This window comes from Advenella sp. (genome assembly GCF_052108595.1).
GTDB lineage: Bacteria > Pseudomonadota > Gammaproteobacteria > Burkholderiales > Burkholderiaceae_B > Advenella.
The window spans coordinates 1-43,276 of sequence record NZ_JBQEAU010000018.1; the positions used below are offsets into that span (position 1 = coordinate 1).

A 43,276-nucleotide genomic window follows, 5' to 3' on the forward strand; every position below is an offset into this window, starting at 1 on the left:
CATGCGGTTTATAGTAGCAACGAAAGGGAGCGGATGTCCAATTTTTGTTGTTTCCCCATACCGCGGGAAAGCCTGGCTGGGAGGGTGACGTTGCAATGAGGGCGTAGCGCAGGGAGCTTGGCGTTATGCAAGTGGCTCTCGAAGCACAATGGAGCGATATCGACAATTAATAACGAGGTAGTCAATTCTGACGTCACGATTGATGGTTGCAGTGATCTCCCATGAGTGCCATCTTGATCATGAAAGCATAATCGCTGTATGTCGGGCATTCATATTCCGGCATACATTGATTTGACGATCAGCCAAGTCCTGTCCTGATAATCCTGATTCGACATTGTCCCCTGAGGTTACATTACATGTAGACGATGATAAGTTTGACAATCGATGAACAGAGCCGTGCTGCGGTAACTGCGGTGTATGATAAATACAAGCCCCGTTTTTCGAGTCGATCAGCAGAACCAAGCTGATAAAATTGCAAGTGTGTTACGAGGATGTTCAGCTGCTCCATGGTTTTGACAACTACGACACTGCGAGCGCTTATCTGTAGAGCACATTGTTCAGGAACGATGTCGTCGGTCAACTCGAACCATTGCCCGATGCCCAGCCGGTTGTCAGGATCTACGGCGTCGCTTGGCTTTTCCCATGAATATTTTTCGCCCTTGAGCTATGTTGATACATTCTAATTTTTTACAGCGTGCTGTCGTGTTGCCGCAGCACTATCAGTGGGTCGCCTCGCCGCAGCCCGGTGTGGAGCGTGTGATGCTGGATCGGGTCGGTCAAGAGAAAGCCCGGGCGACCAGCATCGTACGCTATGCGCCAGCGTCCCGTTTTCCGGGGCATCAACATCCCGGTGGCGAAGAAATCCTGGTGCTGTCAGGAACATTTTCTGACGAAAACGGCGATTACCCGGTGGGCTGGTATTTGCGTAATCCGCCTGATTCCAGTCACCAACCGTTTACCCGTGAGGGCGCCACTATATTCGTAAAGCTACGGCAAATGCCAGAAGGTGAGAGCCGCAGCGTGCGAATCAACACGCGGGAACCTTCAACCTGGATCAGGCACAGTAAGGGAGAGTCCTGCGCCTTGTTCACGGACGAGCGTGAGCGGGTGTCGCTGGAGAAGCTAGCGGCCGGCGCCCGGATCTTCAGTCAGTTTGTCGAAGGGGTGGAATTGCTGGTGCTCGAAGGAAGCCTGAATGAGGCGGCACACGAGTATGAGCAGGGTAGCTGGTTGCGTCTGCCGCCTGGCGAGTATCCGGAGTTGGTCGCCGGTCCCCAGGGCGCGAGCCTTTATCTGAAAACCGGGCATCTGGGTAAATATCTGACTGGGGTGGTATCGTCATGATGGTAGCCGGCATGGCGATTACCATGGTCGAAGGTTTCTTTATATCCCTAAGGCTGTAGCACATAAGGCGTGTTTATTACGGTTTGTCACAAGCGGTGTTAAGCAAAATCATATTTCAAAAGCATCAATAACTTAACCTTATATCCAAGCCTTAAACGCGAAAAAATTGCGTTTGTCGTGCCTTCGTTGGAAATGAGCCGGGTTCCCTTTACCGCCCAAGCGAGTAGAACTCGGCGTTGGGGCTCATGCTAGTCACATTTGCGAGGCGATTTGACATGCCGAAAAATGCTGAAATGCCGGCAATATCCCAAATGTCATCATCGGTAAAACCGTGCCGTTTCAGTGTTTCGAAGTCGGGTTCACCGACTACGTGCGCGTTTTGCGAGACCAGTATCGCGAAATCCAGCATGGCCTTCTGGCGATCAGTGATGTTGGCTTTACGATAGTTCGTAGCAATTTGATCGGCAATAAGGGGGTCTTTGGCGCGTATGCGCAAGATAGCGCCGTGAGCGATGACGCAATATTGGCATTGGTTAAGGCTGCTTGTTGCCACAACGATCATTTCACGCTCTGCTTTGGTCAGATTGCCGGGCTTTTCCATAAGCGCATCGTGATAAGCGAAGAAAGCGCGGAACTCGTCGGGCCGGTGCGCAAGCGTCAAGAAAACATTCGGAATGAATCCGGATTTTTCCTGAACCTCGAGAATCCGTGTCCGAATGTCCTCAGGCATATCCTTGAGCTCAGGGACCGGGAATCGACTGATAGCGGGTTGGTTGGCTTGCGTCATTTTTTCTCCTATTGGGAAATTTTTGATGCGATGTTTACAATTCAGGGCGGCTGATTTTCACAATGGCCTGGCATTTAACACTTTCGAGCGCCGACGATTGGGTGGTCAGCGATCATTGTTTGTGCGAGGCACTTTAGCCTGAAATTGAGCTGCTGAGTCCGGCGTTGCAGGGCTGGCTACCCTTCAGTGAATGGGTGATGCGCCGCGGGTAGCACAAAAGATGGGTCCGACCAGAGATTCACGCGTGTTCATCATTAACATTGAGGGCCTTTGAAGCGGAGGGGAGCATTCCGTCGTAGACTACGATTCGTTCGATATAGGGCTCCATGAACTGCTTCATCGCCACATGGGATGGGCAGGCTTGATAGACATCGTGTGCCGCTGAGTTGGCGAAAGCGGCACTGGTAGCGTGCGTGTAGCCCTGAGATCGATCTGCTATGTTCTCCCCAAAGTGATACATGAGCAGACCTTCGCATTCACGTTTTACGAGCGTTGTGTGATGTACTACTTGCTGAAAAAATCGGGTATCAGCCTTATTGCTAAATTGCATTAATACTATGTGCAAAAACATTGTCACCCCTTTGTTATGATGTTGGTCGTATCATGCTACTGAAAGAAGATCTGGTGGATATATCTCACATTCTTGCGAGCAAGCCACCATCAATGGTTAGAAGATGACCATTGACGAAACTTCCAGCCTGAGAGGCAAGGTAAACTGTCGCTGGAGCGATGTCTTCGGGTTGCGCCCAACGCCTCAGAGGTACGGAGTCCAATACAAAATCGTTGAATTGTTCACGCTGCTGTAGTGCGGCGGTGAAGTTCGTTTTGACAAATCCTGGGGCTAGCGCATTGCAGGTTATGCCATGTTCGCCGTACTCGACTGCGAGTGAACGCGTAAACGCTGCTAGCGCACCCTTAGAGGCAGAGTAGGCCGATATACCGGGCATTGAGGCTAGCGCGGCCACGGAAGATATAAGAATGATCCGTCCATGACCTTCGGCCATCATATGAGGAAGTACTGCGCGAGTGCAGTTAAAGGCGCCATTTACATGGACATTGAACAGGGATTGCCACGCTTCAGTGGTCTGTTCAATAACCGGCATGCGATTCTGGTTGCCCGCATTGCTTACGAGAATATTTACATGCCATCCTTCCGCAGCCAATTGGCTGCACGCATCTTGCACTGCCGCTGCGTTCGACACGTCGAAACTCGCCGCCCGCGATTCAATACCCAGAATCCTCAGCTTGGCAACAGCTTCCTCACAAGTGGCCAGCGACAGATCGTTGACGATGATTCTAGCACCGGCATTTCCCAAGCTGTAGGCAATGGCATACCCGAGTCCTGTCCCTGCGCCTGTGATCAGCGCAGTGTACCCTTCAAGGCCAAATGTTGCTTTTAGATAATCGAGGCTCATTGACCGTCTCCTTTAATTGATTTGATATTCATGTGAAAAAACGGGGTTGATTCCGTCATTCTTACTTTAATGCCTGTACGCCTGCGCAGATGTTCATGCTCTGGCCGGTCACGCTACGCCCGGCGGGAGAGGCAAGAAACAGTGCTGTGTCTGCGATATGTTCCATGGGTACCATCCGATGCAAAGCCACATTCTCCAAAATCTCGGCGCGCATTTGAGCTTCTGGAATACTTTTGACAAGCGCCTTGGCAGAAACCACTTTATTGACTCTTTCGCTTTCAACGATGCCGGGTAATATGGCATTCACGGTGATGTCATGCTCGCCCAACTCAATGGCAAGGCTTTGAGTCATCCCTATGACTGCCCATTTTGAAGCAGCGTAGGCGCAGCGCAAAGGATATCCGATGCGCCCCGCTACAGAACTCAGATTGATGATAGTGGCTCGGTTCGATTCTTTGAGGGAGCCGATGGCACGGCGAGAGCATAGAAACTGACTGCGCACATTGACGGCCATTGTGCGGTCCCATTCGTCGATGGCTATTTTTTCGATGCCGGCTGTCGGACCGGCAATTCCCGCGTTATTGATCAAAACATCCAGCCCACCCATTGCATGTAGGGCGTGGTCAAACCAGGAATTTACTTCATCGGGGTCGGAGACATCAGCCTTGAACATGCCAAAGTTCGGGGCCACGTCACGAAGCGTACTCAGAGCCGTGTCGGATATATCGCAAATGTGAACTTGCGCGCCCGCGGTATCGAATGCCCGGGCAATGGCAAGCCCGATGCCCGACGCACCGGCTGAGACCATTACACGAGCTCCTTTCAAGGTAATAGGTTTCTTCATGTGAGTCCTCTATGATTACTTTCACACTTTTCAGTTCATCCAAACTTTGGATTTAAAATAGTCGCTCATGGGGTATTTATGGCGTGGTGATTAGCCTATTGCATAATCCATCGATATGGGGTCAGCACTAACTGAGGAAATATTACGAGTAGCAGTAGCACAATACATTGCGCAAGCAGGAATGGCCATACTCCAGCAATCAGTTCCACCATTCTTGCCTTGGTGGCGCCTGCCACGACATTGAGCACTGCTCCGACCGGTGGCGTAATCAATCCAATCGAGCAAGCCAACATGAAGATGATGCCAAAATATACGGGATCAATTCCGCTAGCCACCGCCGCGGGCAACAGAACAGGTACAAGGATTAGGACGATTGGAATCATGTCCATCGCTGTTCCGATCAAGATAATCAGCCCAACGATGACTAGCATCATCAACGTGGGAGAGTGTTTGAAGGGCTCCACAAGGGACGTTACCTGCTGCGGTAAGCCCGCAATGGTGATCATCCAGCCCGAGACGAGCGCAGCAGCGACCAGAAAAATCACCATAGCGCTCATCTTGGCAGATTCCAAGAACACCTTGTATAGCTGGGGAATTCGCAATTCTCGGTATATACACGTCGCGACAAATAGAGCATATACTGCTGCGACTACGCCAGCTTCCGTTGGGGTGAAAACACCGAAGCGCAGACCTACGATAATAATGACCGGTAGCAAAAGCGCCCAAAAACTTTCAACTAAAGTGCGCATAATGTCCTTGCGCTCAACTCGCGGCAAGGGTTGTGTATTCTCTGTTCGAGAAACCAAAAACCAGGTAACTGATAGGGACAATCCCATTAGAATGCCGGGCACGATTCCGGCCATAAATAGTCCGGTAATTGAAATATTGCCCGTGACACCAATCAAGACCAAGCCAATCGAAGGCGGAATGACCAGAGCAATAATGCCCGATGAGGCGACTAATCCGCCTGAGCGACCTTTCGAATGGCCCGCTTTCATCATCATGGGCACTAGCAGTGTCGACAGCGCGGCAGCATCGGCCGCAGCCGAACCAGAAAGGCTTGCTAGTATGCAAGCGGCCAGTATCGTGACGTATCCCAAGCCACCTTTGATATGGCCAACGAGTGCCAACGCCAGATTGACGATGCGTCCTGATAACCCGCCAGCATTCATGATCGCACCAGCAAGCATGAAGAACGGTACTGCCATCAAGGGAAAGCTATCCGCACCATTCAGGAGATTCTGCGCAACTATTTGGGCGTCATAAAAATCCAGATGATACATTAAGGCAACGCCTGTTAATATCAGAGCATAAGCGACTGGCAGACCAATCGCCAGGCCAGCAAATAGTACAAAGACAAATATCGCAAGCGTCATTATTCAGCCCCTGAGCTATGGTTGGTGATTACTGCATCCAGTTCGCTTGCTGGTGTCTTGAGAAGTACTATCAACTGATATATCAAGATAATCCCCGTCGACAGAGCAAATACTACGCCTACACCGAAGAACCAGCCTTGGGAAAGACCGGTGGCCGGCGCACTGGCACCCATATTCAAGATGGTTTGCTCCACGCTACCGACCAAGATCAACCAGGTAGCGTAAATCATCAACGCCGAAGCGACAATTAGGCATAGTTTGCGCATACTTGGGTTCAATGCTTGAATGACAAGGTCCACGCCTAGGTGAGACCGATCATGAAGCACTAGAATTGATCCTAGAAAAGTGAGCCAGACAAAGCACCAACGTGCGAGCTCCTCAGATACGGGCAGCCCGGTATTAAATGCATAACGCATGACAACATTGGAAAATACCATCACCACCATCGCAGCGAGGCAGGCAACGATGATGAACTTCAATAGTGTGAAGTAAGCTAGTATTAATTTTGACATCATGATGTCCTAGAATAAATAGCCACGAGGCTTTTGCTCAAATGAAACTGAACAAACACGAGTCTGACCATCTCGCCAAGTGGTTTGATAAATAGTCGTAAAACGGCCGCTGCGATGTCAACCATCAGCGGCGGTATGCTTGTTATTATTGTGCTCGAATCTGCTGAATTGTATCGAGTGTCTTGTCGACTAGCTCAGCGCCTAATTCGGTCTTGTATTTTTCCATCACTGGAGCCGTTGCTTCGATCATGCGGATCCGTTCCGCCGGCGCGATGGTATTGAACTGCAAACCTGCTGCGATGAGTTCTTTTACCACTCCTTTTTCCATTTCGCGGCTGACTTTACGGTGGTAAGCTTGCGACTCGGAGCACGCTTCTCGCAATACAGTTTGCTCTTCAGGATCAAGGCGATCCCAGAAGCGCTTGCTTGCCATAACCACGGCGGGAAGAAATACGTGATTTGTTTCGGTCAAGTAATTCTGAATTTCCTGATATCCGCTACTCTTAGTGACAAGATAAGCACTTTCCTGACCGTCAATCGCCTTGCTTTCCAGCGCCGAGTAGGTTTCTGGATACGGAAGTGGCAGTGGGTTGGCGCCTAACGCCTTGAATGTGTCGATATATATGCGGTTCTGCAACGTGCGTAGTTTCAGCCCATTGAAGTCCTCGAGCGTCTTAATGGGATGCTTGCTGTTGGTTACCTGCCGAAAACCGTAGTCCCAATAACACAAGCCAACTAAGTTTTTGGTTGAAAATGTGTCGAGTAGACTCTGTCCGACAGGCCCGTCGGTTACTGCATCTGCTTCTTTAACCGATTGAAATAGAAAGGGCAGATCGAAAATGCCCAGCTCTTTTACGTTGTTCGCAGCGCCCGCCGTGGATACGACCGTCAACTCGATAATTCCACCCTGAGCTGAAGACATCGCCTGAAGCTCATTGCCTAGCTGCGCATCTGCGTAACCCACGATTTTGAATTTTCCATCTGTCTTTTTGTTTACGATATCTATGAACTTGTTGGTCGCCATACCAACTGGGTTTGTCTGACTGACGGGGTAGCTAAATTTGGCCTTGCGTTCCTTGAACTCTGCAGACGCCTGACTTGAAACGGCTGCGAACAATACCGACGCTACAGTCGTGACGATAGTTTTCATATTGAACGACATAGAATGTCTCCTCTTTATAATTTGAAGATGCAATGTGGGAAGTAGTGCTACTTCAGTTCCTGTCCAGCCAGCGAGCCTTCGAGAAATTTGTTTGGTTTGAGAAAAAATGACAACACTAACGCACCATCAGGCGAGCGAGCAATATGACGATTGCCTTTTGGTCGCCAAACGTAATTTCCTGCAAGCACTTCACCTTCGTCATCAACAATACTTCCGCTTAGAACATAGGTCTGCTCAATTTCTATGTGTTCATGCAAAGGCAGCACTGTGCCAGGCTTCCAACGGAAGAGCGCTGTCAATAGACCGGTTTCGGGAATATCTAGCAGTATTTTCATGTCGATTCCGGGGGTAGGTGTTGGCTTCCACGGAAGTGACTCGACATCAAGATAGCGGGAGGCGAGATCACCGCTCGCATAGGGTAAGAGGTCTTTAGGCAAAGTCATATAGTTTCTCCTTTATTTCGGTAAAAGCGCACGAGCCTGATGATCAATCGGATATGGTGTTTGTGAGCGTTCCCACGTGTTGAACCGAAGCTGACACAACATCGCCAGTCTTTAAACAGGAAGGCGGTGTCATTGCGAACCCGACACCTTTGGGGGTGCCTGTCGCGATCACATCGCCCGGTTCCAGTGTCATTCCCGCAGAGAGCTGTTCGATGATTGCTTCTATGCTGAAAATCATTGATGAGGTGTTGTCGGACTGGCGAAGTTCGCCATTCAATGTGAGTGATACATCGAGGTTGTTTGCGTTGTCGATGGCTGAATGATGAACGACGACTGGCCCCATTGGACAAGTCGTATCCAGGCTTTTTCCTTTGAGCCATTGGCCATGGAGCTGCTGCAGGTTGCGCGCTGTAATGTCGTTGACGATCGTATAACCAAAGACATGCTTCAAAGCATCGTTTCGGCTAATATTTTTTCCGCGCGTGCCTATGACGATGGCCAATTCGACCTCATAATCCAGCGTGTCGGTCAGCTTGGCATATCTGCAAACGTTCGCACGATGGCCCACTACTGCAGTCGGAGGTTTTGAAAAAAATTCGATAGCTTCCGGAAACGCATCGGCAGGGCGACCGCGCGCCAGGTTGCCCTCGATTATATGGTCGCGATAATTGCGCCCCACACAGAAAACGTTCTTGGTCATCTTAAGTGGGGGAAGCACCTGAACATCATCCAGGAGTCTCATTTGAATGTCCGGAACCCCTTTGTTCAGGCAATTTTGAATGATGTCTGTCCCTTTATCTCCGAGCATTATCAACTCGTTGATACACGTGGGAATTTTGGCCAAACCGTGATCTGGGAATAAACCGAGTAGCTCAGCCAAAGCAATGACCTTGTTATCACCTAGTAGCAATCCTAGCCGGGGCTGACCATAGTCAATAAAAATTAAGAATTTCATTTAAAGTTCGATAAAAATGCACATAGATGGCGGGTGGATTAATTGGCGCTTGTGTTCTACGAATCAGCAAGTGCCCGTACAAACGCGGTGTGAAGGGCTCGTACATGCGCGCGGGCAAGCTTTTCGGCGAGTTCGGCATCCCGTAGGGCGATAGCATCGATGATAGCCATGTGCTCACGCAATGAATCACTGCTGCGACGCAAACGCTTAATAGTCTGCCGACGATACGTGGTCTGGCGATGGCCGAAGGCTGCCCATACTCGTTCGAGCAAGCGATTGTTAGCCAGCGCCATTATCTCTTTGTGAAAAATTACATTGGCCTGGGCATAGGCATCGGCAGCGCTCTCGGGCCCCTCGTCTCCGAGGAATGGCTCGAACAAAGCACGCAGCCGTTCCACGTCTCGCTGCGAGGAGTTGAGCGCAGCTTCGCTCGCGGCAAAACCCTCAAGCGTCTCGCGTAGTCTTAGCCACTCGACATACTCATCGTCTGTAGTCGGAATCAATAAAGCGCCCCGCCCGGGGCGCAGGCTGACCAAACCGGTGCTTTCGAGCCTAATCAGCGCTTCTCGAACGGGGGTCCGACTAACGCCTAATTGATTCGCAAGATCCTCTTCCCGAACGCGAATGGGCTCGGTAATATCCTTCAGCATGTCATTTAACAAGGCGTTTACCTCGTCATAGACAGATTGATTGGCCTTTTTTTCTATTCTATCCATAGGTTTTGTATACAAAATAAATATATCGTACGCAAAGTTTAGTTTTGTATAAAATAAATGACTACTGGGGTATACGCGTAATTTGGGATATTTTGAGAATTATCTTCATGGTTGGACTTATTTTTTTGTCTATAGCGCATTGCGACGTCTCGAGGCTGATTGTCAATCAATCAGCTTGCATTAGCGTACTAGGCCGAAACGTAACGGATATTTAAAGAAGCTAAGTCGATTTGCTGATCAGCTTTAGTCTCAGGGATCATGAAGAAGCTGTGAGAGCTTATAGAATGTTACTGAGCAACGATGGGATATTTTTCGGGATGGGTATTGTCATACCGACATCGATTCAACCCCGTGACTGGTGATCCTGCATACGACGAAATTGAAGCGCTTCTTGCATTAAAGCCCGCCAAACACGAGCCCAGCATTGTTCCAGAGGGCGAGGAAAATGGCGTAGATTCACCCATGCCAGTCGATTTAGATCGTCCACATTTTGTGGGAAAGTACGAGAAAATCCTTGTGAGCAACGCGGGGCATCATCTTCCACAGGAAGTTCCTAAGCCATATGCCGACGCAGTCATGCGCTTGCTACCATAAGTCAAGCGGTAATAACAGTAGTGGCTGCTTCAGATGCAGTGTTCCACCGCATCTCTGAAGCCTTCCATTAAGGGGGTCCAATGCGCGCCTTTTCGGGAGAGCAGGCAGAGTTTTCTGCGTTGCGGCAATGCGATTGGGAGCGCCGCAACACCCGAACCCATGTCTCGCTGGAGTAAGGATTCGGGAGCAAATGAGATAAAGTCTGTGCTCGCAACGATATCCAGAATACCCCGTGATACGAGTGGCACTTCCAAAGCGACCCGCGGCTCGTTCAGCCCTTGCTCGTTAAGCCAGTGCAGCAAGGCTTGCCGCGCTGAAGAACCCACTAATGGCACGATCCAGCCATACGCCTGAAGTTCGGCAATGTGAAGCGTAGGCGTATCAAATACAGGATGGTGCGTGCTTGCAACGATCTTCATCGTATCTTGCATCAATACTTTATGATCCAGCTCCGCAATGCTGTCGCCATAGATCGGAGCAATGACCAGATCCAGATCCCCGTGTTTTACCTGCTCAAATAGCGCATCCGATAGTCCGGTTGTCAATGATACCTTGAGGGCAGGGCGCTTGGGCATGAGCCATTGCAGTGCAGGGGCGACAATGTTATCCAGCGTAATTGCGGTGGCGCCAATTCTTAACATTCCTGCTGCACCCGTCTGCAAGGCGCTCGTATTTTGCAAGGCATCCTGATATTGCGCATAAAGAAGTCTTGCATGGTCTACAAAAGCCCGGCCTGACGCATTAAGCCATATGCGGCGTGACGAACGTTCAAATAGCGTCAGACCGGTTTCCTTTTCCAGTCTGCTCAACGATTTGGATAGGGCGGATTGCGTCACGCCATGCACTGCCGCGGCCCGACCCATATGTCCGGACTCGGCCAGGGTTAGAAAGTACTCGATGTCGCGGAAACTTAAATTCATAAATAATATTCATCGATATATGTGGAACTGGAATCAAATTGTACGAGACTGGTCCTACACTTGAAAGATATTTTGTCAAACAATCATTTTTTGAGGTACAGATGCCGGATTCCTCGCCGAATATCGTATTAATCGTTGCCGATAACCTCGGTTGGGGCGAGCTGGGCTGCTATGGCGGTGGTGCGTTGCGTGGAGCCCCCACGCCCAATATTGATCGTCTCGCGACGCAGGGCATGTTGCTGCATAACTTTAATGTTGAAAGCGATTGCGTACCGACCCGTTCGGCGTTGATGAGTGGACGTCATCCGATCCGGACTGGCTGTTTGCAATCAGTTCCTGCCGGGCTGCCTCAAGGGCTGAACCGAAATGAAATAACGCTGGCGCAATTATTGAGTGACCAAGGCTACGCCACAGCGCATTTTGGCAAGTGGCATCTGGGTGACTGCCCGGGACGCTATCCAAGTGATCGCGGTTTCGATGAGTGGTACGGTATTCCTCGTACGACCGATGAAAGTCAGTTTACGTCGACCGTTGGCTTTGATCCGACAGTCGTCGATTTGCCCTACATTATGCAAGGGCAGAAAAACGGCCCTACCGATAACGTCAAAGTATACGATTTGGAAACGAGACGAGAGATCGACGCGGAGCTGGTTGAAAAGTCTATTCATTTTATGAAGCGTAACACGGAGGATAACAGGGCTTTTTTTCTCTATCTTCCAATGGTCCATCTTCACTTTCCCACGCTGCCACATCGCGATTTTGCGGGCCGCACCAATGCCGGCGACTTTGCAGATGCAATGGTTGAAATGGATCATCGAGTCGGGCAAATTGATGCCGCTGTGCAGCAGCTCGGAATCGCAGAGAACACGGTTTTCATTTTTTGCAGCGATAATGGTCCCGAATTTCGTCGCCCCTATCGCGGAACGGCAGGCCCCTGGAGCGGAACCTATCATACGGCCATGGAAGGTAGTTTGCGCGTGCCATTTATTATCCGATGGCCTGGGCGCGTGAAAGCTGGCTGCACAACCAACGAAATCGTTCATGTGACTGATTTGTATGCCACGTTAGCTGCAATCGCGGGAGCCGGCTTGCCGACGGATCGACCGATAGATGGCGTAGATCAAACAGCGTTTTTTACAGGGAAACAAAAGGCATCGTGTCGGGAAGGTTTTTTGTTTTATATAAAAAACGAGCTTCGCGCAGTGAAATGGAGACATTGGAAACTGCATTTTTATTGGGAACCCGAAGTCAATAAAGGCGAAGGAAAACTGGAGTCGCCTTATTTATTCAATCTGCTCTCAGACCCCAAAGAAGAAACGGACGTGCTGATATTTAACACCTGGGTATTGGGGCCGATGCTAAAAATGGTTAACGTGTTCAATGAAAGTGCGAAAACGTATCCCCATACTTTGCCCGGTACGCCGGATTCACAATAATCATCCATCAAGTTGGGTCACATGAATATTCCAAAAAAATGTGTATTTTTAGCAGCAGCAATGCTGGTGCAGAGCCATATCTCGCTTGCGGCGACACCAGAGGCCGAAGCAAGTTGGCCGCAGCGACCCGTGCGGTGGATCGTAGGCTTCGCGCCCGGCGGCACGGCAGATATTCTGACGCGTATTGCAGCCGAACAGTTGGCGAAAAAGCTTGGAAAAAGCGTTGTTGTAGAAAACCGACCCGGTGCATCGGGCTCACTGGCATTGAACCTGGTTGCCAACAGCCGGCCGGATGATACGCTGCTTATTACTGTTCCCGGCCCCATTATCTTTCCGCGTGAAGAACCGGGTATCGGTAAAGGGCTGGATCCCGTGATCATGCTTGCAGAAGGTCCAATGATTATTGTGGGCCCCGCTTCCAACCCACAGCATAGTTTCGCTGACGTTATAGCAAATGCAAAACAAAACCCGCATAAATGGAATTATGCGACTTCAGGCACTGGCACCTCGCAACATCTGGCCGGAGAAATGATCAACCAGCTCGCCGGCACGCAAATGGTGCAGGTACCCTATAAAGGAGGCGGACAAGCAGTATCCGATGTTGTTGGTGCACAGGTGCCGCTTGCGATACTTGGCCCCACACCGGTACTACCTCATATCTCGTCGGGCGCGTTGCAAGCCTATGCGGTGACCACAACTTACCGTTTGCCATCGTTAAAGAACGTGCCGACAGTGGCCGAGGCGGGCATTGACGGGTACGACGCGAGCCAGTGGTTTGCCCTGGCAACCACAAAGGGCGTGTCACCGCAACGGATCGAACGGCTTAACGGATATCTTGCTGATATCGTTAAGACCCAGAAGTTTGGAGAAGCTGTAACCGCCGCTGGAATGAAAATTGCGCCGGGATCTCCAGAGGGCTTGCTCAAGTTTGTACAGACCGACCGCGATAAATGGACGAATCTGGTAAAGCAACGGGGTTTGAAAATAGGGCAGTGATCATACTGTGCCCAAATCCGTAAATTTAAAAAAAGACGGAAATGCTGGGGTTCAATGATGCGGCTGCATTTCGAAAAGCCTTGAAACGATGGACGGGAAAAGGGCCAGCCCAGTTTCGGCGATAGCGACACCGTTGATGTATTTGACTTTCAATAGGCTGTGTGTACATACAAGGACCCCGATCGATATAACAAACGGCAATACTTTGTTGAGTTATAAATTAATACTCAATCAAGTACTCGATTTCTGCCGGGAAAAAATTCACGTTCCCTTTATGCCAGCCGCTTTGATTACCTGAGTCCATTTTCGCGTTTCGGCATCAATGAATTCGCCGAACTGGGCGGCGGTACTTTGCCGGGGTTCCAGCCCCAGTGCTGACAGCTTTTGCTGTATGTCTGGATCAGACAACGCCCGATTGATCTGCTCATCCAGTCGTTTCACAATATCTGCAGGTACAGCAGCCGGGGCCATGAATCCATACCAGCCGGATGCAACGACATCCGATAACCCCTGTTCACTCAGCGGGGCCGCTGCGGGATAAATTGCACTAGGCGTGGTAGAGGCTACGCCAAGCACACGCAAGCTTCCGCTGCGGATGTGCGGAAGTGCGGCCGTGATTGCGGTCAGCGTCGCGTCAATTCGTCCCCCGGCTAGTAAATCGGTATAAGCAGCAACATCGCCGCGATATTGAACGGTAAGTCCCTTTACTTTTGCATTGCGAAAGAGTAGTTCGCTGGCCAGGTGAGGTAACGAGCCATAGCCTGGAGAACCAAAAGTCAAACCCTTGGATTGCGCTTTTCCGTAGCTGATCAAATCCTTGACAGAACCTATCGATGTTTTTGCATTGACAACCAAAAAAAGTGGTGCTACTGCGGTCATGGCGACAGGTTGCAGATCCTTGCGCGGATCATATTGCAGCGGTCCATACAGTGCTTCCAGCGTTGCGTAGGGCGCCGCAGCATACAAAATGGTGTATCCGTCATTCGGTGCATGTGCGACGAAGCTATTGCCAACCCGCGTTCCGGCCCCGGTTTTGTTCTCGACAATAAAAGCCTGTCCCAGATGCCGTGCAAGATAGTCGCCAATCATTCGCGCGGACAGATCATTAGGGCCACCAACTCCATAGGGTGAGACAATTTTAACCGGACGTGACGGCCAGTCTTCCCGGGAAAATGCCCGTGGAGCGAGGCCGCTGCAGATACCCGCAACAGCCGTTCCCAACAACATGCGTCGATTTATTCCCATTATTGTCTCCTGGTTATTTGAATCGTTGTACCGCTGGCGGGTCGCCTGACAAGCAGGGCAGGCGCAGACCTGCTGATATAATAGGTCGCCGGCTCTATACGGACAAGCTTGATTTTCTTTTCAATTTAAAGGCCTGGGTTATAAATCCATGTATGATTCCGAACCGAAGCGACGCGCCTCTACGCCGGAAATCACGCTCCGTCAGTTGCGTGCATTCCTTGCCGTTCTTGAATCCGGCAGTTTTTCAGAGGCCGCCAGTACAATGCATTTGTCGCAGGCGGCACTCAGCGGTCTGGTCAAGGAGCTGGAAAGCCGATTGGGCGTACGTCTGCTGGATCGTGATACGCGCAATGTTAGCGCATCGCCAGTAGGTGTCGCATTTGAACCCCTGGTGCGTCGACTGCTTGGTAATTTGGAAGAGGCCCTGGAGAGTGTTACTAACCTCAAGGAGTTGCGCAGGGGCGTGGTACGCGTTGCCGCGCCGGAGCCTTTATCCTGTACGTTGCTTCCTGAGCTCATCGCTCGCTATGAGAAACAGAATCCGGGTATTGACGTCCGATTTGAAGATGTGCCCATCGAACAGGTATTGTCTCGTCTGCATAGCGGCAGTGCAGACATCGGATTTGGGCCGGAAGGCGTGCCGGTTGACGAGGCTATACAAGCTCATATGGTCAGGGCCGATCCGCTATGGGTAGCCTTACGACGGGATGATCCGTTAGCGGCAAACAAATCGGTATGCTGGAAGGAACTGAGCAACAGGCCACTCATCAACTATATGCCTAACCTCACCGTAAACGTATTGAGCAACGTACCACAACGACACCATCCTCCCAGAATTATTTCCGTGCATCGCGTCAATACTGCGCTTTCCATGTTGCGGGTTCGCCATGGCTACGTGATCTGTCCATCGATGGCCCGAGATCTGGCAGAGGGATTTGGCTTGACGTTTCGTCCGTTATCACAACCTACTGTCACTTGGCGTATCGCAGTCTTCGCTAGGCACCGGTCATCATTGTCTCCGGCGGTGGAGAGCTTTCTTGATTTCACCCTGAATACACCATCGGCGTGATTGACCTTACCCCTTGTGCAAGATGAACATACAATGCCTGGCTTTCGCCAGTTTTGTAGATCAAAAGCTCAATACCAATTAATAATTTATTATTATAAAACTATCATAAATTACAGTTTGTCTTATAAAAGGCAGCTCGCTATCATGGCTCGGTCGTCTCTATGGGTTTAAAAAGTTGAACCTGTTGTGCATTCCGCAGAGACATATCACGCGAACACGCAGACAAACCATGATTCAAGCCAATCTCGACTCTTTTTTATCTCCATGTTCCATTGCTGTCGTTGGTGCATCCTCCAACCCGGATAAGATCGGTACCGTTCCTGTACGTTATCTTGTCGAACACGGTTATGACGGTGCGCTATACGCCATCAATCCCAGCGGCCGACAGATTCACGGATGTCCTGCCTTTGCTTCGCTGCTTGCGGTTAATCACCCAATAGATCTGGCCATTTTTGCCATTCCGGCAAGCAGCGCCGAGGCGGCGCTGGACGATGCGATTGCCAGTGGGGTCAAAAATATTGTCATGTTTTCCGCGGGGTTCGCAGAAGCCGGACAAGCAGGTAGCCTGGCGCAGGATCGGTTTTCGAGCAGAGCCCGGGCTGCCGGCATTCGGATACTTGGTCCTAATTGTCTGGGGTTCATGAACATTGCCCGCTCTGTGTATGCCACCTTTTCCCCAGTATTGAATGTCGGCCTGGCCAACCCAGGCCCCATTGGCATCGTGAGCCAGAGTGGGGCCTTCGGTGCCTATGCATATGCCATGGCACAGCGGCGCGGTGTTGGCCTGTCGAAGTGGATAACGACGGGAAATGAGTCGGATATTGATATTGCGGACTGCATAGCCTGGATGGCATGTGATCCAGATACTAAAATCATCATGGCCTATCTTGAAGGTTGCCGCAACGGAGTCAAGTTACGACAAGCCCTGGAGCTGGCTCGCGCTGCAGGAAAGCCGGTGGTACTTGTCAAGGTGGGACGCACCAGACAGGGAGCGCAGGCAGCAGCGTCGCACACCGCAGCCTTGGCAGGCGACGATGCTGTCTATGATGCCATGTTCCGTCAATGTGGCGTCTGGCGAGCCCGCTCGATCGAGGAATTTTTTGATATTGCCCAAGGCCTCGCCGTGGCTGGAACCCCAGTCAACAGCCGCCTGGGTTTGCTTACGGTATCCGGCGGCGTGGGCGCCATGATGGCAGATGACGCGGCTGACGCATCAATTGACCTAGCACCTTTATCACCTGCAGTTCAAGCGTTGATTCGGAGTCACATACCTCTGGCGGTTACCGACAATCCTGTTGATTTGACCGGTCAGGTAACCACCGAACCGGAACTGATCGAACTGGCTGCCCGAGCCATGCTGGGGGAAGCAGATTATGGCAACCTTCTTATATTCCTTGCTGCCTATGGTAGCACCCCGATCATGCAGCGACTTCAGCGCCAGCTGGCCCAGGATTTGCGATGCGATTTCCCAGACCGAGTGATAATCTTCAGTGCGCTTATCGATGCTGAACAACAGCAGATGCTCGAGGCGTTGGGTTGTCTGTGTTTTGCGGATCCGGCAAGAGCCATTCGCGTTCTGGCCGCCATGAACTTTTTTGCAGCCCACAATGAACGGCCTTTAACACCGGACCAACCAAAGGGCGAGACCGTTCGCCTGCATCGCGAGGTCTACAATGAGGCCGAGGCGATGGATCTATTGGCCAGTTTTGGCTTTTCTACCGTCCCGTTGCGTCAAGCCCGATCTCGCGATGATGCAACTGCCTGCGCCCGTGATCTGGGTTTTCCCGTGGTCATGAAGGTATTGTCCGCCGACATTATCCACAAGAGCGATGCAGGTGGTGTTGTCTTGAATATACGGGATGAAAACGAAGCCGGTAACGCTTATGACAGTATAGTGGCAGCGGTGGGCAGTGCAGAACCAACTGCTGAGTTAGACGGCGTGCTTATTGCACCAATGATCAGGGGGGGTATCGAATGCATTCTTGGCGTGCGTCAAGACCCCTCGCTGGGGGCTGTTGTCATGTTGGGATCGGGTGGCATCAATGTCGAATTGATGGGCGATATTGCACTCAGGCTCGCGCCTGTCAATCGTGAGCAGGCTCAGGAGATGATCAGCGAATTGAAAATAGCTCCCCTGTTAACCGGTGCTCGAGGTTTATCAAGCGCGGACGTCAACGCCCTTATTGATGCCATCGTGCGCATCTCGCAATTCGCACTTTCGGCTGGCAATAGCCTCGTTTCATTGGAAATAAATCCAATTATGGTGATGCCTGAAGGCCAAGGTGCAATCGCGCTGGATGCCGTTTTATTGACCCGCTCCCCAATGTCTGCGGCACAACCAGACACTTGTTCTGCCGTCATGACCACATTGCCGCTATTTGAGATGGCACGTATGCGAGCGGCAACAACCCCGCGACGTCATTCCGTACAGGGTTTTGCTGGAGATGCTCCCGACTCAAGCATGCGCTGGGTGAATCAATTTACGCATACACGCCGCTTGCGAAACCCTGACGATAAGGAAGTTGTCACACCCAATAACGACACATTGTTTTCGAATGCCTGGCTTGATTTGTCTGCAGGCCCATTGATAATCGACGTGCCGGCCTTCGGTTCTCGCTATTGGGTGTTGGGGTTCCTTGATGCCTGGACGAATCCGTGGGCCTATGCGGGGCGGCGAACGACTGGAGGTAAGGCGCAACGGCTGTTCGTCCACGGGCCTGGCTGGGACGGGGAAATCCCTGCGGGGATGCATGTCATTAGTGCGCCCAGTGAAGATGTATGGATCATTGGACGTATCCTGGTGGATGCAGATTCTACAGATCTTGCGAAGGTGCATGCTCTGCAAGATCGCTTTGCTATCTACCGGCCCGACGGTGCACCGGCGCTGTCTACCGTTGATTGTCTTATCGATAATCGGGATACGGGCATACCGGATGCGAGCGAATACTTGCGCGTGCTGGATATGATGCTCAGACGTAATCCTCCTGCGGCGCCGTTGCCGGGATGGCCGCCGGCCACATGCGACATTCATACAGCACTGGACGAGGTTTACACCAATTTGCGCGAAGTGGCCAATTCATCAGCGCTGGGTGACGGATGGACGACTGCTATCAATATACGCACCGGGTTCAAGGACGACATTGTGACGCGGGCAAGAGTAGCACGCAATTGGATTGGTACGCTGGGAATTGACGAGGCGATGTATATCATGGCTGAAGTCGATGCAAGAGACGAGGCGCTGACAGGAGAACGACGCTATGTCTTGCGCTTTGCGCCCGGGGAAGGACCGAAAGTCGATGCTTTTTGGTCGATCACCTTGTATCGCCGCAGCGACTGCCTGCTTGTTGCCAATCCGATCAATCGATATTCCATTGGTGACCGGACACAAGGTTTGCGTCGCGATGCAGATGGCGGTTTGAGTATTGCCATTCAGGCAGATAACCCCGGGTTAGGAAAAAACTGGTTGCCGGCGCCGCCAGGAGAAAATTTCTATCTGACCTTGCGCCTATACCAGCCGCAACGACCACATCTAGAAGGTACGTTTTCTTATCCGGCAATTGAGCGAATAGATTGAATTTAGATGAGTCTATGACAATCGTGAACTAAATATTGCGTCTGCATGAACCTCATTGCGTTCATAATTGCTCTTGGATTGGTCATACCGCCAGTCGCGCCGGAACACCCACGTCAACAGGAAGTGAAGTCATATGCGAGCCATAACGATAAACCGATACGGAGGCCCAGAAGTCGTCCAGTACGAAAATGATGTACCCGTTCCCCAGCCACGCGAGGGAGAGGTTCTGGTTGCAATAGCATGCGCCGGCATCAATTTCATGGACATTCACACCCGGCAAGGTAAGTACGAAAATTCCGACACTTATGCAGTACGAGCACCGTGTACTCTTGGAATGGAAGGAGCAGGCACTATCGTTGCGTTGGGCGAAGGTGTAGATTTCTTGCATGTAGGGCAGCGCGTGGCATGGTGTATCTCCTGGGGCAGTTTTGCTGAATATGCTTGCGTTCCCGCCTCGCTCATCGCTGTAATTCCCGACGAGATAGGTTTCGATGTCGCAGCCGCTGCGATGTTCCAAGGATGTACCGCTCACTATTTGGTGAACGATGTTGCCGAATTAAAGCAGGGGATGGATTGTCTGGTCCATGCGGCATCCGGTAGCATCGGCCAGATCCTCATCCAAATGGCCAAGCTCGCCGGCGCAACGGTGTACGCTACAGCGAGTAGCGAAGAGAAAAGGGTGACAGCCACTCAGCGCGGAGCCGACGTTGTACTTCCCTACGAGGGCGGGCTATTCGCTGACCGGGTTCGGGAACTCACGTTGGGTAGTGGGGTTCACGTCGTTTTCGATTCGTTAGGAAAAACGACTCTACGCGACAGCATGCGAGCCACACGCACGCGCGGTCTTGTCATCAATTACGGGAATGTTTCAGGCTCCGTTAACGATCTTGACCCCTATGAGCTCGGAGAGCAAGGATCGCTATTTCTTACCCGTCCGCGTTTGGCAGATTATATGGTAGGCCACGCAACAGTCCAGCGTCGCGCAGATGCGATATTTTCTGCAATTTTGGATAGTCAATTATTTATTGATATTGCCGCCTGCACGACTTTCGAAGAGATACCAAGCGTTCACGCAGCAATTGAAGCGCGGCAACAAATTGGCAAATGCGTTGCGTGGATTGGCCCGCGCGACGTTTCTGGTTAGACTGCCGAAAATAAAACAGTTTTTTTCGTGAAGGTGCTCCGTCTTTGATTAATCGATGTTGCGCTCGCGTGGTTGACGCGAAGCAGTTATTGCGCGACTGCTCTAGCGGCGCAAAAGAAGTTGTCCGCTCTGACATTAGATGCGTGGGAAGGAAATACGCAACAGTTGGAAGAAAGAACTAAAACCGAATCAAAAAAGGGGCAACAAGCAATGCTTGACGCAAAGGTAACCCCGGAATAGATCCTTTTCGTACATCTACTGGCAGTAGCATTATTGCTGATTGGATGAGCGTCCAACTTCACTGACGACGATTTATTGTGACGGCAGTGAAGTTGGCGGAGGTGCGTCGGCTGGCATGGGAGGGGCACCAGTGTAGTGGCCTTGGTACACGCCACAGCCGGAGAGAGCGATGAGAATGGCAGATATGGCGACAAATTTTTGCATGATGATTCAGGACCTGGAATGGGGGAATGGGAGTCGAATATCTTGTGCATCGACTTTCTACAAAAATCAAATACCAATCAAACAACAACTAGACCGACTTACTCCTTTTCAATAACGGAGCAGTCAATCAGCCTGAGAGGCAAGCAATTCTCACTCAACAAATATGGTTTTCAATAATCCACTGGCGTTGGATTTATGAACAATGTTCGGCCATCCAACCCTGAATTCACTTCTTTGGTACAGACCTATCAGATTGATCTTTTCGACACTGTTCATTAACAAAATCCCGCGATGACGCTTTAAATATTTGCATGATTTTCATGCACTGAAGCGCACGGCACAAAAAATGACGCCCTGCCGGGAGACAAACAAACCCGGAAGGGCGATGCAGTCAATTGAAGGGTAAAGGGACAATTAATTGCATAGGCAAATATTAACCGGTCAATAAATATTTGTCAAAATAAAGCTGTGATTGGACTAAGTGGTGAAACACGACCGAACAGTTAGGGCGCAGCCCATACGCAGTCGCATGTGGAATAGAAGTTTTCCATAAGGAATATTTCTTATTTTTTTAAATATAAAAGTAACTCATTGTTAAAAATAGACGGTTTTTTATCGTCAGTTAACAGAAGATGAAAGATAATAATAAGCAGCCCCCTTCATTTTCGTCAGACAGACTTTGTTTCTCCTCTACACTTTTTCTACCTGATCATTAGGGTATCAACCGGTTTGACAGCAATCATTCGATCGCATATGATTAGTGCTGAAATGATTTTAAAGGGAAGCGATTTCTCTATACAATTAATTATGAGTAAAACAATTAATATGCAAACTCAATATGACATTCGTATCCTTAGCGCGCTGCGCCGCATAACCCGGGCTATCGCCGTGCACTCACGGCAACTTGCCGCCTACAGCAACGTGACAGCGCCGCAGTTGATCTGCCTGGGCGCCATTGTTGAGAACGGGCCCATTACGGCTACCTCCATCAGCCGCAAAATACACGTCAGTCCCAGCACCGTCGTCGGTATTCTTGACCGTCTGGAAGACAAGGGCTGGATTCGTCGCGAGCGTGGCAGGGAAGATCGCCGTATTGTGTTTATAACTGCGACCGAGGCCGGCATTGAATTGGTCAGGGCAACGCCATCGCCCATTCAGACCAAGCTGACAGATGCGCTGAAGGATTTACCAGAGACAGAACAGGCCGACATTACGACGTCGCTTGAAAAAATTGTCATGCTCATGGAGGCACACAGCGTTGTGGCGCATGAGATTTCCAATGAACCGGCATCACCCATCCTGGATGTTCCAGTGGCTGATGCCTCGCACCCAGAATCCGGAATTTTAATTTGATTGACACGGCACTCACCACATCTCAAACGCATTCGCAACAATCCCATGCGGCAGGGGCGGCGCAGAAGAACCTGCACCTGCTGAGAACACCTGCCAGAGCCGATGGTTATGACATCTGGCAATTGGTTTCCCAGTGCCCGCCATTGGATTTAAATTCGGTATACAGCTATCTGCTGCTGTGTGAGCATTTTGACAAGACCTGCGTGGTCGCGCAGGCCAATGAGCAAATCGATGGATTTGTCTCAGCCTATCAGCCTCCTGATAAGGCCGACGTATTGTTTATTTGGCAGGTCGCCGTCCACGAGCGTGGGCGCGGTCATGGACTGGGTCAGCGAATGCTGCAAAGTCTGCTGGAGCGGCCGAACCTGGCGCATATCCGGTACCTGGAAACTACGGTGGGTCCGGACAACGCCGCTTCTCGTCGTATGTTCGCGGCCGTCGCTCGCAACATGAGCACCGGCATCGCAGAAAGCCCGCTATTTGAACCAGAATTATTCGGGCCTCAAGCGCATGACGATGAACGTCTTTTGAAGATTGGGCCGCTCAGGCCAACGCCGGGCTGAGTTCACCAGGGCGTGCCCGGCGTCCGAATGCCTGTAACAGGCATTGTCTTTTAATATTTAAATAAATAGGAAAAATCATGGATTTAGAAATTTTCGACCGCATGGAGTCTGAAGTACGTGGCTACGTACGTTCATTCCCCGTCATATTCAGTCAGGCCAAGGGCTCTGTACTGACTGATGAATCAGGCAAGGAATACATCGATTTTTTCAGTGGCGCAGGTACCTTGAATTATGGGCATAACAATCCGATTCTCAAGAAGAAGCTGATTGAATATTTGAATACTGACGGCGTGGTGCATGGTCTGGATATGGCCACATCGGCAAAAAAATATTTCATGGAAACTTTTGAACGTGTGTTGTTGATTCCGCGCAAAATGAATTACACGTTGCAGTTTACCGGTCCAACCGGCACCAATGCCGTAGAAGCGGCACTCAAATTGGCGCGCCAGGTCAAAGGTCGTTCCAACGTCGTTTCATTTACTCATGGTTTTCATGGTGTGAGCGGCGGTTCGCTGGCTGTGACTGCCAATGAAAAATTCCGGAATGCGGCCGGCGTCTCGCTGCATAACACCGCCTTTATGCCCTTTGACGGGTATATCGGACCCGACGTGGACACCATTGCCTATTTCGAACGCATGCTGGAAGATCCCAGCAGCGGTCTGGACTTGCCGGCTGCTGTCATTGTCGAGACGGTTCAGGGAGAGGGCGGTGTGAATGTGGCCAGTTGGCGCTGGATTCGTGAACTGGAAAAACTGTGCCGCAAGTTCGACATGCTGCTGATCGTGGATGATATCCAGGTCGGTTGTGGTCGTACCGGCAGCTTTTTCAGCTTTGAAGCGGCCGGCATCAAGCCCGACATTATCACGCTATCCAAGTCGCTGTCCGGCTTTGGTCTGCCAATGTCACTTGTGTTGATGAAGCCTGAACTGGACATCTGGAAGCCTGGCCAGCACAGCGGTACGTTCCGCGGCAATAACCTGGCTTTTGTTACAGCGGCCCAGGCGCTGGACAGCTACTGGAGCGACGACCGTTTCCAGAACGAAACGCGCCGCAAGGAAAGCATTGTGCGCGACTGGCTTGAGAACATCGTGCACAGCTTTCCTGAAGCCGGCTTCAGTGTGCGTGGCCGTGGCCTGATTCAGGGACTGGTCTGCGATGATAGGCCCGAGCTGGCAAATAAAATTGCCCAGCAGGCTTTTGCACACGGGCTGGTCATTGAAACCTCGGGCGCCCAGGACGAGGTCCTGAAAATTTTGCCGGCGCTTACCATCGAGGATGCGCACTTGACGCAGGGCCTGGAGTTGATTGAACGCAGCGTCGCTGAAGTGCTCAAGCAGGAAGGCAAGAAATCCAAAGTTCTCAAATTCGGAGCGTAAGAAATATGATAGTTAGAAATGTGAAAGATGTTATTGGTACCGATCTCGAAGTTAAAACCGACACCTGGCTCAGTCGCCGTGTGTTGCTGGCCAAGGATGGCATGGGATTTTCTTTTCATGAAACTGTGATATTTCCCGGTACGGAAACCCATATTCACTACCAGAATCACCTGGAAGCAGTGTGGTGCGTGGAAGGGGACGGCGAGATCGAAACCATTGCCGATGGCAAGAAATACGCACTGGGCCCGGGCGTGGTTTATGCCCTGAATGAGAATGATGAGCATTGGCTGCGCGGTGGGAAAGTGCCGCTACGTGTAATCTGCGTCTTTAATCCCCCGGTAACCGGTCTTGAAGTACATGACGAAGACGGTGTTTATCCGGCTATGACCGAGGAAACCGCCTGAACTGTAAACAGATAAGGAGTACAAGATGGTCGTAACCGACATTTATGAATCACGTACCAGCGGCACAGCCGCAATTATCGCCAGACAGGAACCCGTGGTGTATGGTGACGGCAATTACGCCGATGCGTTGTCTGCCGAGCAGATGGCTGCCTACGAACGGGACGGATTTTTGGTGTTGGACAGCCTGTTCAGTGAGCAGGAAGTCAAGGTGTTGATGGACGAAGTGCTAGCGATGACCAACAACAGCAAGATTGCCGCGAGCGACGAAGCGATTACCGAACCCGGCAGCAAAGCTGTTCGTTCCATCTTCAAGGTGCATGCGTTGAACAAGGTAATGGATCGGCTTTCACGCGATCCTCGTCTGATTCATGTTGCACGTCAGATATTGGGTTCGGAAGTGTACCTGCATCAGTCGCGAGCCAATCTTAAGCCTGGTTTCAAGGGTAAGGAGTTTTACTGGCATTCCGACTTTGAAACATGGCATACGGAAGATGGAATGCCTCATATGCGCGCGTTGAGTTGCTCGGTATTGCTGACAGACAACAATGAATGCAACGGTCCGCTTATGGTTGTGCCAGGTTCTCATCGACAGTTCATTTCGTGCCGGGGAATCACACCCGACGAGAACTACAAAAAATCGTTGAAGGCTCAGGAATATGGCGTGCCTGATCCATTGAGTCTGGAGTTGCTCGCAGAGCAGGGCGGCATCAAAGCCGTTACCGGCAAAGCCGGCTCGGTGGTGTTTTTCGATTGCAATACCATGCACGGTTCTAACGGCAACATTTCGCCATGGCCACGTGCCAACGTATTCATGGTGTATAACAGCGTTGAGAATACGCTTAATGCACCAAAATATGGGCTGGCGCCGCGTCCTGAATACATTGCGACGCGGGCATTTGAGGGCGCGCTGGAGCCGCTGGATGCGTTGCAGGAAGTTGCGTGATGTACGATACGGAATGTATTTGCTACGGTTGAACGCATTCCGGATTGGGCATTGTTTCGCCTGCGTGCGCAAGCCAATATCGTTGTAGAAAAATGAGCGTCAGAATGGCTCCGGTTTTTCCCCCGGGGCCATTTTTCATTTGCAGGGTGGTGGTTGTAAAATGATGGGATAGCGCGCCCTGGGGTGAAATGCCTGTTATTTTCTGCAGATTGCATATAATCAGTCGATAGGGTGGGAAATGAGATCCACCTCGTGGATATTGGGCGATGCTTTCGTACAGTGTGATGGAGTATGCCTTTGTGGTAATACAAACGTAAAGGCGACACACCACTGTGCGGTGAGGTTAAGTATGGAAATGAAGCTGGAAAATCTGGAAGCCATGACCGATGTGGAAGAAAAGGTGTTCTGGAGAATGTTTGATGTCAGGATCGTGCGCGACAATGGCGCAGCTGCGCGCGCGCACCTGCAGGCCGGCCGCCCGGTTTATTATCGCGAAGATGGTACGCCTCCAGGCCTGATCATCAAGGAATTTCCCGACGGGCGACGCCAGCTCGTGCGTTTTGTCGATGGAGTCGAACAAACGGTCGGCGATACTGCAGCGGCATGAGTGTACCGAAACTCTGGGTCGTAGCCGGCCCCAATGGGGCAGGCAAAACAACGCTTACGCGTTTGCATCTGACGGGCCATCTGCCGGTTGTCAATTCGGACGATATTGCCGAACAGCTTGATATCGAAAATCGCAATAGCGCACAGGTGCAAATGCGCGCCGGCAGGCTGGCTTTGCTTGCGCGAGATAAGCTGCTTGCCAGTGGGCGCAGCTTTGCAATAGAAACCACGCTTAGCGGCAATTCTGAGCTGGACCTGATGCGTCGCGCCCGCCTCGCAGGCTATCAGGTCATCCTGGCTTTTGTTGGCGTGGATGACGTGGGGCTGCTTATTGCGCGGGTCAAATCACGCGTTGCCGATGGCGGTCATGCCGTTCCGCTGGATGCGATAGCGCGGCGTTACGGGCGCAGCATGGATAACCTGGGGTTTGCGCTGCAGATTGCAGACCGGGCCTGGGTGTTTGAGAACAAGCGCAAAAGAGGGCGCCGCACTCTACTCATCCGCGAGGCAGACCGGCTCAAATATGTAAGCAAATCGTTGCCGATGTGGGCCAGGCAGGCGATTCCCACCGCGCTGCGTAAACGGGACCGTCTCCATAAGAAAAAAAGCATGTAGGATCACGCAGTTGGGCAAAGCGTGTACATGGTTCCTTGTCTTTGGTGAGTGCATCACAATCTTGGCCCCTTGTAGCCGACAGCAACGCTGCGTTATTAGCCAGGCTGCCGGATTGTTCATTCCAGTGTTATTAGGGCGTGCTGATCAGGCTATGCTGTAGCCCAGTTGCTGGCTGATGCGTTGCGCTTGTTGACGAACGGATACGGCAATGGGTCCACTCAGCGACGTATCAAAGCCGCCGCTGGCGCCCAATGCGGTCAGCACTGCAGTCAGTTGCCCGGCATAGTTAAATACCGGCGCTGCAACGGCACTAATGCCTTTCAGGTTGGTGTCTCTGACACAAACACAGTGAAATCTGCTTATTTCATCATGTAATTGTGCAACCAGGACATCAAATGGCGCCGGTGGGTTCTGCGTTTCGTCCAGGGTGTCAAATTCCTGCCTGGCCAGTGCCCGTACGGCAGGTTCGTTGTGCAGCCCGAGAAAGACTCTGCCGGTAGCTGACCAGAGAAAGGACAGTACCGAGCCCACCCTTACGTTCACCGTGACCGGCAGGCTGGGTTCTTCCATCCGTACGATGGTCGGGCCTTTGTTGCCCATGACCGCAATAAAGCTGGTAATGCCCAGCTGCTCGCGCAGATGTATCAGGGCTGGCTCCGCTATTCTGATGGGATCAGCCTGTCGCATGGCGGCAAGGCCGATCAACATGGATTCCAGACCAAGTGTGTACTGTTGCGTATTGGCGTTCTGTGTCACCAGCCCACCATCAATAAGGCTCACCAGATAGCGATGGACTTTGGCAGGGTTTTCGTCCAGATGCGTTGCCAGGGCGGTAAGGCTGGCGCCCCCACCCAGGCTGGCCAGCCCTTTGAGCACCGCTACCACGGTGTCAGCTGCCTGTACACTTTGTCGTCTTTCACGGCTGCGCGCGGGGGTTGCGGCAGTGATATTGTCAGGGGCGCTCAGGGCGTTCATTTGATACATAGACCGGAAGTAGACATGGGCCGTATTATAGAGGACGATAAAAGAACATGATCGGCCAGGCAGGCATTTTCGCCCGGGACTAGACGGCAAGGGCGGCAAGCACAATGGCGGCAAGTATTCATGATCCGGCCTTTCATATGAGGATTGTCATAGATCCAGGACGATGCGTTTGTCTTTGGCTCGCGAGCAGCAACTCATCATTTTTTTGCCTGCCGCACGTTCGCTGCGCGTGAGCACCACATCCCTGTGATCAGGCAGGCCGCCCAGTACACTCACTTCACAGGATCCGCACAGGCCTTCCTCGCAATCGCTCTGGATGTCGATATTGGCGCCACGCAAGGCCTCCAGCAGCGTCTGGTCTGCAGCAACGGTAACGGTAATGCCCGATTGCTTCAGTTCAGCTTCGAAGGAGTGCTCCTTGGTCGGGTCCAGTTTGCCCAGTGTTGAATGAAAATGTTCGATATGCAATGCGTCGTCTGGCCAGCTTTCGCAGATTTTCTGCAGGCAGTCGGTCAGGCGTTGCGGCCCACAGGCATAGATCTGCGTGTCGGCGTCGGATGTGGCCAACAGGCTGGCAAAATCTGCGCGCCGCGCTTCATCGGCGGCATAGACATGGAGCCGGTCGCCATGCTCCTGCAGGCAAGCGAGCAATGCCATGCTCTTGCGGCTGCGACCGCAATAGTGGATCTGGTAATCAATTCCGCGTTTTTTGGCCGCCCGCGCCATGGCGCTGATGGGGGTAATGCCGATTCCGCCGGCAATGAAGATGGCCTTTTTGGCTTGTGCATCGAAATGAAAGTGATTGCGCGGACCACGGATATGCAAGGGGATGCCGCAACGGACATGTTGATGCACCCATGCCGAGCCGCCGCGACCGGCGTCTTCGCGCAATACGGCAATATCCAGAACTTGTGGATTGGCCGGGTCGCCGCAAAGAGAATATTGTCGCGAGATACCCAGGTCGCCGCACACCAGGTCAATGTGGGATCCTGGCGTCCAGCGCGGCAGGGTCTGGCCGTCGGCCGCAGCCAGGCGGATTCGCATGATATCGTCGGTCAGCATCTCGGTTTCCTGAACCACAACCTGGCGGGATAGCGAATGGGTGGAAGGTTCGCCAAGCCGTATCGGATGCTGTCTGCCCAAAATAGCGGGGTTATGGCGTTCCGGATTGGCTGCAGGGTCCCAGTGCACCAATAAATGTTCCGGCCCCCGGAATGAGGTGTTGGGTACATAGGTAAATGTCTGTTCCGACAATTTCAAATGGGGCAGGCGCAGGGTGAGCTCTTCAAGAAAAATCTGCATTTCCATTCGCGCCAGATTCTTGCCCATGCATTGATGCGAGCCATAGCCGAATGTGAGCTGGTCGCTGGCATTCTCACGCCGGATGTCGAGCAGATCAGCGTCGGTAAAATGACGTTCGTCATGATTGGCCGACGAACTGACAATCAGCAGCTTTGAGCCTGCCGCAATCTGGATACCACCGATCTGCACATCGCGTGTCGCGAGTCTTCGCCATGCCGCTACAGACCCATTATGACGCAGGCATTCTTCCACCGCGTTCGGAATCAGGTTTGGATCCTCACAGATTTCCTGCCAGACATGGGGGTGCGATAGCAGCAGTTTGATGGCATTGGCAGAGGCGTTGGCTGTGGTCTCATGCGCAGCAACAATGCCAGCCATCATCATGGAATGCAGGTAGGAGTCAGGCACCACCTCCGGATGCAAGTGCTGCATGCGAATGCCGTATTGCATCCAGCCGGGCTGCTCGGGATTTTTGCGCATCTTCTCCAGAATCGTGCCGGCCAGTTGCCAGAAGTTGCCCACGGCATGGGCGACGGCAACTTGTTCTTCCGGCTTCGGGCGGCCCCAGGTATTGACGGTATGCGCGATGGAATACTTGCGCAGGGTATCCATGTCTTCTTCAGGAACACCGAGAAAATGCAGGGCGACGGTCAACGGCACTTCCCACAGCATCTGTTCGACCAGGTCTGCTTTGCCATCGTTGATAAAGCGGTCGACGTATTGGCGGGTGAGCTGGCGCACCATGGGTTCGTGATGCTTTAATGCGTCGACGGTGAATGGCTCCATCAGCAGGCGTCGCCGTGGCATATGCGCCGGCTCGTCTTCATTGACCAGGGTGCGGCTCATGCCGTAATTGTAGGACTCCAGCACGGCGTTGGCTTCGGGGCCAGTGGGTGTGATTTTTTCAAGTGCAATAGAGGGACTGAAGGTGATGTTGTCACGAAATATCTGTTTGATATCCTCGTAACGAGTCACCACCCAGTACCCCAGTTTGGGACTGAAAAATACCGGCTCCTGTTCGCGTGACCATTTCACATACTCCGGCGGGTCCTGTTGGTAGGCGTCTTCGAAGGGGTCGAACTGCGCAGCGCGGGCGCTCACCGGGCAGCCGGTGGCATTGGTGTTTGCACCGGAATAAGGGCATTGCGCCTGCGCTGACTGCGAAGTGGATTGGGTATTCATGATGTAACTCGGATCAGTCCAGGGTAATGTTCAAGTCTTTGATAAGTTTGTGCCAGCGAGTGCGTTCGTCCTCAAGCAACTTGCTGTATTGCTCGGGCGTGTCGCCCACTGGCTCGATGCCAAATTCGATCAGCTTTTTGTGTGTCGCCGGCTTGTTCAGGGCAGCAACAACGCTTTTATTCAGGCTGGCAATAATATAAGCAGGGGTCTTTGCCGGCGCCACCATCCCAACCAGCGCCGCCGCTTCCACATTGGGATAACCGGATTCAGCAAAGGTGGGCACGTCAGGCAATTGCGGCAAACGTTTGGCGCTTGCCACGGCCAGTGGACGTATTTTTTCGCCTTTCAGAAAGCCCGCACCTGCCGCCAGATCAACCATCATGGCCTGCACCTGGCCGCCGGCAAGATCTGTCAGTGAGGGGGCCGCGCCGCGATAGGGCACATGGGTCATTTTCAGGCCGGCTTCTGTCTGGAACAGCTCCATGGCCAGATGATGCGGACTGCCGGCACCCGCTGAACCGTAGTTGATGCTGCCGTTGCTGCTTTTGACGTGTTCGACAAACTCCTTCAGGTTTTTGATATTGCTGGCCGGATTGACCACCAGGATCATGGGGAACCGTCCAAGCAGGGTAACTGGCGCCAGATCCTTGACTGGATCATAGGAGAGTTTTTTGTACAGTGCCGAATTAAAGACCATGGTTCCGTTGTCGGCCGACAGCACGGTGTAACCGTCGGCAGCGGAGCGCGCCGTGTCGCTGGCCGCTATGGAGGTGTTGCCACCCGGCTTGTTGTCGATGACTATAGATTGTTTGATATCTTCGGACAGGCTCTGGCCGATGGTGCGAGCCAGGAAATCGGAACCGCCGCCAGCGGGATAGGGCACGATCCAGCGGATGGGTTTGTCGGGGAATGACTGTGCCAGGGCCGGGGCCATGGCTAGACTGCCGGCGACAATGGCCAGCGAACAGGATGTCAGGTAGGTGCGAATGCGCATGTTGTCTCCGTTATTGGTGTAGGTGCTGCGTGGGCGCTACGTTATTGCGTAAATAATATACGCATTGCGTAATGAATACAACACAAATGAAATAAGGGTTTCCCCATGGCAACTGTAATTACAGCGTCTATGTCGGTCATACAAGACTTGGATGGCGCCACGCAGCGTTTGTCGCCTGCGGGCTAGACGAGTGCAGCGATCAATGAGGGCTTACCTGAGTCCCGGTTTTCTGGCCAGCTTGTGCAGGTTGCTGGCATCCAGCCCGAGGTTCATGGCGGTCTGAGTGCAGTTATCTTTATTGTGATGCTGTGTCTGTTTAATGAACCGTTTTTGAAACTCGGACACCGCAGGATCGGCTGGTGACGGTAAGCTTGCTGCGTACTGTGGACGCTCTGGTCTTTACTATGTGATCTTTACTATCGGCGGCCTCTGCTTTAGCCGGCAGGTTGACAACTTCGTGCACAGTGACAGTGACAGGCAGGTGGTTCGCCTGCCTGGTTCACGCTGTCCTGGGCCGGGTATAACGGAGTCCCGACAAGGCATCACTGGCTTTGCTGGCTGTCAATCGGCACAGGCAATAAAACATGGCCGCCCTGATCAACTGGGTGAAAAGGACTGCCACTTCGGGAGGCGCTTGCTGATGCCGCTTTCATTTGTAAAAGCGATTTTTTATATATGCTTAATTATATGCTCAGTTATACGTTTATTTATATGCATCAATCGGGAATGGGCATGCTCATGAGCTTGGCGATCCATTCCGGATCCTTGGGGTCACCGGCGCTGCGCTGGTTGGTGTCCAGGGCGTTAATGGCCGCCATCTGTTCGTCGCTTAATTCGAAATCGTATATCTGGAAATTGCTCTCGACACGGCTTGGCTTGCTTGAGCGTGGAATAGCCAGTGAGCCGCGCTGCAAATGCCAGCGCAGAATGACCTGGCCGACATCCTTGCCGTGGGACTTGGCGATGTCCTGAAGAACGGGGTTGGTCAGCAGCGTCGCGTCGCCTCGTCCAAGTGGCGACCAGGCCTCAAGCAGAATGTCCTGTTCGTTCATATACTTGAGCAGCGCACGCTGCTGAAACAGCGGATGCGTTTCCACCTGGTTCAATACCGGCTTGCTGTTGGAACTAGCCGCCAGCGCCTGCAGATGGTCGATTTCAAAGTTGCATACGCCGATGGCTTTGGTCAGGCCTTCGTCCTGCAGTTTCTCCAGCGCCTTCCAGCTTTCCCTGAAGCCTTCGACCGGCCAATGCAACAAATACAGATCCACGTACTCCAGCCCCAGTTTTTTGAGTGATTTGTCAAAGGCGCGCAGGGTCTGGTCGTAGCCGAAATCCGTGACCCAGACTTTCGTAGTCAGATGGTAGTGTTCGCGCTTCAGTCCTGATTGGGCGAGCGCTTTTCCAACAAAGGCTTCGTTCATGTAACGGGCTGCCGTATCAATGACGCGATAACCGGTTTTCAGGGCCTGGGTGACTGCCGGCACACAGATTTCTTCCTTATCCAGTTCCCATGTGCCAAATCCCAGTGAGGGGATGGTCTGGCCGTTATTCAGCGTAAACGTTTTCAATGACATGTGTAATTCCTTGTCTGGCAAATTGGTTGAAAGGGTAGTGTGCTGTGTTGATGCTCGTTACAGTTACCATACCAAAAACAAACGTCGGTTGTCTGACAATTGTGACGTAACGAGAATATTTTATGGGATCTGTGGCAATGATGGGAGCCCGTTTCAGGCCTTGCTCAGTTTCGGCGATATATTGATGGTGAAACAGTGGTGCGCTGCCCGTAGACAAAAGCACCGCGCCCGGCGTGAAAACTCAATGGCCTGGCCGGTAAGATGCGCCGTGGCGGATTGCCGGGAGGCAACAGGCTGACCCGAACCAACAAAGGACGGATCAGCCAGATGTTTACTGCAGCCTGGCCTGTTGCCCACGAATGCCTTCAAGGCGTTCGGTAAATTGGGCCAGGCGCTCTTTTTCCTGTTCAATGACATGGCCCGGTGCGCGTGCGACAAAGCCTTCGTTGGACAGTTTGCCTTGTGCTTTGGCAATTTCGCCTTCCAGACGCTGAGCTTCTTTGGCCAGCCGGGCCAGTTCAGCTTCCTTGTCAATTTGCACGTTGAGCATCAACCGGGTGTTGTCCAGGATCTGAACCGGCGCACCCAGATCAGGCAGCAGGTCAACAACCTGTACTTCGCTCAGTTTGGCCAGCGCCATCAGGTATGGGGCATTGCGGTTGAGCATCTGGGCGTCGCCTTCGGCGAACAGGGGTACTTTCTGGGCCGGCGACAGGCTCATCTCTCCGCGCAGCGCCCGGATGGCCTCCACTTGTGCCTTGAGCGTGGCGACCTGTGCTTCGGCAGCTTCATCAATCAGCTCGCTGTTGGCCAGCGGATATGGCTGAACACTGATGCTCGCTGTGGTGCCCGCTGGTTTTTTGCCCGCCACCAGCGCCACTTTCTGCCACAGCGCTTCTGTGATAAACGGAATGATGGGATGGGCCATGCGCAAAATGGCTTCCAGCACCCGGATCAGGGTGCGGCGCGTGCCGTTTTGCTGCGCCTGGTTGCCGCGCTGGATCTGGACCTTGGCCAGTTCAACATACCAGTCGCAGTATTCGTCCCAGACGAACCGGTATATTGCATTTGCAATCATGTCGAAGCGATATTCATGAAACCCTTTCTGTATATCTTCAAGGGTTTGCTGCAGGCGACTGGTAATCCAGCGGTCGGCAAAGGAAAGCTCGTTGTCGTCCTGATTGACTGCTTCGGCGTCCGGTACGTTCATGAGCACAAAGCGGCTGGCATTCCAGAGCTTGTTGCAGAAGTTGCGGTAGCCTTCGCAGCGCTTCAGGTCAAAGTTCATGTTCCTGCCCAGCGTGGCATAGGCGGCCATGGTAAAGCGCAATGCGTCAGCGCCGTAAGGTGCAATACCGTCCGGAAATGCCTTGCGGGTGTCCTTTTCGATCTTGCCTGCCTGTTTTGGATTCATCAGGCCCGACGTGCGCTTGGCGACCAGCGTGTCCAGATCAACACCATCGATCAGGTCCACAGGATCCAGCGTGTTGCCCTTGGATTTGCTCATTTTCTGGCCGTAGGCGTCCAGAATCAGCCCGTGCACATAGACATGACGGAACGGTACCTGGCCGGTCAGATGCATGCTCATCATGATCATCCGGGCCACCCAGAAAAAGATGATGTCAAAGCCGGTGACCAGCACATTTGACGGCATATAGCGTTTGAAATCATCTGTTTCGGCCGGCCAGCCCATGGTCGTAAAAGGGACCAGACCAGAGGAAAACCAGGTGTCCAGCACGTCGTCGTCGCGGCGCAGCGGTCCGGTCACGCCGGCTTTTTTGGCTTTGATCTGCGCTTCTTCCTCGTTGCGGGCGACAAAGATCTGGCCGTCTTCTGTGTACCAGGCCGGAATCTGGTGACCCCACCATAATTGCCGGGAAATGCACCAGTCCTGGATGTTTTCCAGCCACTGGTTATAGGTGTTGCTCCAGTTATCCGGAAAAAAGCGCACTTCACCATCACGCACCACGTCCAGCGCAACCTGGGTAATGCTTTTGCCCGGGTTGTGCGTGCCTTCAGGGGCCGGCTTGCTCATGGCGACAAACCACTGGTCTGTCAGCATGGGTTCAATGACCGATTTGGTCCGATCGCCGCGCGGCACCATGAGTTTGTGCGGCTTGATGCTCTCCAGAAGCGCCTGGGCCTCAAGCTCTGCAACAATTTGCTTGCGCGCCTCGAATCGGTCCAGGCCCTGGAAGCGGGCGGGGGCGTCTTCACTGATTTTTGCGTCCAGCGTCAGAATACTGATCATATCCAGCTGATGGCGCTGGCCAACGGCATAGTCGTTAAAATCGTGGGCGGGGGTTACCTTGACCACACCTGTACCGAATTCTCGATCGACATAATCGTCGGCAATCACTGGGATATTGCGATCGCACAGGGGCAGACGTACTGACTTGCCCACCAGGTGGCTGTAGCGTTCGTCTTCAGGGTGAACCATGACAGCCACATCGCCCAGCATGGTTTCAGGACGGGTAGTTGCCACCACCAGATATTCCAGCCCGTTTACCGGTTCGGTAAGGGGGTAGCGGATATGCCAGAGAAAGCCATCTTCTTCCTGGCTTTCTACTTCCAGGTCAGACACTGCTGTGCCCAGTACCGGATCCCAGTTGACCAGCCGTTTGCCGCGGTAGATCAGACCTTGCTCGTGCAGACGGACAAAGGTTTCGACCACGCCCAGGGACATCTGGCTGTCCATGGTGAAATATTCACGCGGCCAGTCTGCCGAAGCGCCCAGGCGTCGTACCTGAGCGGTGATCGTATTGCCCGACTGTTCCTTCCATTCCCATACGCGCTTTACGAAGGCCTCCCGACCCAGGTCGTGCCGGGTGGTTTTCTGGGCATCCAGCTGGCGCTCAACGACAATTTGCGTGGCAATGCCCGCATGATCGGTGCCTGGCACCAGGACGGTGTCGCTGCCCAGCATCCGGTGGTAGCGGATCAGACCATCCATGATCGTATGATTGAAGGCGTGCCCCATATGCAGCGTGCCTGTGACATTGGGGGGCGGGAACTGAATGGTGTAGGGTTCGCCACTTTCCGGTGCGTCTGTAGACGTGTGGCGGCCGGCCCGAAAGACGCCCATGCGTTCCCATTCCTGGTACCAGGTGCGTTCAAGCTCCTTGGGTTCAAAACTTTTGGGCAATTCGTCGGGGGCAGGTGTTTGAGTCATAGTATCAACAGTGGATGGGCTGGCGGGTTTATGGCCGTCAGGCCCAAAGGGTCAGCAAAATGGTGAGTCTTTATCGAAAACCCTTATTTTAAGGTGTAGCGCCCTAATTTTGCATGTTAAAATGCCGAGTTAGTTAAAACTTCGTTGAAGTAACTGTTTTCATTGAATATTTGGAGTAATTAAATGGCTGTTGAACGTACGCTCTCTATCATCAAACCCGATGCTGTTGCCAAAAATGTTATTGGCGAAATTATTTCCCGCTTCGAAAAAGCGGGTCTCAAAGTGGTTGAAGCTCGTATGCAGCAACTGAGCCAGGCCGAAGCCGAAGGCTTTTATGCCGTTCACAAAGAGCGTCCTTTTTTCAACGATCTGGTCAAATTCATGATTTCCGGTCCTGTTTTTATTCAGGTTCTGGAAGGTGAAAACGCCATCGCCAAAAACCGCGAACTCATGGGCGCCACAGATCCCAAGAAAGCCGATGCCGGTACCATCCGCGCCGACTTCGCCGACAGCATTGACGCCAACGCTGTACATGGCTCCGATGCCGCTGACACAGCAGCCAACGAAATTGCTTACTTCTTCAAGAAGTAACAGGCTCGCTGAAAACGTGCTTCATTTTCCGCAAAAGGCTGTTATGACTACTACCGATCAACGCATCAATCTTCTGGGTGTCGAATCCGATTCGCTCGTCAAGCAGGTGGGTGACTGGGGTAACAAGCCTTTTCGCGCGAAACAGTTGCTGCGCTGGGTGCACCAGCGCGGCATCTCCGATTTCGACCAGATGACAGATCTGGCCAAGGACTTTCGCAGCACGCTGACAGAACGCTGCTCGTTGCAAACACCATCGGTTATTACCCAGAAAGTATCTACCGACGGTACCCGCAAGTGGCTGTTTGATGTAGGCAATAATAATGCTGTCGAAACCGTATTCATTCCGGAAGATGACAGGGGAACCCTGTGCATTTCCAGTCAGGCCGGTTGTACCGTGGGCTGCCGTTTCTGCTCTACTGGTCACCAGGGCTTCAATCGAAATCTGACCACAGCTGAAATTGTCGGTCAATTGTGGAAGGCCCGCCACGATATCATGCAGGATATGCCTGCCGCACGTCTGGCCGCCGCAGGACAGGATGAGCCACCAGCTGCCGTACAGGACCAGGATCTTCGCGTCATCAGCAATGTCGTCATGATGGGAATGGGCGAGCCGCTACTCAATTATGATCAGGTTCTGCCGGCATTGCTGCTTATGCTCGACGATAATGCCTATGGGCTGTCGCGGCGTCGAGTCACGGTGTCCACTTCCGGTGTCGTACCGTTCATGGACCGCCTGGCGCATGACTGCCCGGTTGCGCTGGCGGTATCGCTGCATGCGCCGAACGATGCGTTGCGCGATCAACTGGTGCCGCTCAATCGCAAATATCCGCTGGCTGAGCTTATTGCCGCCTGTAACCGCTATCTTGTGCATGCGCCGCGTGATTTCATCACCTTTGAATACGTCATGCTCGATGGCGTGAATGATTCGGATGAGCATGCCCGTCAACTGGTGGATATCACGCGCCAGGTCAAGTGCAAGCTGAACCTGATTCCGTTCAATCCGTTTCCGGAGGCGGGTCTGAAGCGGTCCAGCAATGCACGCATTCGCCAGTTCTCCAGCTTGCTGGTGGATCAGGGCGTGATTACCACGGTGCGTAAAACCCGAGGTGAAGATATTGATGCCGCCTGTGGACAGCTCGCGGGCGACGTTAAAGACCGTACCCGCATCAGCGAACGCATGCAGGCCTTCAAATCCATTCCCATTACCGAGATTTCTTCATGACCAACGAAACAGACATTGCCGCTGATATTCCCCGTGAAGAGTCGGCCCCCGTACAATCGCTGGGCCAGACGCTCGCGACGCTCAGAGCGGCTCGTGGTCTTACGTTGGCTGAAATCTCCAATCGCATCAAGTTTTCCGAGACTCAGTTGCGCGCGCTGGAAAGTCAGAACTGGGCGTCATTGCCCACTGGCTTCATGTTGCGTGGCATGGTCAAGAAATATGCGCAGGTATTGGAAGCGGATGAGCAGCCATTGTTGCAATTGCTGGGCCAGCAGCCAGGCGTTGAAGGCGGCCAGCAGGTTGTTGCTGCCTCTGCAGCCACGACCAATATCAACCTGAAACGCAGCACCGATTATGAAATCCGGGACAGTTACTCCCGGTCCGGGCGCTCCAGTGGTACAGGCCTGTGGCTGTTTGTCATCTTGCTCGTGCTGGTCGTAATTGCCGTCTACGGCTTTACCCGCGGCTGGTACACCTTGCAGGATCTCGGTCTCGAAAGCCTGCAGCACTGGTTTGAATAACTGACTCAATGGTATCGCTCTTGTCGCTGCAGTGCGCTGACCCGACTTCGGCCGTACCACTCTGTTTAAGACTGACACTACCATGACCATCGTTGAACAATCGCCGTTTCCTATTGGCCAGTTGACCCGCCGTCCGACGCGTGGTGCACGTGTCGTATGGGGTGCCAAACAGGTCCAAATTGGTGGCGGTGCGCCAGTCGTGGTGCAATCGATGACCAATACCGACACGGCAGATCCGATCGCGACGGCCATTCAGGTCAAGGAATTGGCGCAGGCCGGTTCCGAGATGGTGCGCATCACCGTCAATACGCCCGAGGCGGCAAAGGAAGTGCCGGCAATTCGCGAGCAACTGGATCGCATGGGTGTTTCGGTTCCGCTGGTGGGCGACTTCCATTACAACGGGCACAAGCTGCTTACCCAGTTTCCCGAGTGCGCGCAGGCGCTGTCCAAATACCGGATCAACCCGGGCAATATGGGCGGCGGCAAAAAACGCGACGACAATTTCGCGCAGATGATTGAAGTGGCCTGCCGCTATGAGAAACCGGTACGCATAGGCGTAAACTGGGGCAGCCTGGATCATGAACTCATGGCGCGCATGATGGACGACAACAGCCGGCGCAGCGTTCCCTGGGACGCATCGGCTGTCATGCGCGAGGCGCTGGTGGTGTCTGCCATTACCAACGCTGCCCGCGCCGAAGAACTGGGTCTGGCCGGTGATGCCATCATCCTGTCCTGTAAGGTAAGCCATGTTCAGGATCTGATTTCGGTATATCGGAACCTTTCTGCCCGTTGTGATTATCCGTTGCATCTGGGCTTGACCGAGGCCGGCATGGGTAGCAAGGGCATTGTGGCTTCTACGGCCGCGTTGTCCGTACTGCTTCAGGAAGGAATCGGTGATACGATTCGCATTTCTCTTACACCTGAACCGGGCGGTGATCGCACCCGCGAAGTGATCGTGGCGCAGGAAATACTGCAAACCATGGGCTTACGGGCGTTTACCCCCATGGTCGTGGCGTGTCCCGGTTGCGGGCGCACCAGCAGTACCTACTTCCAGGAGCTGGCCGATAGCATTCAGTCTTACCTGCGCCGGCAGATGCCAGTATGGAAGGCGCAGTATCCTGGCGTAGAAAGCATGAACGTTGCGGTCATGGGCTGTGTAGTAAACGGGCCTGGCGAAAGCCGCCATGCCGATATCGGAATCAGTCTGCCGGGTACCGGAGAGGTTCCTTCAGCCCCGGTCTTTATCGATGGGCAGCGCAGCGTTACCCTGAAGGGCGAGGCGATTGCCGAAGAATTCCAGGAAATCGTGCGTGATTACGTTCACAAGCGTTATGGCGCACAGGGTTCGGATGTATCCGGACAGAACAGCAATAATTTGAACTGACAAGAGTAACTATTTTGAGTAACACAACCGCATTCCAAAAGGTCACAGCTTTACGCGGAATGAACGACATCCTGCCAGGCCAGTCGGCGCACTGGGAGCAGCTGGAAGCCATGCTCCGGCAGTGGCTAAGTCTATATGGCTATCAGAACGTACGCACCCCCGTGCTGGAGCAGACTCGTCTGTTTGCGCGCGGCATTGGCGAGGTCACCGATATTGTCGAGAAGGAAATGTATACCTTCAGCATGTCGGCTGACCGGCAGGAACTGATGACGATGCGCCCGGAGTTTACTGCGGGCGTCGTGCGGGCCGCGATTGAGCACAATATGTTGTACGACCGCGCGCAGCGTCTGTATACCATGGGGCCGGTGTTCCGGCATGAACGGCCACAGAAAGGACGCTACCGGCAGTTTCACCAGATCTCGGTCGAAGCCCTGGGCTTTCCCGGGCCTGATATCGATGCCGAGCAGATCATCATGCTGGCACGTCTGTGGAAACAACTGGGTATCAACGACATCCGGCTGGAACTCAATTCGCTTGGGCAACTGGAGGAACGACGGGCGCATCGTGAAGCGCTGATCGCGCATCTGGAAAAGCATAAAGCGGTTCTGGACGCTGACGGACAGCGCCGCATGTACAGCAATCCCCTGCGGGTGCTGGATACGAAAAATCCGGCGATGCAACAGATGGCCAATGACGCGCCCAAGCTGTTCGATTTTCTGGGCAGCGAATCCAGGGCGCACTTTGATGCCCTATGCCAGAGACTGGATGATGCCGATATCGCCTATACTCTGAATCCGCGACTGGTGCGCGGACTCGATTACTACAATCTGACCGTTTTTGAATGGGTGACCGACAGGCTTGGCGCCCAGGGAACCGTCTGCGGGGGCGGGCGCTATGATGGCCTGTTTGATCTGCTGGGTGGCAAAACGGCGCCAGCCATCGGCTTTGCCATCGGGCTGGAGCGATTGCTTGCATTATGGCTGGAGGATGCGAAAGTGCAGATGATGCCCGAATGTGATGTATATTTCGTCCATAGCGATGCGCAATCGGCCCGTGTGGCTGCCGGCATGGCTGAATCTGCCAGAGATCTTGGCGTGCGCTGTATTGTGCATCCTGGCATGGGCTCGTTCAAATCGCAATTTAAACGAGCCGATGCCAGCGGCGCGCGCCTTGCGGTAATTTTAGGGGAATCCGAAATGACTCAGCATTCGGCATCCGTGAAGTTTTTGCGGGCAGATGCCCAAGGCGCGACCGCACCGCAGTTTAGCGTGGCGCAAAGCGAGCTGGCAAACGCATTGCTGGATAAACTCCGGGCTCAGTAAATAATTAACAATCAACAGCAGGCAGTCTCGTTACGTGATCGGCTTGAAAATCAGTAAAGGATAGTTGAAGAATATGGCTTTTGACCTCGAAGAACAGGAACGGATCGACTCGCTAAAGGGGTGGTGGGATCGTTTCGGCAACACAATTCTGACCGCTATTATTGTTGTCATGCTGGGCATACTGGCATGGTACGGCTGGAGCTGGTATAAGTCCTCGCAGGTCAAGCAGGCGCTTGGCTATTATGAAATCGTCCAAACCTCGGCCGTGTCTTCTGATGCAGACAGTCAGGCCAGGCTGGATCAGGCAGCGGCCGAACTCAAGAAGAGTTATGGCGATACGGCCTACGCAGCCCGTGGCGCTTTGCTGGCGGCCGATTTTTATATACGTGGCGGTCATTATGACCAGGCGCAGCAGGAGCTTACCTGGCTGGCCGGACGCGGCAGTGATTTCCCTGAGCTGTTGCCTGTGGCAAAGTTGCGTCTGGCCAGTGTCTACGCTGACCAGAAAAAGTTCGACGAGGCGCTGGCACAATTGAATAATCCGCCAGAAGCTTTCAAGGCGCTTTACGATGATCGTAAAGGTGATGTGCTGATCGCCCAGGGCAAGAAGCAGGAGGCGGTTGCAGCGTGGAAAGCAGCGCTTTCCGTCCAGCAATTACCGGCAGCATTTGTGAACACCATTCAATTGAAAATCAGTGCTTTAGGTGGAGAATAATCATGATGTTTCAACATATGCCTCGTCGTTTTCTGAAACTTACGGTGCTGGTCGGCGCGCTGGCGCTCGGCGGCTGCAGCCTTTTTGAGACTCCGTCGCAATTTGAGCCAGTCGATCTGACCGAATATACCCAGACCACGGTTCCTGCTGCAGCATGGAGCGCATCAATCGGTTCTGGCGGCGGCGTCGGGTTCGCTCCTGCAGTAGCTGGCGACAGTGTGTTGGCGGCAACGCCGGATGGGTCCGTGGCCCGGGTTGCGCTGTCCAATGGCGCAGTGCAGTGGAAAACATCAGTAGGCGATGCCTTGTCTGCCGGAGTGGGATCAGATGGCAATATCGCCGTTGTTGCCGCCCCGGACGGCAAGATTACCGCCTTGGATATGGCCGGCAAACCACTATGGACCGCTAAAGCCAGTACACGGGTGTCAACGCCACCTGCTGTAGGGCAGGGCGTCGTGGTGGTGCGGGCCGACGATTATCGTGTCCAGGGTTTTGATGCCGGCAGCGGCGAGCTGCTGTGGAATTACCAGCGCACCAATGCTGCGCTGGCACTGCGCGCCGTTTCCCGCATGATTATCGACAAGGGCAATGTCCTGGTTGCTGTTCCCAGCGGTCGGCTGGTCGCACTGGACCTGAAAACCGGCAGGTTGCAGTGGGATGTCCTGGCCGGCCCCATTCGCGGCGTGACTGATCTCGATAGTGTGACAGACGTTGTGGGCGCACCGGTGCTGGTCGGCAATGGTGTGTGCGTGGCTACTTATCAAGGCAATGCCGGTTGCTACACACCCGGCCGCGGCGACGGACAGGCATTGTGGTCGCAGCCATTCTCCAGTGCGACAGGCGTCACACTGAACAATAATTCGCTTTATGCCACCGGCATACACGGTGAAGTCGTCCGCATGGCACTGGGTAACGGCCAGCAGCAATGGATCAATCAGGTTCTGAAAAACCGGGGCCTGACCAATGCAGTGTCCAACGGCAATGTTGTTGCTGTTGGTGATTATGAAGGCTATATACATTATCTGTCCGATGCCGATGGGCATCTGCTTGGCAGATCCGAATTTGGCGGCGATCCGATGTTATCGCCGCTGACCGTCACCGCCCAGGGTATCCTGGTGCAAACCGGTGCGGGTAATCTTGTTATGCTTGGTGCACGTTGAGTACTGTTTCCTTTAAACCCGTGGTATCGCTGGTTGGCCGGCCTAATGTTGGCAAGTCAACCCTGTTTAATCGCCTGACGCGTTCCAGGGCGGCGCTGGTGGCCGACTATGCTGGTCTCACACGTGATCGGCACTATGGCGAAGGCCGGGTTGGCGAGATTCCGTTTCTAGTCGTGGATACCGGCGGTTTCGAACCCGTAGCCAAAAGTGGCATCCTCATGGAAATGGCAAGGCAAACCAGCCTGGCCATCTCTGAATCTGATGTCGTGATCTTCCTGGTTGACGCGCGCGCCGGGGTCAATGCCCACGATCATGAG

At 53.0% G+C, this 43,276-nt stretch carries 38 protein-coding genes; 21 read left to right on the forward strand and 17 right to left on the reverse strand.

From position 1 onward, the window contains the following. Positions 1 to 666: 666 nt before the first annotated feature. Positions 667 to 1,344: a cupin domain-containing protein gene (locus ACTIKR_RS05055; protein ID WP_442327272.1), complete on the forward strand. Its 678-nt coding sequence runs from the start codon at positions 667 to 669 to the stop codon at positions 1,342 to 1,344. 208 nt (positions 1,345 to 1,552) lie between these two features. Here ACTIKR_RS05055 and ACTIKR_RS05060 read toward each other — a convergent pair whose 3' ends face one another. The 11 genes from ACTIKR_RS05060 to ACTIKR_RS05110 form a co-directional block, all read right to left on the reverse strand. After that, positions 1,553 to 2,131 (reverse strand): peroxidase-related enzyme, encoded by a 579-nt coding sequence (locus ACTIKR_RS05060; protein ID WP_193090098.1) that lies wholly within the window; start codon positions 2,129 to 2,131, stop codon positions 1,553 to 1,555. Positions 2,132 to 2,369: 238 nt separating this feature from the next. Then, a complete protein-coding gene (locus tag ACTIKR_RS05065) occupies positions 2,370 to 2,702 on the reverse strand; it encodes a Dabb family protein (RefSeq protein WP_226817267.1) in 333 nt (110 codons plus the stop codon). Between the two features lie 64 nt (positions 2,703 to 2,766). After that, positions 2,767 to 3,546 carry an SDR family NAD(P)-dependent oxidoreductase gene (locus ACTIKR_RS05070; RefSeq protein WP_193090100.1) on the reverse strand — a complete coding sequence of 260 codons (780 nt, stop codon included), beginning with the start codon at positions 3,544 to 3,546 and terminating at the stop codon, positions 2,767 to 2,769. A gap of 61 nt (positions 3,547 to 3,607) precedes the next feature. Then, positions 3,608 to 4,390 carry an SDR family oxidoreductase gene (locus tag ACTIKR_RS05075; protein WP_193090101.1) on the reverse strand — a complete coding sequence of 261 codons (783 nt, stop codon included), beginning with the start codon at positions 4,388 to 4,390 and terminating at the stop codon, positions 3,608 to 3,610. Between the two features lie 95 nt (positions 4,391 to 4,485). Beyond that, on the reverse strand, positions 4,486 to 5,766 hold the full coding sequence (locus ACTIKR_RS05080) for a TRAP transporter large permease (protein WP_442327273.1): 1,281 nt from the start codon (positions 5,764 to 5,766) through the stop codon (positions 4,486 to 4,488). Further along, a complete protein-coding gene (locus ACTIKR_RS05085) occupies positions 5,766 to 6,281 on the reverse strand; it encodes a TRAP transporter small permease (protein ID WP_226817268.1) in 516 nt (171 codons plus the stop codon). The genes ACTIKR_RS05080 and ACTIKR_RS05085 overlap by 1 nt, the downstream gene beginning before the upstream one ends. Before the next feature lie 142 nt (positions 6,282 to 6,423). Then, positions 6,424 to 7,440, reverse strand: coding sequence for a TRAP transporter substrate-binding protein (locus ACTIKR_RS05090; RefSeq protein ID WP_193090103.1), 1,017 nt, complete (start codon positions 7,438 to 7,440; stop codon positions 6,424 to 6,426). 47 nt (positions 7,441 to 7,487) lie between these two features. Then, the gene (locus ACTIKR_RS05095) at positions 7,488 to 7,883 is read right to left on the reverse strand and encodes a cupin domain-containing protein (protein WP_193090104.1); all 396 of its coding nucleotides are present in this window, start codon (positions 7,881 to 7,883) and stop codon (positions 7,488 to 7,490) included. Positions 7,884 to 7,926: 43 nt separating this feature from the next. Further along, positions 7,927 to 8,838: a fumarylacetoacetate hydrolase family protein gene (locus tag ACTIKR_RS05100; RefSeq protein WP_193090105.1), complete on the reverse strand. Its 912-nt coding sequence runs from the start codon at positions 8,836 to 8,838 to the stop codon at positions 7,927 to 7,929. 56 nt (positions 8,839 to 8,894) lie between these two features. Further along, the gene (locus tag ACTIKR_RS05105; protein WP_193090106.1) at positions 8,895 to 9,554 is read right to left on the reverse strand and encodes a GntR family transcriptional regulator; all 660 of its coding nucleotides are present in this window, start codon (positions 9,552 to 9,554) and stop codon (positions 8,895 to 8,897) included. A gap of 623 nt (positions 9,555 to 10,177) precedes the next feature. Beyond that, positions 10,178 to 11,068 carry a LysR family transcriptional regulator gene (locus ACTIKR_RS05110; protein ID WP_193090107.1) on the reverse strand — a complete coding sequence of 297 codons (891 nt, stop codon included), beginning with the start codon at positions 11,066 to 11,068 and terminating at the stop codon, positions 10,178 to 10,180. A gap of 101 nt (positions 11,069 to 11,169) precedes the next feature. On the opposite strand from ACTIKR_RS05110, the gene ACTIKR_RS05115 reads away from it, so the two are divergent. Further along, complete coding sequence (locus ACTIKR_RS05115; RefSeq protein ID WP_442327281.1) at positions 11,170 to 12,504, forward strand: arylsulfatase; 1,335 nt, start codon at positions 11,170 to 11,172, stop codon at positions 12,502 to 12,504. Positions 12,505 to 12,564: 60 nt separating this feature from the next. After that, positions 12,565 to 13,500 (forward strand): Bug family tripartite tricarboxylate transporter substrate binding protein, encoded by a 936-nt coding sequence (locus tag ACTIKR_RS05120; RefSeq protein WP_226817269.1) that lies wholly within the window; start codon positions 12,565 to 12,567, stop codon positions 13,498 to 13,500. Positions 13,501 to 13,761: 261 nt separating this feature from the next. Here ACTIKR_RS05120 and ACTIKR_RS05125 read toward each other — a convergent pair whose 3' ends face one another. Beyond that, positions 13,762 to 14,745, reverse strand: a complete 984-nt coding sequence (locus tag ACTIKR_RS05125) for a Bug family tripartite tricarboxylate transporter substrate binding protein (RefSeq protein ID WP_193090109.1) — start codon at positions 14,743 to 14,745, stop codon at positions 13,762 to 13,764. Positions 14,746 to 14,893: 148 nt separating this feature from the next. Between ACTIKR_RS05125 and ACTIKR_RS05130 the strand changes: the two genes are divergently transcribed. The 10 genes from ACTIKR_RS05130 (at position 14,894) to ACTIKR_RS05175 (ending at position 26,836) form a co-directional block, all read left to right on the forward strand. Next, positions 14,894 to 15,814 carry a LysR family transcriptional regulator gene (locus tag ACTIKR_RS05130; protein ID WP_193090110.1) on the forward strand — a complete coding sequence of 307 codons (921 nt, stop codon included), beginning with the start codon at positions 14,894 to 14,896 and terminating at the stop codon, positions 15,812 to 15,814. Positions 15,815 to 16,043: 229 nt separating this feature from the next. After that, complete coding sequence (locus ACTIKR_RS05135; protein ID WP_442327274.1) at positions 16,044 to 19,388, forward strand: acetate--CoA ligase family protein; 3,345 nt, start codon at positions 16,044 to 16,046, stop codon at positions 19,386 to 19,388. A gap of 133 nt (positions 19,389 to 19,521) precedes the next feature. After that, positions 19,522 to 20,532: a quinone oxidoreductase family protein gene (locus ACTIKR_RS05140; protein ID WP_193090112.1), complete on the forward strand. Its 1,011-nt coding sequence runs from the start codon at positions 19,522 to 19,524 to the stop codon at positions 20,530 to 20,532. Between the two features lie 1,251 nt (positions 20,533 to 21,783). Beyond that, positions 21,784 to 22,329 (forward strand): MarR family winged helix-turn-helix transcriptional regulator, encoded by a 546-nt coding sequence (locus tag ACTIKR_RS05145; protein WP_193090113.1) that lies wholly within the window; start codon positions 21,784 to 21,786, stop codon positions 22,327 to 22,329. Further along, on the forward strand, positions 22,326 to 22,892 hold the full coding sequence (ectA, locus tag ACTIKR_RS05150) for a diaminobutyrate acetyltransferase (protein ID WP_193090114.1): 567 nt from the start codon (positions 22,326 to 22,328) through the stop codon (positions 22,890 to 22,892). Before ACTIKR_RS05145 ends, ectA begins: the two co-directional genes overlap by 4 nt. A 77-nt stretch (positions 22,893 to 22,969) precedes the next feature. Continuing rightward, positions 22,970 to 24,268 (forward strand): diaminobutyrate--2-oxoglutarate transaminase, encoded by a 1,299-nt coding sequence (gene ectB, locus ACTIKR_RS05155; protein ID WP_193090115.1) that lies wholly within the window; start codon positions 22,970 to 22,972, stop codon positions 24,266 to 24,268. 5 nt (positions 24,269 to 24,273) lie between these two features. Next, the gene (locus tag ACTIKR_RS05160) at positions 24,274 to 24,672 is read left to right on the forward strand and encodes an ectoine synthase (RefSeq protein ID WP_193090116.1); all 399 of its coding nucleotides are present in this window, start codon (positions 24,274 to 24,276) and stop codon (positions 24,670 to 24,672) included. Positions 24,673 to 24,697: 25 nt separating this feature from the next. Further along, entirely contained in the window at positions 24,698 to 25,615 is a 918-nt protein-coding gene (thpD, locus tag ACTIKR_RS05165) for an ectoine hydroxylase (protein ID WP_193090117.1), read from the forward strand. A gap of 349 nt (positions 25,616 to 25,964) precedes the next feature. Further along, positions 25,965 to 26,222, forward strand: a complete 258-nt coding sequence (locus ACTIKR_RS05170) for a hypothetical protein (protein WP_193090118.1) — start codon at positions 25,965 to 25,967, stop codon at positions 26,220 to 26,222. Then, positions 26,219 to 26,836 carry a zeta toxin family protein gene (locus ACTIKR_RS05175; RefSeq protein WP_193090119.1) on the forward strand — a complete coding sequence of 206 codons (618 nt, stop codon included), beginning with the start codon at positions 26,219 to 26,221 and terminating at the stop codon, positions 26,834 to 26,836. The genes ACTIKR_RS05170 and ACTIKR_RS05175 overlap by 4 nt, the downstream gene beginning before the upstream one ends. 144 nt (positions 26,837 to 26,980) lie before the next feature. Here ACTIKR_RS05175 and ACTIKR_RS05180 read toward each other — a convergent pair whose 3' ends face one another. From ACTIKR_RS05180 to ACTIKR_RS05200, 5 genes are all read right to left on the reverse strand, one after another. Then, positions 26,981 to 27,811 (reverse strand): IclR family transcriptional regulator, encoded by an 831-nt coding sequence (locus ACTIKR_RS05180; protein WP_193090120.1) that lies wholly within the window; start codon positions 27,809 to 27,811, stop codon positions 26,981 to 26,983. A 156-nt stretch (positions 27,812 to 27,967) separates the two neighbouring features. Continuing rightward, positions 27,968 to 30,304 carry a cytochrome P450/oxidoreductase gene (locus tag ACTIKR_RS05185; protein WP_193090121.1) on the reverse strand — a complete coding sequence of 779 codons (2,337 nt, stop codon included), beginning with the start codon at positions 30,302 to 30,304 and terminating at the stop codon, positions 27,968 to 27,970. Between the two features lie 13 nt (positions 30,305 to 30,317). Then, a complete protein-coding gene (locus tag ACTIKR_RS05190) occupies positions 30,318 to 31,298 on the reverse strand; it encodes a Bug family tripartite tricarboxylate transporter substrate binding protein (RefSeq protein ID WP_442327275.1) in 981 nt (326 codons plus the stop codon). A 716-nt stretch (positions 31,299 to 32,014) separates the two neighbouring features. After that, entirely contained in the window at positions 32,015 to 32,872 is an 858-nt protein-coding gene (locus tag ACTIKR_RS05195; RefSeq protein WP_193090123.1) for an aldo/keto reductase, read from the reverse strand. A 331-nt stretch (positions 32,873 to 33,203) separates the two neighbouring features. Further along, positions 33,204 to 36,044 (reverse strand): valine--tRNA ligase, encoded by a 2,841-nt coding sequence (locus ACTIKR_RS05200; protein ID WP_442327276.1) that lies wholly within the window; start codon positions 36,042 to 36,044, stop codon positions 33,204 to 33,206. Positions 36,045 to 36,227: 183 nt separating this feature from the next. On the opposite strand from ACTIKR_RS05200, the gene ndk reads away from it, so the two are divergent. From ndk to ACTIKR_RS05240, 8 genes are all read left to right on the forward strand, one after another. Next, positions 36,228 to 36,635 carry a nucleoside-diphosphate kinase gene (ndk, locus tag ACTIKR_RS05205; RefSeq protein ID WP_014750897.1) on the forward strand — a complete coding sequence of 136 codons (408 nt, stop codon included), beginning with the start codon at positions 36,228 to 36,230 and terminating at the stop codon, positions 36,633 to 36,635. Positions 36,636 to 36,678: 43 nt separating this feature from the next. Continuing rightward, positions 36,679 to 37,857 (forward strand): 23S rRNA (adenine(2503)-C(2))-methyltransferase RlmN, encoded by a 1,179-nt coding sequence (gene rlmN, locus ACTIKR_RS05210; protein WP_193090125.1) that lies wholly within the window; start codon positions 36,679 to 36,681, stop codon positions 37,855 to 37,857. After that, positions 37,854 to 38,378, forward strand: a complete 525-nt coding sequence (locus ACTIKR_RS05215) for a helix-turn-helix domain-containing protein (protein WP_193090126.1) — start codon at positions 37,854 to 37,856, stop codon at positions 38,376 to 38,378. Before rlmN ends, ACTIKR_RS05215 begins: the two co-directional genes overlap by 4 nt. An 82-nt stretch (positions 38,379 to 38,460) precedes the next feature. Continuing rightward, entirely contained in the window at positions 38,461 to 39,762 is a 1,302-nt protein-coding gene (ispG, locus tag ACTIKR_RS05220; RefSeq protein ID WP_193090127.1) for a flavodoxin-dependent (E)-4-hydroxy-3-methylbut-2-enyl-diphosphate synthase, read from the forward strand. A 59-nt stretch (positions 39,763 to 39,821) separates the two neighbouring features. Further along, positions 39,822 to 41,084, forward strand: coding sequence for a histidine--tRNA ligase (gene hisS / locus ACTIKR_RS05225; RefSeq protein ID WP_226817270.1), 1,263 nt, complete (start codon positions 39,822 to 39,824; stop codon positions 41,082 to 41,084). Positions 41,085 to 41,157: 73 nt separating this feature from the next. Next, positions 41,158 to 41,799, forward strand: coding sequence for a YfgM family protein (locus ACTIKR_RS05230; protein WP_193090128.1), 642 nt, complete (start codon positions 41,158 to 41,160; stop codon positions 41,797 to 41,799). 2 nt (positions 41,800 to 41,801) lie between these two features. Beyond that, entirely contained in the window at positions 41,802 to 42,959 is a 1,158-nt protein-coding gene (bamB, locus tag ACTIKR_RS05235; protein WP_442327279.1) for an outer membrane protein assembly factor BamB, read from the forward strand. After that, positions 42,956 to 43,276 (forward strand): GTPase (locus ACTIKR_RS05240; protein WP_442327280.1); only part of this gene is annotated, 321 nt, incomplete at its 3' end. The genes bamB and ACTIKR_RS05240, both read left to right, overlap by 4 nt.

What these genes read in the sequence shown, in the direction of transcription:
- ACTIKR_RS05055 (WP_442327272.1), top strand. Translation starts at nt 667, where the DNA reads ATGTTGATACATTCTAATTTTTTACAGCGTGCTGTCGTGTTGCCGCAG.
- ACTIKR_RS05060 (WP_193090098.1), bottom strand. Translation starts at nt 2,131, where the DNA reads ATGACGCAAGCCAACCAACCCGCTATCAGTCGATTCCCGGTCCCTGAG.
- ACTIKR_RS05065 (WP_226817267.1), bottom strand. Translation starts at nt 2,702, where the DNA reads ATGTTTTTGCACATAGTATTAATGCAATTTAGCAATAAGGCTGATACC.
- ACTIKR_RS05070 (WP_193090100.1), bottom strand. Translation starts at nt 3,546, where the DNA reads ATGAGCCTCGATTATCTAAAAGCAACATTTGGCCTTGAAGGGTACACT.
- ACTIKR_RS05075 (WP_193090101.1), bottom strand. Translation starts at nt 4,390, where the DNA reads ATGAAGAAACCTATTACCTTGAAAGGAGCTCGTGTAATGGTCTCAGCC.
- ACTIKR_RS05080 (WP_442327273.1), bottom strand. Translation starts at nt 5,766, where the DNA reads ATGACGCTTGCGATATTTGTCTTTGTACTATTTGCTGGCCTGGCGATT.
- ACTIKR_RS05085 (WP_226817268.1), bottom strand. Translation starts at nt 6,281, where the DNA reads ATGATGTCAAAATTAATACTAGCTTACTTCACACTATTGAAGTTCATC.
- ACTIKR_RS05090 (WP_193090103.1), bottom strand. Translation starts at nt 7,440, where the DNA reads ATGTCGTTCAATATGAAAACTATCGTCACGACTGTAGCGTCGGTATTG.
- ACTIKR_RS05095 (WP_193090104.1), bottom strand. Translation starts at nt 7,883, where the DNA reads ATGACTTTGCCTAAAGACCTCTTACCCTATGCGAGCGGTGATCTCGCC.
- ACTIKR_RS05100 (WP_193090105.1), bottom strand. Translation starts at nt 8,838, where the DNA reads ATGAAATTCTTAATTTTTATTGACTATGGTCAGCCCCGGCTAGGATTG.
- ACTIKR_RS05105 (WP_193090106.1), bottom strand. Translation starts at nt 9,554, where the DNA reads ATGGATAGAATAGAAAAAAAGGCCAATCAATCTGTCTATGACGAGGTA.
- ACTIKR_RS05110 (WP_193090107.1), bottom strand. Translation starts at nt 11,068, where the DNA reads ATGAATTTAAGTTTCCGCGACATCGAGTACTTTCTAACCCTGGCCGAG.
- ACTIKR_RS05115 (WP_442327281.1), top strand. Translation starts at nt 11,170, where the DNA reads ATGCCGGATTCCTCGCCGAATATCGTATTAATCGTTGCCGATAACCTC.
- ACTIKR_RS05120 (WP_226817269.1), top strand. Translation starts at nt 12,565, where the DNA reads ATGCTGGTGCAGAGCCATATCTCGCTTGCGGCGACACCAGAGGCCGAA.
- ACTIKR_RS05125 (WP_193090109.1), bottom strand. Translation starts at nt 14,745, where the DNA reads ATGGGAATAAATCGACGCATGTTGTTGGGAACGGCTGTTGCGGGTATC.
- ACTIKR_RS05130 (WP_193090110.1), top strand. Translation starts at nt 14,894, where the DNA reads ATGTATGATTCCGAACCGAAGCGACGCGCCTCTACGCCGGAAATCACG.
- ACTIKR_RS05135 (WP_442327274.1), top strand. Translation starts at nt 16,044, where the DNA reads ATGATTCAAGCCAATCTCGACTCTTTTTTATCTCCATGTTCCATTGCT.
- ACTIKR_RS05140 (WP_193090112.1), top strand. Translation starts at nt 19,522, where the DNA reads ATGCGAGCCATAACGATAAACCGATACGGAGGCCCAGAAGTCGTCCAG.
- ACTIKR_RS05145 (WP_193090113.1), top strand. Translation starts at nt 21,784, where the DNA reads ATGAGTAAAACAATTAATATGCAAACTCAATATGACATTCGTATCCTT.
- ectB (WP_193090115.1), top strand. Translation starts at nt 22,970, where the DNA reads ATGGATTTAGAAATTTTCGACCGCATGGAGTCTGAAGTACGTGGCTAC.
- ACTIKR_RS05160 (WP_193090116.1), top strand. Translation starts at nt 24,274, where the DNA reads ATGATAGTTAGAAATGTGAAAGATGTTATTGGTACCGATCTCGAAGTT.
- thpD (WP_193090117.1), top strand. Translation starts at nt 24,698, where the DNA reads ATGGTCGTAACCGACATTTATGAATCACGTACCAGCGGCACAGCCGCA.
- ACTIKR_RS05170 (WP_193090118.1), top strand. Translation starts at nt 25,965, where the DNA reads ATGGAAATGAAGCTGGAAAATCTGGAAGCCATGACCGATGTGGAAGAA.
- ACTIKR_RS05175 (WP_193090119.1), top strand. Translation starts at nt 26,219, where the DNA reads ATGAGTGTACCGAAACTCTGGGTCGTAGCCGGCCCCAATGGGGCAGGC.
- ACTIKR_RS05180 (WP_193090120.1), bottom strand. Translation starts at nt 27,811, where the DNA reads ATGAACGCCCTGAGCGCCCCTGACAATATCACTGCCGCAACCCCCGCG.
- ACTIKR_RS05185 (WP_193090121.1), bottom strand. Translation starts at nt 30,304, where the DNA reads ATGAATACCCAATCCACTTCGCAGTCAGCGCAGGCGCAATGCCCTTAT.
- ACTIKR_RS05190 (WP_442327275.1), bottom strand. Translation starts at nt 31,298, where the DNA reads ATGCGCATTCGCACCTACCTGACATCCTGTTCGCTGGCCATTGTCGCC.
- ACTIKR_RS05195 (WP_193090123.1), bottom strand. Translation starts at nt 32,872, where the DNA reads ATGTCATTGAAAACGTTTACGCTGAATAACGGCCAGACCATCCCCTCA.
- ACTIKR_RS05200 (WP_442327276.1), bottom strand. Translation starts at nt 36,044, where the DNA reads ATGACTCAAACACCTGCCCCCGACGAATTGCCCAAAAGTTTTGAACCC.
- ndk (WP_014750897.1), top strand. Translation starts at nt 36,228, where the DNA reads ATGGCTGTTGAACGTACGCTCTCTATCATCAAACCCGATGCTGTTGCC.
- rlmN (WP_193090125.1), top strand. Translation starts at nt 36,679, where the DNA reads ATGACTACTACCGATCAACGCATCAATCTTCTGGGTGTCGAATCCGAT.
- ACTIKR_RS05215 (WP_193090126.1), top strand. Translation starts at nt 37,854, where the DNA reads ATGACCAACGAAACAGACATTGCCGCTGATATTCCCCGTGAAGAGTCG.
- ispG (WP_193090127.1), top strand. Translation starts at nt 38,461, where the DNA reads ATGACCATCGTTGAACAATCGCCGTTTCCTATTGGCCAGTTGACCCGC.
- hisS (WP_226817270.1), top strand. Translation starts at nt 39,822, where the DNA reads ATGAACGACATCCTGCCAGGCCAGTCGGCGCACTGGGAGCAGCTGGAA.
- ACTIKR_RS05230 (WP_193090128.1), top strand. Translation starts at nt 41,158, where the DNA reads ATGGCTTTTGACCTCGAAGAACAGGAACGGATCGACTCGCTAAAGGGG.
- bamB (WP_442327279.1), top strand. Translation starts at nt 41,802, where the DNA reads ATGATGTTTCAACATATGCCTCGTCGTTTTCTGAAACTTACGGTGCTG.